Source organism: Paenibacillus oryzisoli, assembly GCF_001653565.1.
GTDB classification, from domain to species: domain Bacteria; phylum Bacillota; class Bacilli; order Paenibacillales; family NBRC-103111; genus Paenibacillus_E; species Paenibacillus_E oryzisoli.
The window spans coordinates 230,686-288,356 of sequence record NZ_LYPB01000069.1; the positions used below are offsets into that span (position 1 = coordinate 230,686).

Here is a 57,671-nt window from a genome sequence, read left to right on the forward strand (position 1 = left end):
TTACCATTTACGTTAAACGATAATGCAGTGTCAGTTTCGTTGTCATTGATAGCTGTAATAACTAACTTTCCATTGGCAGGATCTTTATAAGCTGTTGTGTATACACCCGTAGCTGGGCTTACATCCGAATTGACTCTTTGATAACCTGGCCTGATAAATCTGCTGTACTGACCAAGTGTAAATAGTCTTTTATTCAAATCGTAACTTTTGACGGCACCATTATCATCCGTATGAAAGGTAATTAGTGCGCCTTTATCCCCAATGGAATTTACACTGTCTTTGGTATTATTCCAAAGCCACCAATAATTAAAAGCATTCACTTCCGCGACTGTCATATCCTTATGGATCATTTTCGCCCAATAGATGCCATCATGAATGGTTGGATCATTGGGTTCACCTATCGATGCTTCAGTCACCCATAACTTCTTATTATAAAGCTTTGTTTGAGTCAACCACTTCGCGCCAAGATTGGGATCCTGCTGATTTACGGCATATTGGTGGACACCAATAATATCTACGCGATCCCTGCTAGCGGCATCGTTCAATGTTGGAACAGCCAGATCTTCGCTGAAATTTAATCCCTCTGGCATGATAAGCTTAGCAGTCACACCTTTGTGGGCAAAGATAGGTTTGAGATAACCCTTTACAAAACTATAAAATTCATCTCCCGTCCAGCTGCTAGATTCATAGTTTGGTGCCCAGTTTGGTTCATTTTGTATAGATACTGCCGAGATATCAATTCCTTTATTCGTTTTAAATCCATTTACATAGTCTGCTAAGAAATCTGCATAGGCCTGATATTGGTCAGTTCTCAGCTTCCCGCCGATCTCTCCGTATGTCCCTGTGTTGCCTGTCTTCATAAACGGAGGTGGTGTCCATGGTGTAGTGAAGAATCGAGTTACGCTGTAATCGGCTTTTATTTTATTAAATAGCCATGCGGTTCCGTTAATATCCCAATTATTCCAATTCCATGTGCCTGACTCCGATACGATATCATAAGGAAGCCTATTTCTTACCATGCTAAGTCCTGCGCCTTTCGATGTACTGAAAAGTGCATCCAGTACTTCCTTCTGCGCTGGGTTAGCTAGATTCTGTACAATCCCAGTTGACCAAGCGTTGGATGCACCAAAGCCGTCGATTTCCTGCCTTTCATTCATATAATCAATCTGAACTGTAGGTAGGGATGCAGCATCGATACTTGTATTAAAACTAAACATGGATGGTAAAATAAGACTAAGACAAAGAGGAATTGTTACAGCTGCTTTTGATTTCGTTCTTTCTTTATCCATTTTTCTCTCCTTTCACCAGAGCATATAGTAAGGCAACACGCTCACTTCAAACGTTATGGGTCCAGTTGCAATTGCTGGCTAGCATCATGGACCCATGCATTATTTTACTATCATTTCAATGCTTGATAGAGTCTGTAGATGACTGTAGCTCCTTGTGCTCTCGTCGATTTTCCTTTTGGATCAAAATATCCCTCGGCCACACCGTCCATTAAACCGGCTTGTTTAACAGCTAGAATAGCATCCCTAGCATACGCAGAGATCCGATCCTGATCAAGGAAGCCCAAAGTTGCACCATTAGCTTGTACAGTCTTCGAATTACTTATCTTCGAAGCCCGATAAATAAGTAACGCCATATCTTCTCGGCTGATCAGGTCGTTCACACCGAAACTACCGTCATCCTTGCCCTGCACGAGGCCGATCTTCTGCGCTGAAGCAATGGAGCTAGCGTACCACGCCCCCGGATCAACATCTGTAAACGATGCTTTGGCAGAGGAATCTGCCAGATCGAGGAGTTGGATCAACATTTCGACGAATTCAGCTCTTGTTACCTCCCCATCGGGAGTAAACAGACCTTCACTTCTACCGCTCACGACTTCACGAGCTGCTAAGCCAAGAACGGCCTCGTTCGCCCACGCATGACCATCCATATCACTAAAGGATACCTGAACATGGTTAGCTGTGTACTTGCTGAAGTGGGTTGGCTGAAACTCTACTTTGCCAGTTACGGCATTGTATTTGCCATTCCTGACAATTTCCAACTTACCGTCCTCCGTTATATAGTAGATGACTACCTGATAAGGTTTTTCACCCAATTTTAAAGAATACGGCACTTCTATCAAGATACTGTTCTTAGTAAAGGTTGTGATTTTACTTCCATCTAAACTCAAGTTAAAATCGTACACAACCGAACTTCCGACTTCTTTCTTAATCTCCTGCGAAAAATTGTCAGGGTCTACCTTTGCAATACTTAATTGCAATTTGGAAGTTTCCGACAGTGTTCTTTCATCAAGAACATCCCGATTAATAGACACTGTAGCGAGATCCGTCTCTACCCTTACTTTCTTTACATCGCCTGATTCCGACCTAAGCTGTTGGAGCTGCTTCGCCGGTAGATTCAATTGAATTTCCTTAACGTCAGAACCTGAGTTGACTTTAATCGTTACCGATTCATCCTTGGAATTCTTGCCCGCTTCAAGTAGAGCATGTGATCCTACATCTATAGAAGCAACACCATTACTAGCTGGCAAAGTATCGAGTATCAAAACAGATGTACCCGGGGCGCTCGGCGATGCCGGAGTCCCCCCCTGTCCTGAACTGGAATTGGAGCCCGTGTTCGAATTGTTAGTGATCGAGAACGTAATTCCGTTCCCCATCTTTCCAACCGTTTTTTCCAACTGACTATTGACAGGTGTCACAGAACCTAGCGAAACGGATGCTTCTCCTGCTCTGGAAGCTTTAAAAGAGAGCGTAAATAAATCCTTTTGGCCTGTTAGACCCGGCTTGCTTCCTGTTAACGTAAACACCAACACTATTTTGTTACCTTGTACTTTAGGTGCAAGTACGTAAGCCTGATTGCTCAAGTTGCTGGAGTAGCCCGTATATAGCAGTCCCTGTTCATCATATTGTAGTTCCATCTCGGCAGCATACAAGTCTGTAAGTGCCCCACCTGCAATGGTCATGGTAATGGTGTCTCCTACCTTGACGCTAGTGGTCGAAGAACGCAATACAAATTCATCCGTTGCTTGTGCTGCAACTGATAATGGTAATAGCGAGGCAATGAACATCATAGTAAGGACGAAGAATTGAATATTACGCTTCATTTTCACGATCCCTCCTTATATGGAACGAATGGGAGACAGATGTCTCCCCTCGCCCTTTTCTTAGATTTGTGTAGTTCTCTTATTGAAGTATCTTGGATGCCACGTACGCAAGATCAACAATATCGATCTTATTATCGTTGTTCATATCAGCCTTCTTAGCTGTTGTCCAGTCTGTGCTATTGACATTCTTACCGTAATTGTAAGCAACGATTGCAAGATCACCTACATCGATGCTTCCATCCATATTAAGGTCTGCAGATTTAATGACAGCTTCCTTGAAGATCGCAACTGCACTGCTCAGTGCTGCTAAGCTACTATCAACTTGGGATTGTGTCGCACTTGCACTGTCTCTTACAGCTTTTGCAGCAACGAGAGCTGCACCGAATGCATCCTTGGTCGCTTGTGGATATTGACCAGCCGCTGTACCAACGACGGCACCGTCATACAGACTTTGTGCACTTGTAATGGCTGTTGTTAACGCTGTCTTAACCACTGCAATTGCGCCTACTGAAATGCTCTTACTGCCAAGAGCTGCATCAATCACGGTTCCTTCTGGTGCCACACCAAACTTTGCTTGTGTAACTGCGATCGTTCCGCTTGTGTTCTGAACACCGTCCTTCACCTTGAAGGATAGATTCAGCACCGGTGTACTGACGCCAGATATGCCAACTCCGGTATTTGCTGTTATGAGTCTAACCTTTCCAACTGTAGCTTTATCTTCTGTCACGATCTGGATGTTGTTGTTCGCACTTGCCGCACTCACATATTCAAATACAATGGGATCATATGAAATGGTGATGTCCTGTGCATAAACACTTTGTGTCACATTATCCGCACTAAGGGCTACCGTAAAACTGCTTCCAGGCTGCACGCTGCTGTCAGCTGAGATCGAAGCTGTAGGTACTAGTGGCTGAGGCCAGACAGGGTCTGTGGTAGCATTGCTTGTCGTTAGATAAATTCGGTCAATGGCAAGTCCGTCTTCTCTTCCCCAGAAGTTCAATTCATGTACGCCAGCGGTAACATTCAAAGCAGCTCCGCCAAACATACCGCCGCTAGAACCACTGATATTCGCCCATTTATACTGAGTACCAAGAGTGAGACCCTCAATACCGTTAGTGGTGAATTTATACTGATTATCTAATCCAACGTGGATGGAGTCTGAATCGTAGCCAAGCGTCTTGACAAGTACCCAAACATTATAGGCTCCCGAAGTTGGAAAGTTGACTTTATAGCCAAGTCGGGAATTGGCTGCAAGTGAAGTTGCATCTGTACCTGACGCAGTAAACGCCGTATTAGGCCCGAAAAACATTGCTTTCGTGGATTGTCCATCAACAAGTGACCAAGTGTGACCACTTATGGTGCCATAGACATAGGCATTAACTGTGTTTTCGGCTGCTGTTTCGGCCTCAATGGCGACAACAGAAGGCGTATTGACAGTTACAGCAATCTGCGCTGTGGCAGTATCGCCTACTGATCCCTTAAAGCTTACCGTAACATTGGTTGTTCCGCTTGCTTTCGCCGTTATTGTACCGCCCGCAACATCAGCAATTGCAGGACTTGGGTTGCTATATGTTGCAGTTTTGGTTACATCTTCCGTGTGTCCATCGACATATTCTGCTGTTACTTTGAAGCTTGCAGTTTTGCCAGAATCCAACGTAGCTGAAGCATTATCAACGGTAATCTTCTTCACCGTGAGTTCACTATTCAAGTCTTTTACAAGCATAGTAAGTGTGTCTGTTTTTCCGCCATAGCTAACGTCAATGCTTGTAGAACCATAACTTGTTCCGGTTACAACTCCGTTGCTTACGCTTACAATACCGCCTTGTGCCGGTGTTGCAACGGCCTGAGCAGTAACATCTGCACTAGTTCCATCCGCGTATATGGCTGAAACCTTTATGTTTGCCTGATTGGTTCCCGATACAATATCAATCTTTTGTTTATTAATGGATGCATTGATGGCAACTAGATCATGAGCAGCAGTCTTTTGCTCGAATTGCCAAGCATCTACTTTGAAGAGATTACCTGTTGATGCTCCCGTGTATACCATATATACATCATGAACTCCTGCAGCACCTGAAACACTTGTTGTTTTGGACTTCCACACATCGTCCCCACCTGTGTTGGAAACGGGAAGTGTTCCGATTAACGGGCCAGTCGCACTGTCAAGATGAAGTTCAATGTTTCCGCCGCCCGAACTGCTTGCAACATTAGCTTTGAATGTTCCTGCGCCTGTAGCTCCAAAATCAACTTTGGATACTGCAGTCCAGTCCCCGTCATGGATGCTGCTGACAGCCAGGTTAATACCGCTTACCATACTTCCTGGTTGTGTAGTCGTTTCAGTAGATATTCCGCCGTTCCAACCAATCGTTTCGGCTTCGACCCTTGTATAGGGATTGAAATTCTTCAACTGCGGAACTCCTGCGTAATCGCCAGTAATCGGATTAATAACCCCGTTTGCATCAAAACTTACCTTATTGATGTTTGTATTCCGGTATCCATGCGGTTGCCCACCCATTTGAGGATACATACCGCTTTCAGCCATTGCCTTTGCAACGGTCTGTGCGTGGTAGGTAACATACCACTGGTTGTTGAATTCGAAGATCGCATGGTGGTTATTACCTCCAACACCAAAGAACGTAGCAGGGTTTGGCAGGATTGTTTTGACAAAGGTAAATGGTCCCATAGGATTGTCACTTACCATATAGCCAATGGCTCCTGTAGGGATATCCGACGGATGCCCACTAGCGAAGTTCGTGCAATAAGAGTAATAGTATTTCCCGTTGTATTTGTGGATTCCTGAATCTTCAAACAACCACGGCGGGTTAATAGGTTTTACAGAACCGCCACTAGCGCTAAGATCCAAACTGATCATATCCGTACCAAGCTTCGCAACGCGTGCTGTCCCCGGGTCAGCATCTTTCCCCGTAGGAATGCCACCGCCGAAATATAAATACCCACTTCCATCGTCATCGACCAATACCGCTGGGTCAAATAGCCATGTAACATCACTTGCTCCTGGCGTACTTCTACTTACCAATTGCTTTCCAAGCGGATCTACAAATGGACCGATCGGACTATCCGCTGTGAGCACACCAATACCGCTTCCATTATCCGCAAAATAAAGGAAGAACTTCTCCTTGCCATCTATCGTTTTATGTGCAGCAGCCGGCGCCCAGGAATTGTTTGCCCATTTGGCCGCACCTTGTGGCCCTGCTGCAAGGATTTCCCCGTGGTCTGTCCAGTTCACCATATCATCGGACGAAACAACAGTAATCTTATTAATCTTACCGTATCCGTTATCCTTAACTGTCCCGTCAGCATTGTACTCCAACACATCATTGGTCATGTAGACATACACTCTGCCGTTATAGACCATAGCATAGGGATCGGCACCAAATTTTTGCGAAAATAGCGGATTGTTATTTCCCGGGGTTTTGGCAAGCGCTGGCGTAAGCGTCGAAGCAGCTGCCTGCTTATCCATAACTGGACTTAATGTAAATGCTAGAGTTAGAGCCATCGTCATCCCCAACATTTTGTTCAATTTCTTCATAGAACACCCTCCACCTTCATGAATTGAGTAGTAATACCATTTTTGACTCCTATTTCATTTGCAATAATTGTAATATATATACTACAATTAGCATTGGCTACTATCAAAGCTGCCAGTTCGATAACAGCTTCAATACATGCCTATTAAACACGCTTACTGCTTCTTCAAATTCGTTGTAATTACCAAAACTACTAATGCTGTGATAATTACTATGTTCAGTTTAACCTAAACATTAACTTTTCAGAATGGAATTTCTTATTCAGAAAGTAAAGATTTCTATGAATTGATATCGTAGATTTACACCGTTTTCAATAACTACGAGAAGCGATTTCTTTCTCTGCTGTCACTTGCGTAAATACATTTTCAGGCGTAACGATTCGTTTAGGCAGTGTGCTGCCTTTTACAACTTCTTTCACAGCTTGAATCAGATTAGGACCCAGCAATGGATTACACTCGACCACTAAATTAATCTTACCTTCATTCATTTTTTGAAGTGCCTTACGCGTTCCGTCTACAGTAATGACCACAATATCTTTTCCTGGAACTAACCCATACTCTTCAATCGCCTCTAAAGCACCAAAGGTCATATCATCATTGTGCGAGTATAACACACGAATGTCCCTCCCTTTTTCTTGCAAAAATTTCTTCATCACTTCTTTGCCTTTTGCAACAGTGAAATCTGCGTTCTCGCTCTTCAAGAATTGCAAATCGCCACGCGAAGAAATGACGTCACGGAGTCCTTTCCCCCGAGCTATGGATGGCGTTGATCCCTCAGTACCTTTTAATTCGACAATCCCTGTTGATTGATTCGATTTAGGAATTTTATCTAATAAATACTTCCCTGCTTTTCGACCTTCCTCATAAAAATCAGAACCAATATATGTCACATACAGCGACGGGTCAGTGACAACGACCAGCCGATCAATAATAATGACTGGAATTCCTGCTTGTTTAACTTCTTTCAGAATCGGCTCCCATCCCGTTTCTACAACAGGAGCAATGGCGATGACATCCACCTTCTCTTTGACAAACTCTCGGATAGCCTCTATTTGCTTCTCTTGCGATTGCTCTGCATTTTGAAAGTTGAGCTCGACATCAGATTCGGCTGCAGAATTTTTAATCGATGAGGTATTCGCAAGCCGCCATTCACTTTCAGAACCTAACTGCGAGAACCCCAAGATTGGATTTTTAGTTGAAGGCGTTGTTACTGACTCCTCTTGGCTTTCTTGACCAACCTTTCTTGTTGCTTCATCTACTTGAGATTGCTCGCAACCAAAGAAGCACATAAGAATGCTTAGCAATACAACCCCTTTAGTAAGCGCTGCCAATATACGTTTGTACATGTTATTTAAGTCCCCTTTGAAGGTTATTACGTGTGGAATCGCGACATATGTCGTTCTAATTGCCACTCCTGGAATATCGCAGATACTTCGAATATAGCCTGCCCAAGTACGGTTTGTACAGCGTTTAATTTATCTAATGATAAGGTAACATCCGTAGTTCTTGTTAACAACTGCTCCATTTCTTCTTGAATTCGTGTAAATAATTGGAACACCTCGAATACTTCTACATTCATATCTTGAAAGAAAGGCAGTGCATTCGGCATAGCCCCTACTGTAGATTCCACCTCTTGTAAAATAATATCTGTATATTGTCCTACTTGACCAATGGATGCATTGGATCGTTCCGATATAAAAAAGGGCATCTCTCGACAATACATGTCAATGAATGCCCTTCTCTCCACTTTTACCTACGTTGTGCCCAGCGTCGTTGACTTAGCAAACGCTGTAAGATGATAAACATAAACAATAGAATACCGATAACAATTTTTGTCCACCAGGAACTTAATGTTCCTTCGAAACTAATAATCGTTTGAATAACACCTTGTATCATAACACCAAAGAATGTACCTACAATGTATCCAACCCCACCCGTGAGCAGTGTGCCCCCGATGACAACCGCAGCGATGGCATCTAATTCCATTCCCATTGCGTGCAAGCCATAACCTGAAAGCATATAGAAGGTGAAGACGACACCTGCTAATGCCGAGCAGAATCCACTGAATGCATAAATGAGCATTTTGGTGCGTCCAACAGGTAAGCCCATTAATATGGAAGATTGCTCACTTCCGCCTAATGCATACGTATTTCTGCCAAAGCGTGTGTAGTGGGCTATATAGAAACCTAGAAACACTACCAACAACGCAATGATGACACTAATCGAAACAAAGTTACCACCTGGTAAACTAATCTTCGTTTGAGCCATACTTGTGTAGAAACCATTATCAATGGTAATGGTATTAATACTAATGATGTAACACAATCCCCGAGCAAGGAACATCCCGGATAACGTAACGATGAAGGGCTCAATCTTGAAGTAATGGATAATGGCTCCCATCCCCCAACCGAATAGAGCTCCGATTAACAATACCATCGGAATGACCAGGCCTGGCGGCCAACCCGCTTGAACTAAACTTGCCGAAATCATCGTTGTTAAGGCAATGACGGAACCAACTGATAAATCAATTCCACCAGATACAATGACAAATGTCATGCCAACTGCCGTTATTAATAAGAAGGCATTATCAATGAGCAAATTCATCAGAACTTGTAGGGAGAAGAATCCTGTATAACGGAAAGAACCAATTGCGAACATGAGGACAAATAATCCCATGGTCACAATAATCGGAATATGCTGTTTCTTAAGCATGCTGTTTGACCTCCCTCTCAGCCGGATAATGGCGCGTTTTCCAACGGAAGGCAATCGATTTACGGAAAGATTCCGATTGAATTAAACATACAATGAGAACAACGAATGCTTTTACAACAAGCGTTATTTCAGGTGGTACACCAATCATATAGATCGTCGTTGTTAATGTTTGAATAATCAAAGCGCCAACTAATGTGCCCGCTAAGTAAAAACGTCCACCGGTTAGTGCCGTTCCACCAATTACGACAGCTAGGATCGCATCTAGTTCATACCATAACCCAGCATTGTTGCCATCTGCGCTTGAGACATTCGAGCTTAGAATCAGCCCTGCAATAGCAGCACATAAGCTACAGAACATGTATACGAAGAACATAACCGTCTTCGATTTCACTCCGGCAAGATTACTTGCTGTTGGCTTGCAACCCACAGATTCAATAAATAAACCGAGAGCTGTCTTTCTTGTTAAGAGATATGCAATTAAGAATACGATAGCTACGATGAAAATAGAAAAGGGAAGTGTCAACAAGGATCCTGCACCAATGAATTTATAGTGGGGGTTCGAAATCGTAATGATTTGACCGCTTGTTATTAATTGCGATACACCGCGTCCAGAAACCATCAGAATTAGCGTTGCGATAATCGGCTGCATGCCAATATTAGCAACTAGGAAACCATTCCATACACCTAGAACAAGGGCTATCAACAGCGAAGTTCCTACTGAAATGATGACATTAGCTACACTGCCATCTCCATGACTAATCATCAGGCACGCTATCGCTCCTGAAATCGCTACAACCGAACCAACGGAAAGATCGACACCCTTCGTAGCCGCAATAACGAGTGTCATACCAATGGATACGATCATTAATGGAGAGCCAAAGTTTAAGATATCTATTAAACTGCCGTATAGATGCCCGTCCCGCATTTTGATCGCAAAGAAATCAGGAGAGTAAATAAAGTTAAAAACTAATAAGGCACCTAAAAAAATTAGTGGCCAAAATAAATGATGCTTCACCATGTCTATTAACCTCCCGCAATTGCCTTCATGACATTCTTCTGACTTATCTCATCGCCAACCATTTCTTTCACTTTATGTCGATCTCGCAGGACGACGATCTTATGACTGACGCGTAATACTTCCTCGAGTTCAGATGAAATAAATAAAACTGACATCCCTTTTTGGGCTAATGACAACACCAATTTCTGAATTTCAGCCTTGGCACCAATGTCAATACCTCTCGTAGGTTCATCCAAAATTAATAAACTAGGATCCGTAATCAACCAACGAGCAAGCAATACTTTCTGCTGATTCCCGCCACTTAAATTTTTAATAAGATGCTCGGGATTAGGTGGATTAATATTTAATGCACGAATGTATTCATCCGCCATTTCATCCTGACGTTTTCTGGAGATGGTTTTAAACCAACCTTGGGACGCTTGAAGGGCTAATATGATATTCTCACGAATGGTCAAATCATCAATAATCCCTTCTAATTTGCGATTCTCAGAGCAAAAGGCGATGCCTTGATCAATAGCCTGTCTTGGTGAATGAATCGCCTCACTCCTACCTGCAACTGTCATTCCACCAGAATCAGCTTTGTCTGCTGCAAAGAATAATCTAGCTAGTTCCGTTCTACCCGAACCCAACAAACCTGCTAAACCAACAATCTCACCTTTATGAATGGTAAGATCCACAGGTTCAATGGAACCTTTCTTCCCAAAGTTGGTTGTTTGAATAAATACTTCCTGACTCATTTGATCGGCTGCATCACCATTGGGCAACTCTTCCAGCAGCTCAAGGTCCTTGCCAATCATTTTGGAAACCAGCTCTATACGAGGAAGATCTTTGGCTATATATTCCCCAATAAACTCTCCATTGCGGAGTATGGTTATGCGATCTGATATGTCGTAAACTTGATCCAAGAAATGAGTGACGAATAGAATCGCTAATCCTTCATTCTTCAATCGAGTCATGACAGAAAATAGTTGGATAACCTCACCTCGATCTAAACTGGAGGTTGGTTCATCTAGAATTAACACTTTGGCCGAAATACTCAAGGCCCTGGCAATAGCTACGAGTTGTTGAATAGCCACGGAATACACATGTAGGGGTTGTGTAACGTCGATCTCAAGATTCATTCTCTTCTTCAATAATTGCCTAGCATCTTCATTCATTTTTTTCCATAAAATACGACCAAAACGGCGTGGTTCACGCCCAATATAAATATTCTCAGCTACGGATAGGTTTGAACAGAGATTAACCTCCTGATACACCGTACTAATACCTGCGTTTTGCGCATCAAGCGGGCTAAGAATACGAATTGGCTTATTATTCATCTCAACAAGGCCCTGATCGATGGCGTGCACACCCGTAAGAACTTTAATAAGTGTGGACTTTCCTGCCCCGTTTTCACCCATTAACGCATGAACTTCACCAGGGAACATTCTGAAATTAACGTTCGTTAACGCCTTAACACCTGGAAACTGCTTATGAATCCCGGTCATTTGCAATACCGGACCGCCCTGTTTCATTATGCCACTCCTCTCCTATATGAACGAGAGCCACCCCATACTAGCAAGATGGAGCAGCTCTGCCCTTTTTATTTATGGTATATTGGCTCCAGACAATTCCCTAGTACTGACGATTCGGCAACTCACGCTTCGCATCTTCAGAGGTAAATACGCCTTCTTTTGTAACAATACGCTTCGGCAACTCTTTGCCGCTAAGTACATCTTTGGCAGCTTGCATTAATTGGCCGCCGAGTAGTGGGTTACACTCGACGATGAAGTTAATTTTACCTTCACTGGCAGCCACGAAGCCGTCTTTCACCCCATCAACGGAGATAATGATAATATCTTTACCTGGTTTAAGACCCGCTTCCTCAATTGCTTGAATGGCGCCAAGTGCCATATCGTCGTTATGTGCATAGAGAACATTAATGTTCTTATTGGCTTTCAAGAATGCTTGCATGACCTCTTTACCTTTAGCACGTGTAAAATCACCTGTTTGTGAAGCAATGATTTTAAGGTTTGGATTTGATTTAATAATTTCGCCAAATCCAGCTTTACGATCATTCGCAGGAGCAGAACCCGTAGTTCCTTGAAGCTCTACGATATTAACTGTTTCTTTCGCATCTTTATACTTGTCAACTACCCATTTCCCTGCGCTGCGGCCTTCTTCTACGAAATCCGAACCAATGAATGTTTTGTAGAGGGAAGTATCCTTCGAGTCTACAGCTCTATCCGTCAAGATAACTGGAATGCCAGCATCTTTCGCTTCTTTCAATACCGTATCCCAACCGGATTCAACAACCGGCGAGAAAGCGATAACATCAACTTTTTGTTGGATATATGTACGAATGGATTTAATTTGATTTTCTTGTTTTTGCTGTGCATCAGAGAATTTCAATTCAATGCCTGCTTCTTTCGCAGAATCTTGAACGGATTTCGTATTCGCTGATCGCCATCCGCTTTCAGCACCTACTTGAGCAAAGCCCATCGTGATTTTCTTGTCCGCTTTAGCTGTAGCTACTGCTGCTGTGCTTGGGCTTACCGCCGCTGCTGCAGTTGTGCTGCTTGCTGTCTTGCTATCTCCTGAACTACCACAGGCTGCTGTGAACATCATCATTGCTGAAGCTACTAATACTACCCCTAGAGATCTTTTCATTTATATTTCCTCCCTTATTTCACCTGTTTGCTTCGGTGTAACTAAATTATAGGATACGCATTGTGCAAGGGTATACGGAGTTTCGTTGACACTTCTTATAAATTATTATTCACTTTTGGAGCTTCCCGTTTAAAAACAGTACTTTTTTATTCAAAAGGTGTAGTTTTATGCTTATTGATTGCGTTTTCAAAATGATTGATCCATAATTTACTATGAGCTTTCAATACTTCTTAAACTGAAAGGTATTTGTAAGATGGATATATATCGAAAAATTACTTCCAGCCTTCGGGCTAAGCTCCTTACCATGTTTGTCATACTCACATGTCTTCCACTAATTATTGTAGGCCTCATTTCCTATCATAAATCGTACAATACTGTATTCAATAACAGCAAAGCAGCAACGATGATGCTTGCCACCCAATTAGCGACGAATATTGATAATGTATTTACAGATACGAAAAAACTTTTGGAACTCGAGAAAAATCCCAATGTTTTACATTTTCTATTTTCGCAAACAGATTCCAATTTAGATGCACGAGAGATTTTACAAACAATGTCTTCCTACAGACAAACGTATCAATATGATGGCGTGTTGAACATTACGATGATTAATTTATATGGCCGAGGGATCAGCGAGAGGAAAGGCGTCTTTCAACTGAGTAAGAACGTATTGCGTAATCCGCATTTCGAATACCTGATTCAGAATCCTGAGGCCGTGTTGAATATCCCGCCTAATGACCCTTCTTCCATAGACCCCCTAGACGGATTTCAATACAAGAATCGCAATATTATTTCAATTGTTTCTACAGTAAAACAGCGAGTTACCCACGAAGTCATTGGATTCATCATCATTGATGTCGATGACAACATCGTCAAAACGTTTAGTGATAACGTCATTATTGGGAAAAGTGGCTTCTTCTATGTCGCGGACAACAAGGGCAATGCCATTTTATTACCCTCAAAAGCTGCAAATCATACGAAGTGGTTAGAAAACAAAAATATTGCTTCTATTATTGAAAATAAAAACAAAGACTATGTGGATTCATCGGAAGGTAAACCAGAATTTATTGTAACTTCCCCCTCCATGTCCACGGGTTGGAATATCGTTGGGGTGGTACCCTTGCAAGAAATTGTGGAAGAAGCCAATTCCATTCGTCAACTCATTATCATAAGCGTCATGCTTAGCATCATTTTCGCCATAACCTTGCATTTCTTTGTGTCTACTCGCTTGACTCGCCCTGTTCGCATACTCAAAAACAAAATGCAACTTGCCGCATCCGGCTTTCTTGAGGCTAAGGTCGTTCTTACAGGTACAGATGAAATCTCTGATTTGGGCAATAGCTTCAATATTATGATTGGGAAAATCCGCATGTTGCTAGACCAAAGCATTAAAGAGCAGCAAGAAATCAAGAAATCGGAGCTTAGAGCCCTACAGGCTCAAATCAACCCTCATTTCTTGTACAACACATTGGATTCCATACTTTGGCTGGCGCAATCGGAGAAAAAAGATCAGGTCGTCCAGATGGTCATGGCTTTATCCAAACTGTTTCGAATTAGCTTAAGTAAAGGGAAGGATTGGATAACCTTCGAAAAGGAAATTGAACATCTTCAGAGTTATTTAACCATTCAACAGATGCGGTATAGGGATATCTTGGATTATGAAATTGCCATCGATTCAAGCCTGCATTCGTTGCTTATCCTTAAAATGACCTTACAGCCCATTGTTGAAAATGCCCTATATCACGGGCTTAAAAACAAGCGTGGCAAAGGGCTGATACGAATTACGGCAAAGATTGAGGATGGACATAACTTCCTTATTGTGGTTGAAGATAACGGTAAAGGCATTACGGAAGATCGACTTCATCAGCTACGGAAGGATCTAATGGAACCCCATACACCAAAGGAAACTGGAAATGAAGTGTCCGGAGGATTCGGATTGCACAATGTGCATAGACGAATACGCTTATATTATGGAGAAGCGTATGGCGTTCAGGTAGACAGTATAGAAGGTGAAGGAACGATTGTTATCATTCGAATACCGTGTGATTGGGGATGATGTTTCGTGAAAAAAATATTGTTAGTTGACGATGAAATATTAATTAGAGAGATTATTCGCGATTGTATCGATTGGGAGAAAGAAGGATTTATTTACTGTGGAGATGCCTCAGATGGCGAGGTCGCACTTCCGATCATTGAAAGCGTTCAGCCTGATATTTTGATTACGGATATTCTTATGCCTTTCATGAATGGGCTGGAATTAAGCAGTATTATGAGCAAGCAGTTTCCCCATATGAAGATCATAATTATTAGTGGCCATGCCGAATTCGAATATGCAAGAACAGCGATGCAAATTGGTGTGCAAGAATACTGCTTAAAACCAATTAGCCCTACTGATTTATTGAAAGTGCTTCACAAAGTTAGCCAAGACATTGACAAGGAACTTTACATACAAACACAACTTCAATTGCTTAAAGATAAAGAAAATGAACATAGTGTCATTTCCCAAGATAAGTTATTGAATGATCTCTGCAGCGGGTTCATGACCACCTCAGAGGTCATGCATCATAGTGCCGCTATTCGATTGAATATTATTGCTCATTATTATGTCGTTACGGTACTGGATTTACGGGAAATAGAGACCTCTAACCACAATGACATTAATGTTACATGTGAACATGAGCGTTTGCTATTGGATAAGTGCGTCCAACTGAAAGTGAATGTTGAGCATTTGAAATTTCAGCGTAGTCGATCTGAAAGTGTTTGGATTATGAAAAGCGATACCTTGGAGAATTTGAAGCTTGAGTTACAAGCGTTCCAAGATTTACAAAAAGAGATTTCCGAAGGTGTCCATTCTCTCTCGATCTCAATTGGCATAGGCAGTGTGCAAGATCGTCTTCAGAATGTACATCTATCCTTTCTAGATGCCATGGAAGATGCGCACTGGCGGAGACTATCTCGCCAGAACCGAAATGTGTTCCGGGAGATGAAGACAGAAACATTAGATCCGACTCTCTTTTTGGATCGTAGCGCCTTTATGAATTTCCTGAAGATCGGGTCGCATCATAAACTAGGTACTTTTGTCGCTGAATACGCTGCAGCATTCGTTGATATTAATTGGCATTCCTCATCGATTGGCTACTATATTTTAAATGATGTGACCATTGAAGCTTTCAGATCCAATAAAGATATGTACCGACACCTGGCTGAACCCGAGAAATCTCTTCAACAATTCCAACAAATGATCGGTAATATACGAAGTTGGGAGGAAGCTTGTACGTATTTAATTTCCTTGATCGAACAGTTCTGGAATTGGCGCTCGCGCATTTACGATAAATACAGTGATATGATTACAAAAGTTAAAGAGCATATGCAATTGAATTTTGAGAAGGATACCTTTTCCTTACAAGATGCAGCTGAATATGTAAATCTAAGTCCGAATTACTTAAGCAGAGTATTTAGCCAGGAAACGGGTCAAACCTTCATCGAGTTTCTAACCCAAATACGCATTCATAAAGCGATGGATTTGCTAAAAAGCACGTCAGCGAAATCCTATGAGATCGCATTTATGGTAGGCTATAATGACCCCCATTATTTCTCTAATTTATTCAAACGCTTAACTGGCATGACCCCCAAAGAATTTAGAAAGAACGGGACTGCAGGTGAAGCACTCGTTAGTACGAAGGGAGATTCTCTTCATGAGGTTGATTAAATGGATAACGCTTGGAACGATGATGATGCTGGTGTTAACGGGATGCAAAGGTTCAACACCTTCCACGCCCCAAGTTACTTATTCGACATCAAGCTCGCCAGTTTCAACGTTGACTACAACGAAACATGCCGATACACTCACATTTGGGATCCTATATCCGATGACCCATCCTTTCTATGAAATGATTACCGATTCCATCGAGATCGCAAGTAAGCCCCATCCTGTTCAATTAATTGTTAAAGCACCAGATGAAATTAATCTAGAACAGCAAATGCGAATGATGGAAACCCTAATTGCGCAGAAGGTCAGCGGAATCGCTATTGATCCTATTGATCCCAAAGCTTTCGAACCATTGATTAATAAAGCTGTGCAAGCTGGCATTCCTGTCATTTGTTTCGAATCCGATGTGCCTAGCAGCAAGCGCTACTCTTTTATCGGGAGTGATCCGCTTCAGGAAGGTATCCTCATGGGGCAAATAATAGATCGTTTCCTTAAGGGCAGAGGAATGATTATGATCGAGGGAAGTTTGGCAGGCTCTTCTCAAATTCGCCAACGGCTTCAAGGGTTAGAGCACTATTTGAGTCGAAATACGGAAATACAGATTCTCGATAAGAAATATCATAACGGAGATAATGAGAAAGCTATTGCAGATCTGGAATCTATGATTAATGAGCATCCACATTTTGACGCACTTGTTCCTCTGGATATGGTTTCCAGCTCCAATACCATTCTTGTTTGGAAATCCCAAGGATTAAAGCGCTACGCCTTTACATTCGGGATGACACCTGATGTCAAAGAAGCCTTATTAAATGGTCAAATCAACGCTGTGATTTCTGAGAATGAGCATCTGTGGGGGGATAAAATTATCGAACAACTCCTCTCCGCGGCAAAACAAGTTGCTCCAACAGCTTGGATCGATACTGGTTTTCAGGAGATTACACAAGACAAAATAATTAATGAATATTAAAAAAAAAATTATTCTTCAGGAGGCTGGTCAGCCGCCTGAAGAATAACCACCGGTAGATTAGCATTCAGATCCTGTTGTCACCCCATTCAGCCTTCCCCACTTACTTCAGAATAGCCCCGGCCGTCAATGCATTTTCAATCTTTTCATTGCCAATCATATATACGATGATCATAGGTAAACTTGAGAGCACCATGGTTGCACCGATAAGTCCCCAGTCTGAAACACCGACGCTAACGAAGAAGCTTAGCAAGCCGACAGTCAACGGCCGGAACTGATCCTTAGAGGCAATTATGAAGGCAAGCGGGAACTCATTCCAGATGCGCATGAATAACAGTACGCATTGTGTCATAAGTGCTGGCGTGATAATCGGGAATATGATTTTAAAGAAAGTCTGATACACGTTTGTTCCATCTATACAAGCTGCTTCCTCCAATTCCTTGGGGAGGGAACGGAGAAATGCAAATAGCATCAGCACACAGGAAGCGATCGCGAATCCCGAATACGGCAGTATGAGTCCCCAATAACTATCCTTCAGATGCATCCATTTAATTAATTGAAATAATGGAATTAATACAACTTCAATAGGTACGATCAACCCTAAGGACACATAGAATAGTGCCACCGAATTGAATCTCCATTGCATTCTGCTCAGACAATACGCAAGCATACTCCCTGTCATAAGCGTGATGGCAATTGTTCCTACGGTATAAATCAAGCTGTTCTCGAAATAAACAAAGAAATGGTACTTTGACAACGCTTTACTATAGTTCATCCATTCCCATGAATAGGGGATACCGAAAGGATTATTATACGCTTCACTTTTGGACTTGAGAGACATCGAGAACATCCAATATAAGGGAAATAGAAACGTGCAGCCTACGGCTATCCAGAATACACGGCTTAAGTATTTCATGATGATCTCTCCTCCTTAGAACTCCAGTTTTTCTCTAGCGACGAACCGTTGAATGAGAAAGGAGATGAAAAGGCACTCAAGAATAAATACAACCGCAATAGCCGTTCCTTTACCAAATTCAGACGTTTCGAATGCCACATAATACATTTGATAAATAACCGTTCTCGATAAATCGCCCGGTCCACCGGCTGTCATAACGCGAACTTGCGAATAGAATGCCATGGAACCTAACGTAGATAAAATTAGTACATATTTCGTTACATCTTGAAGCAGCGGGATTGTTATTCTCAAGCACACTTGTGCAAAGCTAGCACCATCAATTAAAGCAGCTTCGTAATAATTTTTGGGAATTGTCTTGATTCCCGTATAGAATAGGATGGCGTTCAAACCGATATATTGCCATAGAAAAGTCAGTCCGATACTTGGCATTACCGTGTTCTTTTCAGTAAGCCAGGAATGGGTCCAAGCATCCAGACCCAAGGATCGCAAAATACTGTTAAACAATCCCGACGTTGGTTCGTAGAAGGAAATCCACATTTCTGCGACAACAGTTACTGATAATATGGCTGGAAGCATGGCAGCTGTTTTAAAAAAACGGCGCAACTTTGGTGTTTGTACATCGATAAAAAGAGCAAATATTAAAGAAAGCGGTAAACCCAGCAAGACCGAAATACCTACAATTAGATACGTATTCTTATGAGCAGTCCAGAACGAAGAAGAAGCAAAGATTGCCTTATAATTATCCAAACCGGCGAACCCTAAACTTCGAAAACCATCATGATGATTCAAACTCATCCAAATTTCAGGCAAGAGTGGATACACACAGAAAACACTAAACAGAATCAACGCAGGTGCGGAAAAAATAAATATGGACATTTTGGTGCTGTAGTACTTATTCATGGCTCTCTCCACCGTCTGATTTGATATAGAATCCCCCCGGAATGTAAGTTCCAAGGGGAATTCAGTTTATTGCATCATCGCATGAAATTTATTTCTTAAACCACGTATTTTCACTCCAAATCTTGCCCATTTCCGTTGCGAACTTATCGGCAGGGTATTGCCCTGTCAGTAATTTCGCGCCTAGCGTCGAAAGTTCTGCCGACGTTTTCGCATCCAACGAGTTCAGTGCAAGAGAAGCAATTTTGGTAGGGATAGGATTATACCAGGAAATGAATTTCTTCATTAGCGGCTTAGGTTCTGCTACTGTATTGCCTGTCTTCAGGGCAATTGGGGCACCCGTAGACTCGAAATATTGAGCGTCTGCCATAGCCAGGAATTCTGCCAATTTTACTGCTTCTTCAGGATGCTTGGTTTTTGCGCTAACCGCATATCCATTCAGTGGTGATCCCCAGAACTGAACGTGTTTAGTTGGATCGTATTTATCGCTAGCACTTGGGAACGGGAAGAAATCGACAGTATCATCTTTGGCCAAATTCGGGAGTTCCCATGTGAACATCATGTACATAGCTGCTTTCTTATTGGTAAACATTTCATTGGCTGGACCGTAATCTAGATTAGCAATGCCTTCCGGAAAGACACCTTCCTTGACCATTCTCTCAATACGAGACACCCCTGCTTTGACTGCTGGATTGTTGAAGTCTGTCTTATTGCTCACAAGGTCTGCCATTGCTTGCGGATCGCCAATTTGGATCATCTGCTGAAGTAGGAATAACTTCGGTCCCCATCCATCTTTACCAGGAGTAACTGCAGGCACCATGCCTTTGCCCTTTAGCTTTTTCGATGCTTCGATGAATTCATCGAATGTCTTCGGTACCTGTACGCCTGCTTGCTCGAACATGTCCTTATGGTAGAAAATGACCGGGGTAAAATACGTATCGGCTCCGGAAGATATGCTGTAAATCTTCCCGTCAACATGCTTCAATGCATCCGGAACAGCATATTTATTTAAGAACCCGTCCTTGGTAATTGGTGATGTTAAATCCATAATGCTTCCCGTGCTGTTTAATGGCGTAAAGTAACCTGCATCGTTCCAGAATACATCAGGCATATCACCTGCAGCGTTAAACGTTTTCAGCTTGTTCGCCATATCTTCTCCGCCGCCGCCCGGCTCAAATTCAATTTCAACGTTTGGAAACGCCTTGGCGACATTCGGTTTAATATGTTTTTCCATGATATTATTGCGATTCTCGTCGGTTGTAATCGTTACAACTCTCAGCTTTACCTTCTTATCACTAGCCGGTTTATTTTCTGTCGTAGCCGCCGGAGTTGATGAATTTCCAGGAGTTATGGAAGGCTGAGCTTCATCTTTCGTACTACAACCTGCTGAAACGAGAAGCATACCTGCCATAAGAGATGTGCCGAGTACCTTTACTGTTCTTACCATTTGTTGACCTCCTAAGTTTTAATAAAGTGTATTGTATCTATGGGTTGATCCCCAATGGAAGCGGTATCATCCTTAATTTCATTCTACGGATTCCATACAATTAATTACAGAGACTATTCTCGGACAGAAAGGAAAATTGTTTGCACTTGCAAAAAAAAAGACGCAATGGAACATTATCGATTAATGTCTCATTGTGCCGTTTGCTCAAAACAGCTTTATTGGATATTGTTCACGTATTTACTGGGGGTAATGCCAATAACCTTCTTAAAGCATTTTCCGAAATAATTGGCATCTGCATATCCAACCTGACTTGCCACATGTTGTACGATCTTCTCTCCTTGGTCGAATAGTCCTTTTGCTTTCGAAATGCGTATTTCAGTCAAATAGTCGTTAATTGTAATTGAGGTTTCTTTCTTAAACACATAGCAGAGATGATTATAGTTCATATGGACGCTCATCGCGAGATCTATGATACGTAGTTCTTCATTTCCATAATGACTTTGAATATACGATTTTACCTCGTCTACGACCTTGGCTGCTCTATTTTGCTTTTTGCCATGCACATGGGCAATCACTTTGAGTAGCAGGTTACGAATCCAACTCTCCAGTTCACCAAAAGTGTTCATCTGTTGAATGAACTGAACAATGTCAGTTTGATCCTTATCCTGAAACACATCTTCGAAGCTTTGAGACATTTCATCCAAAAATTCCAAACAAGTGGATACAATTTCAAGTGCCGAGACATATATCATTTCGATTGAAGCATTCTTAGTACGAGCATACTTAAAGTAGGTAACGAGCCATTCCTCTATCTCAGAAATATTTCCAATTCGCATACTCATCAATAAACCGACTCTACTTTCTACGGAGAATACACTAACCTTCATCCCCGATTCGGCTATCATGGAATGATGAATAACCTGATTTCCACCTAAAACAAACCGATGCTTCAATGCATATAACGCTTCTTGGTAGGATACAGATATCGACTCAAAGGAAGGATATCCATTGCCTATGCCAATCGTTAACGTACACCCCAAATTTGTCTGAACTGCTCTTCGAATCGCTTCACTTATCGATTCCATTTGGTCGTTATTATCGGCAGGTAGGCCAATTATCATAACATACCGATCGTTATTATCATGACAACTGGTATAAGGATATGTGCTTTGAATCATTTCTTGGGCAATATTTTGAACAGCCAGCTTGCGAATATACTTGTCTTCTCGGGAAACGACATCATCTTGTGAATCGATGTCGACGACGATGACTACATACAATGGGGCGTGCAAAGTAATCCCCAAATACTGCAACCGTTCTATAGAGGATACAGGATCTAGAGCTCCGCTGCCATGCAGCCATTCATTCAATAACTGCTCCTTTAACATCGGCATATTCGCCTTTGCCTGATTCTTCAAGCGTTCATAATCTTGCCTAACTGATTGCTCCTTATAGATAAGACTCTTAATTTCAAGTAAGGAGTTTCTAAGCTCATCTTCGTCAATTGGCTTTAACACATAATTAAATACGCCAAGCTGTACGGCCATTTTGGCATAGGTAAATTCGCTTTGGCCCGTTAGCATGATAAATTTTGTTTCCTGCTCCGATTGCTTGGCTCTTTGAATAAATTCCATACCGTCCATAATCGGCATATTAATATCGACTAAGACAATATCCGGATTAACTTCCGACATTATAGATAGCGCATCCTGCCCATTCTTCGCCTCACCTGCAATCCGAAACCCCAACTCTTCCCACGGCAACGAAATTTTCAACGCTTGTCTAAAGTAATATTCATCATCGACAATAAGCACTTTTAACATGTCATACCTCCCGCAATGGTCTGAACGGCAAACGGATGGTAACCTTGGTATAACAACCGATTTGGCTCTCGACTTCTAATCCATATTTATCCCCATACAGCATTCTAATCCGATTATGGACACTCCTGACTCCGAAGCCAGCTTTTTCACTCGTGCCCGAGACTTCCCTCAACATCCCCTTTATTTGCGCTTCCTCTATTCCTACCCCATTATCATAAATTTCAATATGTACCTCGTCCCCTACGCGACTTCCAGTAATCCTTAATATGCCTTTTTCCATTTTTCTTTTAAGTCCGTGATAGATGGCATTTTCGACGATTGGCTGCAATGTTAATTTAGAAATGGAGCTCGACATAATTTCCTCGTCGATATCCATTGTATATTCCATATACTCCACATAGCGCAATTGCTGGATTTCCAAATAGCTCTCGGATAGCTGCATTTCTTCTCTTAGTGAGATAATATCGTTTCCTTTACTTAGCGAGATTTTATAAAAATTAGCCATATATTTCGCTGCAGTAATGGCCTCTGTTTTCATATTCAGCTTAATAAGGGATATAATTGTTTCCAGCGTATTATACAAAAAATGGGGTTGCACTTGCGTTTGCAATAATTTGAATTCAATCTCCGCCTTCGTTTTCTGTTCCTCTACATTTTCGGCCAATAGTTCTTCGATACGATCCATCAGATTATTAAAAACATCGTTTAAATATCCGATCTCATCCGACGATTGATACGAGCTTCTGACCGTCAAATGGCCAGTCCGAATATCTCTCATCGTCCTGGAAAGTTGGAAAATCGGTCTTGTGATAGATCGGGACAACAGGTAGGAGACAATGAACGAGAACAACAGACATAATGAGCCTATCCGAATAATTAATTTATTGATCTCCTTACGCTCCACCGTAATTTCATCAATCGGAATCACACTTACAATCGACCATTGCAACGGTTCTAAACGGTGAGTAGATACCAGCACTTTCTCGCTTCCTTTTCCTTGAAAGAAGTTGGTTTCTACTTGCGATGAATGAGGAATCGATATAGAAGTCGCCTCGTTGAAATCGAGGTATAAACGTTCTTTATTCTGGGATGAGATGATTTTCCCGTCTTGATCGAGAATATAGAAATTTCCTCCCTTATAGTTCATTTTCCTTTCATAAATGGAGGCGATGACCGTTTCCCTTACGTATAGAACAACCAATCCTACAGTTTTACCAGTATCTTTATGAATCACTGTTTTGGTAATGGCAAATACGTTGTCATCTCCTTCATAACGGAATTTGAATTTCATTAACCCTGTCAAGACAGGCTGGAAAGAATGATCAATGGCTTCAGGACCGGATCCGAATATGCGGGACGCAAACTCATTGTCGGCGAAGCCTACATCGACCCATTGACGATTAGAGGTGAGAACACTTACCGCTTTAATATTGGTATTAGGCTCAACAATGTTGCTAATGACTTCAGAGAGCGTCTTCTTCATTGATAAATTATCTAACCCTCCCGCATAATGAGCGCTCGATAAGTCATTATTTTTCAAGAAATCGATATAGAGTTCGTTCTGCAATCTGTAATCGGTTGCCAGAATTTTCGAATAATCTTCCACTGTATTGATTAATGTTTGCAGGTTATTGTCAATGAGAACGAGTTCCCTTGACGAATTCTTGACTGCTTTCTCAATAATTGCTTTTTGGGAGACGATGTTGGCGAAAAGCGCAATGATTGAAATTGAAATGATAATAATTAAAATATTCGTGGAGAAAATTTTATTCTTAATCGAGATTCCACTGAAATATTGCTTATACCCCTTCATGTTGAAGCCACCTTTCAACTAAAGCAGACAAACATTAATGTAAGCGCTCACTATTAAACTAACTCATCCCATCCCCATCATTATATAAGGAAGAAATTAACAAAACAATATTCATTCTTGCGCAAATTTTTGCATGAAAAGCCCAATAAGCACATGTCATCCTTAAAGAGACATGCGAGCTTATTGGGCATTAAACACGAGCATTATTGTACCTGTTGAGCATCCATAATTCGAATCATACTTACTACCGCTTCTGCACGCGTGCTGAAAGCCTTCGGTTTCAGCGTACCGTCTTCGTAGCCGTTCAGTACACCCTTAGCGGTCAAAGCCGCAAGAGGCCCTTGTGCCCACTCGGAGACGTCTCCGCGATCCTTATAGTCCAAGTCGATGTTGACAGATGCCAACTGTGCAGCACGTGCAAGGATCACGGCCATTTGCTCCCGGGTGATGTTGTCATCCGGGCCGAAGGTACCATCCTCATAGCCGTCTACGATCCCCATTGCGGATGCTGCCGAGATTGCATCCTTTGCCCAGTGGCTACCGGTATCGGAGAATTCACTTCCACCTGTTGCCGTTAGATGGAACGCTCTAACGATCATGGATACGAACTCGGATCTGGTTACGGTTGAATCAGGCTGGAATGTACCGTCTTGATAGCCGTCGATTGCTCCTGCTTTTACTAGCTTTTGGATACCTGCTTCTGCCCAGTGTCCTTTAATATCGGTCAAGACCGGAGGTTTGACCGATGCTGGCTTTGCTGAAACCAATACGGCAAACTTGGTGAAATGCGTCACGCTCCCAGAAACAGTACCTTTCACAAGGTCGATCTTAATATCGTCCAATTTGACCCATTTGCCGGTTTCTTCGTTGTACCAGTACAGTGCCACCTCATGCTCATCATCCAGCAGGCTGGTGTTGAACGGAAGGGTGATGGTGACTGGTTTCTGGAACGGTCCTGCTACATCCTTGATAATCTCATACACATCTCCAGCCAGCTTCAAATTTGGATCCGGCTTCAGCTGTGAGGTGTCGTTCAACTTTTTAATGCTCACATAAATATCACTTCCTAGTGCTCCTGCCGGCAAGTTAACTGCCGCCCCGTTATTCTCTACCTTGCCGCCTGTGTCTTTATGCACCTTAACCGCGCCTTCCGGTTCAGGGGTCGAGACAGAGGAAGTCTGCCCCGAATTGCCTTGGCCCGAATTGTTCGACGGCGCAACCACACTTAAACTAGCCATGGCGTTCGCGTCGAAATCGACAACGTTCATTGTACTGTCCACGATTTTTATCTTTTTCAGCTCGACCGTTCCGCTTCCCAATGCCGTCGCCTCAAAAACCATTTCCGCCAGTACGACTGTCCCTGTCTCTCCGGATATTGGCCCGACTTTCGTAAACGCCAATGCAACTTGGCTGCCGTTTACGGCAGGCGTAACGGCATAACCGAATCGGGCGCTGGATGCGCTTATGAATCGCAAATGATCGGTGCTGAACGTCGCTTGAAGTTCTGTCGCATATACGTCGGATAGGCCTTGACCGACCACCTGGACTTTGACTTCACGGCCGGTGATCGGCTGATTGTTCGAAACGGAAAGCGTGTACGTCGGAGCGGCGTGAACGACCACAGTCGCCAAGGAAAACACGCTTAACAGAAACGAGCCCGCCAGCAAAAGACGTAAGCAGACGATTCGAATCTTTCTCAGCACGGCGTAGTGACCGTAAGCGTCTCCCGATCGGTGGAAATTAGGCAACAGTGCTGTCACCCTCTTAGTTTGTCTCATTCGTCAACTTCCTCTCCAAATAGATGGGGGAGGAAGACACGAAATCGCCTCCTCCCGACCGTTTAGCCTATCGTTACTTTATGAACCTGGTTCGATTACTGCGAGATTCCTAGAATGCGGTAAGCGACCGACGCCAGATCCTGTATGCCAATTGGACGCGGCGTAGTAATACCTAGTGCTTTGTACAACGTCCAACCGATGTCCGTGTTGCTTTGTCCGTAGTGTCTTCCAATGACCGCCAAATCCCCGATCGTCATTACGCTTGATCCGGACAACGTTTTTAACGATCCGTTGAATACGGATGTCGCTGCTTCCAATTGAGTTGCCGCTTCTTGAATGCCTGCCTGGGACATGGCCGGATCGGCCAGCGCGATGTTGGCGGCAGCCAGTTTGCTTTGCAGCAGCGCTATGGAACCTGGTGCATATTGTCCAAGGAGCGAACCTTCTATCGCGCCGATCAAGCTGCTTTGGGCTAAGGCAATTGCTGCGCTCAGAGCCGTTTTGCTAATACGCTCAATCTTCACATTATGGCTAGCCGAGCTTACCTGCGTTTCAGTGACGCCGTCCGAGATGATGACATGATCGACCGTGATGGCGTTAACCTCGACAGTCGCACCAACGTCTCTGGCCTTGAAGCTCAGTTCCAGCAGATTGTCTGTATTGGAAATGGCCTGGCCTACGCTTGCAGCAAGGAATCGGATGTTAGCCTCACCGCCGCCCGAAGTGCCTTCATGGTCAAGCACAATCGAGAAGCCGTTTACTAGTGAGATGCCTGACAGGTATTCCACCTTCGCAGGGTCGTAGTGAACGGTCAGATCGATTGCATAAACGTTAGAAGTCACGTTGTTCAAACCAAAGTTCAATTTAAATGGTTGCCCGGATAAGATGGAAGCCGCTCCGCTCAGCAGCGCACCTTCTTGACCGCTGATGGTGATCAGCGCGCTGCTGCTCAAACTGGACCCGTTGGCTTTCGCCGTTACTTTCACGACGCCATTCTTTTTGGCCGACAGCAATCCCGTCTCGCTGATGATCGCTGCATTTGTCTCCGAACCGTCTTCTGCGGTAACCGACCATACGACTGGCACTCCCGCTAACATTTGCAGCGTGCCTTCTTTCGTCGTGATGGATGTCGCTCCAGCTGCTCCGGAAACTACCGGCGGCTTGCCGACAAGGGTAACCACACCCCATTGTGAACCGTTCGCATAGGACTGTCCGGTCACGTCATGCCACATGATAACGTCCTGACGGCCACCCGTTGCTTTCGCGTCATTGATCTGCAAATCAAATCCAATTACCCGATCAACCGTTGGCAGGGTTGCTTTAAAGGGGATCTTCGTTTCAATGTAATAACCGCCATCCACAACTTTGGCAAAGGACTCAAATCCCGCGCTGATACTGCCTGGATTGAAGGTTTTCGCATTCAGATAATTAATACGGTATTGTCCCATACCTGTGCCGTAAGAGGTTTGTTTACTATTGTTCTCATCCACAAAGATCTCGACCGAGTCATGCTCATACGCATTGCTGGAGCTATTGTTCAGCTCAGGGGATTTTACACGCACCAGAACATACAAGTTAGTATCGTCCCACAGTACTTTAGCGGAGCCATCCGTCGGACCGTTCGCCATGGTCAAATGCTTAAGGATTGGCAGCGTGGCAGTCGTATCCCAGAGCGGATCGAGCGCAGCCCCGCCGAGAACAGGCGTACCGTATACGGCAGTTGTTACGCCACTCGGTATCAATTGAAGTGCTTTGGTCGCATTACGCAGCGCGTAATAGGAATTATCCACTGCTGCCTGGCCGATATCACCATTGGAGACGGCAGTCTTGGCCTCACTTAATGCGCTAGCAAATACGTTCCATGAATTGTTAGTATAAATGGTAGCTTCCTTGCTATTGACGGACTCAATCAAGGAGGTCAGCAGAGATTTGTCGACTGCTGAAACAATTGGATTCGCGGGTCCACCACGGCCCGCTTTGACATTGTTAAAATATGTTTCTACTTTCGTAATTTCGTCGGTTGTAAGCACTCTGTTGTAAATGAGAACCTGCGAGACCCTGCCCAGGAAGCGGTAAGGGGTTGCAGCCGCCATCGTGTAACCTACGCCCAGATCCGAGCTGTTTCCTAAAAGCGCCTTAGCGTTAGTTCCAGTGCCGATAACATTGTTATTAACATACACGGCTCTATTGGTTCCGTTTAGCTGCGCCCGAACGCTGGCCAGACCGTCAGTCGCTGTTGTTGTAATTTGTTGCCCGCCACCCGATACGCTGCCATCCGTATTACCAAAGCGGATGTTAACTCGGTTTGTTCCAACACCCAGATTAATACCGCTCCAACCGCTGTTGGCAGCCCACGTTTGGTAAGCTTCGTTTAATCCGAAATAAACAAGACCACTTTGATCGCTTGAGTTGTTGGCTGTGGTTGTTGGTCTAGCCAGCGCGTATATCGTCATCTGCGTACTGCCGTTATAATTCTTAAAGCCTGCAGCTTTTAACGGCCTTGACATCGCTGCAAAATCTACATAGTCGTATCCATCGTTCTTTAGCGTAGGATTGCCGGTTGGTGTTCCAAGATTATCACCGCCGCTGCCGGGGACGTTCGCTGGGACAAGCTTCGCTGGGACGCTTCCCATATTTGTCCATCCAGTTACGTTGCCGCTTCCATCTTTTTCCACGCCCTCATCAGCCTTGAGCCATAAGTCAAGACCATCTCTAGGAATATCGGCAGGCGTCATATCGCGCACCACGACACGAGCGTGCGACTGGCTGAGAACATCGCCTTCTTTCGAACGCACATAAATAATGTATGGACCGACCAACTTTGGCGCGGTTATTTCTATCATACTGCCGGAGGCCATTGTTTCTTTGTCGCTTTCAATGAAATTTCCGTCGCTTGATGAAGAAATCCATATCTGTTTAGTAGCGTCGTCCAAATCGTACGCAAACCTGACTTTCCCGCCGGGGGCAACTGACACGTCAGCCGGGAGCAGCCTATTCGCCTCCGATACTGTGGTGGTGAAGTTGAAGGTTATGGCAGGCGTCGAAGTGCTGCCTACCAAAGTCCAGCTTCCTGCAGTGCGGATTTCGTACCCATTCGTCACAGGCTTGCCGTTAAGCGTAAAGGTGTAATCCGTACTCAAAGTCAGTTTAAGCGGCCTTACTGCTGAAACTTCATAGCTCTTTCCATTTTCCACATTAGTTGCCGAACCGCTCGCATCGACGTATACGGTATACTTGGAAGTGGCCGTTGCTCTGCCGTCTCCATATTTGATATACAGTTTGTATTCGCCTGCAGAAGACGGAGCGTTGATTGACTTAACGTCGCCGGCAGCTTTAGTCATGGTAGCGCCTTCATTAAAGACAGTAGTGTTCGCCGGCGCGATCCAAACGGTGTCTTGCGCTTGGAGCAGACCCCTGCGGTTCAGCTTTTCACCTTTACCCATGATGACGTTGGAAGCCAGCTCAAACTCGGTATCGGCAATGAGGCTCCTTGGGATCATATGCGTGTATTCATTAGCAAGACCCGAATTCAAAACGATTTCATTGCCCTTAAGTGGCCAAATACGGCTTGTGCTCTTGTAATTGTCAAAAGTAGTCCTAGGAGCGCCATTCTGGTTATTATCCCCGTCTACGTAACCTTGGACCATAATCATATCGCTTTTGCGCTTCCAGTTGTTAAACTCAATAAGACGGCTTTGCCCCGCAGCATAGGAGAGCTTAGCCTGCACGACGTTGCCTATCATCTTAATGAACGTGCTGCCTTCGTCGGGATGGAACCCGTTCATCCAGTTGTTGGAGCTCGTTGGTTTATCCGTAGGATTTGGGTTAAGGAAGTTGTAGTTCATCTCGGTGAAATTCGTCCAGTTGTCAGGATTCCAGTTACTATTCTTGTTAGTGACAGGATCATTTGTCAAAGGGTAGACGGTGTTGATCGTGTCCCATGTCCCTCCGCCCGGTAAATTACCCGGATCCCCCTGCCGGCCCAGTGAATAAATAGCTCCGGAGTCGTTAACTACCGTGCAAATTTCCTCTACCCGGTTATAGTTTATTTTGTTATTCCTGGAAGTCGTAGATATTGCTGGAGACCTTGCGAGACTTGTTTCATTCGTACCATTGTAAGGGCCCCCGGTCTTGTTGGTCCCTTGGGAGGTAAATCCGAACCCATCATACTCATCCCAACCCCAGCCGATGCTCATGGCGCCGTAAGTGGTGTCATAAATGTAGTTATGCAGCACCTGCATATTCGTTGTGTAGAATGAAGCCAATGCGTTGGCGCCCGGGAATCCGTAGCAGGTCCTGTACAAAAAGTTGTTTGTAATGTAAATATTCTCCGGAACGGCTTCCGTGCCCGCCTTAAATTTTTCCTTATCAACGCCAGCCCAGTTCCTTATTGGCGTGCCAGAGGCCGAAACACTGGATTCATGCGTAATCGCCACATCGTTTTCATAGATATGCTGCGGATGTCCGATTACAATGCCGGAAGCGAGCGTATCTACGATATAGTTGCCCGAGATTTCGATATCCTTGGCATCGTTTTCTACATGGATGCCATTAAATCCGGTAAGCCCAATCTCCCCGTTCAGCACCTTGATGTTCCTCGCCGCGTTGATCATTACCGCTGCCGGCGGTATGTCATACCCTCGGTAGAAAGTTTCATGCCAGTTGATGCTGCTGGGGAAGTAAACTTTGTTCACAATAGAGCCCTGAACAGATGCATAGCCTCGGGAACTGGTCGTTACCGGACCGGATCCGTCGCTATATGTATAGGTGCCTGTCAGTTCAGTCAGTTTGTAGTCGGTATGGGCAAACTTCAACCCGTTGAAGGTTATGTGCTTGACACGTCCATCATCCGAGCCCGCAACAGGGTTCAACCGATCTCCTACAGGGATCCCTCTTATATCGAGGACCGTTTCAAGCCTTGGAATGACCACGTCGGCGGTATTGATATCTTCGCCTGCAAGCGGGATGTAATAAAGCGTGCTTGCCGCCTGATCGAAATAGAAATCTCCGCGTTTGTTAAAGAACTCGAAAGCGTTGCGGATTACTTGGTTATTACCAGCGTTATATTGCGTGTTATTACCCAAAGACTGCGAAATGAACCCATACGGCATCTGGAACCGGAACATGATACCGCCAGGCTTGTTGCTGGCTGCCGGCGCCTCTTCGATCGACGCGAAGGTGATAAAAGGCCTCGCCCATCTGGCGGTGGACCCGCCCGTGCTTTCGGCTTCGATGTTTTGGGGGTTTTTCGTTGCTGTAGTCAGACCCACGCTGGCGTCGAATACGATACCCGCCCGGATGTTGGTGCCATTCTGCCACGCCCAAGGGTTATTGGCAGCGGTAAAGCTGGCTGTGGGGGTGCCCGTGACGGTTCTGTTGGCCGAAGCTATCTCCGAGCTCTTCGTCATGGTGGCAGCCTTATCATTTACATAGAGCGCACGCAGCTTATCGCTCCGGTTAAGGGTCGTTTTATATGCCTTTAAGCCGCCTGTCTGAGTAAGGCCAACCGCTTCTGTCCATACGCCTTTTTGCAGCATTTCGCCAGCGCTGATTACCGGCTTTGCACCCGGCGCCGCCTCATAGCGAATTGTGCTGCTTTCACTTCCTGAATCATTCTTGTCAAAAACGAGAGTTTCATCAAGCGGATAAAAGCCATCGGCAATTTGAACGACGATATCACCACCAGTCTTAGGCAGTGTCCTTACTACTGTTTTTGCCTTAGCAATCGATTTATACGGCTTCGCTTGTGTTCCGTCACCTGTGTTATCATTACCATTTGCAGCAACATAAATCGTTGCACTTGGCGCACTGGCAGCCGCTTCTACCGCTCCTGCATATGGTATCATGGATAAGATCATTACCAGAGTCATAAGCCAAATGAATGCTCTCCTTCTCACTTTCATAAAACCTCCTTGGATTTGCAATTTATAAACTGTTCTGGTTAGCAAGACAGTAGGAGTTTTGTTCAAATCACCCCCTTCCATTCCAAACTTAACAGCGTTATGTAAGCGATATCATTTCTGAGTCCATTGTAGTTTTTCACGACTCTTTCGTACAGAGACAATCATACGGCCAGAAGGAATTTTGTAGGAACATTGATGGGTTTTAGGGGAAAGGGGAATCCTACAAGTCTTCTAGCTTGATTTCGATGTAGTTTCCTGTGTAGTGAATTTGCGTTGTCTTCTCTGCCTCTTTGAGCGATCCACCACCATCTTTAACACCCAGAAATGTTAGGTTAAATGACTGATTTGCCCTCATCCCGGGATAAGTTCCTTGCCGCTCTTTGATAATGAATGTTCGGTTCCCCTCATCCCACACCATAGGAATTAGAGCAAAAACACCCCTTTCATAATTGTAATTGTCTCCTTCGTCTTCATAGTAAACGAAAGAACTATTTTGCCCGGAATAGATACAGATGTGTATGTTATTATTCGGACGTTCTTCAGCAAACTGAATACTCCCGCCCCGAGGCACAATAGATCCTGCCTTTACATAGAGAGGGATACGGTCCAATGGTGCCTCGGCTTCTATCGTTTGCCCACCTGCATAGATGCGATTCGTCCAGAAATCGTACCACTCATTTCCTTGGGGTAAGTAAACATTTCTGGTTTTCTTCACACCTTCAAGCAATTCTGAACCCGCATTGTAATACATAGGCTCGGTGACTGGATTTACTAAGAATGCTGGGCCAAACATGAACTGATCTCCAATGTTATATGTATTCGGATCGTGCCTGAAGTCAAATGATAACGCTCGCATTAAAGTATAATCGTGTTGATATACTTGAGCAGATAGGGCATATATGTATGGCATTAATTCGTATCGAAGACGGAGGAATTTAACAATGGCATCGTAGACAGGCTGGCCTGGCTCACCAAATTGCCATACCTCCCTGGGGGTATCCGTGCCATGAGAACGAAACATCGGAAGAAACGAACCGTACTGGAACCAACGGGCATATAATTCCCGATATCCCATATCTTGGGTGCCTGCGTCGTAGTCCCCATTCCAAAACCACAGATCCGGCTTATTCTGAACAAAGAATGCTCCAATATCCACTGTCCAATATGGGGAGCCCGTTGCACAGAAATTCAATCCAGCTGGAATTTGCTTTCGCAGCGTCTCCCAATTTGCCGCAATGTCACCCGACCATGTTACCGTCCCATAACGATGCTGCCCTGCATAAGCTGAACGTGTCAGGTTAACGACCCGTTTGCTCTCTGTAGTTCGGCGTTGTCCTTCATAAATGCCTCTGGAATGCTGCAAGGAATACGCATTAATGAACTCCGGATCAAGATAAAGCTTGGCTTCTTCTGTATTTATCAGCATCCGTTGTTCTGGCTCAAGCTTAACAGCTCCACTCCAGTCGGCTTCGAAAGGTTCTGTGCAATCACACCACCAAGCATCAATGCCGTGTGCAAAGAGTCCCTCGTTCGCCTGTTTCCAGTACAATTGTCTGCCTTTCTCCTGAAAAGCGTCATACGTTGCCTGATTTCCAAGCAAGCACCCATTCTCATTCATTTCCTTATTGTTATCGCTCTGCGGATTCATAATGGGCCAGATAGAAACCATCAATCGCGTATTCATCCCGTGAAGCTCTTCCACCATAGCTTTCGGATCTGGAAACCGCTGAGGATCAAGCGTTTTCTGACCCCAAAGTTCCCCTGTCCAGGACTTCCAATCCAGTACGATACAATCAAGCGGCAGTTCTCGCTCACGATACTCGCGAACAACGGCTACCAATTCTTCTTGTGACGTATAACGCTCCTTGGACTGGATATAACCGAATGACCACTTGGGCAGCATCGGGGCTTTTCCAGTTAATTCACGGATCCCATGAACAATACTGTCCATCTCCGGACCAAGAATGAAATAATAATCCATTTCATCGTCTACTTCTGTCCATATATAGGAACCGAAAGCATCATCTCGAAACGTCATCATGGAATAGCTGTCTACTATAATGCCATATCCACGCGTAGATGCCAGGACAGGAACAACCGCCTTCATATTTTGTTGATACAAGTATTGATGCGTTCCCCGCAAATTCATTACGCCTTCTTCGTGTGAACCCAAGCCGTATAATGCCTCATCTTCCATCCACTCAAACTCAAGCTTTGTATGAAATGCCTTTCGATCCCTCACTTTGGTCACGTTGTCAGCTCGGACACGCAGGCCATCGGCTCCCTGTCCAGCTTCAATATTGGCGGATTCATCGAATACGGATTTCATAACATCCAGGGGAACCAGCGTTTTTCCTCTGCGATCCGGTTCTTTCGTCAGTAAGGCTCCTGATGCATCCAGATAAGTAAAAGCTCCCGTCTTCTTGAGGATCCGGATTGTCAGTTCTGCCGTTGAAAATACTAGATAACTTTGGAGATCTTCTACGGTGAAGGAAATCTTCGAATCAGGCAAACCTGTTATCATTAGACTTTCTTGTGTACTAAATTCAGTTTCCAATGTATATCGAATCCTAATGATCTTGTTGGAATATGGGGCAAGCATGATTCGCCCGTTAGTCGTTTCTAGCAACAGACGATCCTTCTCCACGCTATGTCGAATGATTTGCATCATGATTCTCCTTGTCAAAGAAATTTGAAATCACTACCCTTTTACAGAGCCAGATGTCATACCGGAAATAATGTATCGCTGACCTAATAAATACAAAATAACAGCAGGCAGACAAGTCATTACAATATCAGCACTTACTAAATTCCAGTCCATTTGATATTGGCCGAAGAAATTATAAACAGATAACGTCATAGGCCACTGTTTGGCATTATTGAGGAAGTACAGCGGAAGCAAGAATTCATTCCATGAATTAATGAAAGCTAGAATAAATGTGGTCACTACAGCAGGCATTAATAAGGGAAATATGATGGAGAAGAATAGCCTTAGTGGGCCGCAACCATCAATAATACCGGATTCGTCGAGTTCTTTGGGAACAGTTCCTACAAATCCATATAAAATAAATACACTAAATGGAATTTGCACGACTGCGTACAGAATAATAATTCCGATTTGCGTATTCATCAAATGAGTCATTTGCATCATCTTGGTTAATGTAAAATAATTGATGGGCAAGGCAATGCCTAGAATTAAGAAAAAATAAAAGAAACGATTTAATCTTGAACGATTTCTAGCATAGATGTAGGCTGCCATAGCCGATAATAAAATACACAAAATTGTAGAAGCTCCCGTATAAAATAAACTGTTCCAAAGTGAACGAAGTAATTTCCCTTTTTCAATGACGACCAGAAAGTTTTCGAAATGCAGTTGTTTAGGCAAATCAAAACCCATTGAGCTGGCCTGCGTTTTATCCTTTAACGAATTAATCACAATTAACAGGAGTGGCGCTAGCGTGATGATGCTCACGATCCAAGCAGTCGTATTTCTCAAAACATTCTTTACCATGTTCAGCTTCATTTGCCCACCTCATCTTCGTTGCTCATCCATTTGACTGCCCAAAAGCCAATCACGATCATAACGAGAAACATAACTGTAGATAAGGCAGTACCTACGCCGTAACGACCGAGGGAGAATTCCTTAAACACGCCCGTATACAGTACTTCTGTTTCGTAGCCTGGCCCACCATTCGTAAGCGCGTACACAATATCAAACACTTTGAATCCATAGATAAAATTAAGAACTGTTGTAACTGTAAGCGCCGGCATCAATAGTGGAACAATGATATGCTTGAATTTATTCCAAAAATTAGCGCCATCCATTTCCGCAGCCTCGTAGTACATATCCGGTATGGCCTGTAGACCTGCCAGTAGAATGACCATAATATAGCCGACCCCTTTCCAGGTATCGACAGCAATAATGGATTTAAAGGCCAAATGGATATCCGTCAGCCAACTTTTAGCCAAAACTTCCAGTCCGATGGATCTTAGGAACTCATTGACCAATCCAACTTCAGGATGCAATACGGACTTGAAAATTAATCCTACAATTAATGTAGGAACGATAACCGGCATAAAGATAACCACACGATGAAAATTCTTACCTTTAATCCCCTGATTTAAGATTAGAGCGAGGAACAGCCCAATTCCCGTTTTCAGTATGGCTGTTGTTATCGTGAACGTAACTGTATGATTCAAATAGGATAGGTATTTCTCATTTCCTGAGAAGATCGTTCGAAAATTATCAAGTCCTATGAATTCAATTCCTTCGCTATAACTATTCCAATCTGTAAATGAAAAGTAAATTCCCATAAATCCCGGAATTACAAAGAAGAGCAGATACAGTACCAATGCGCCAATTGAAAAATAAAAGGGATATATGCTTTTGTTCATTGTAGGACGCTCCACTCCACATTATCTTCAGTAACAACCCAGCAAGCTTCATTATCCTATCCGCTGGGTTGTTCTGATTTATACTTCCATCAAATTATTGTGCCCAAGCAGGGTCTTTGGCTGCTTTTGCGGCATCGCTTCTTCTTTTGTCAATGCTCTTCAAAATTTCCTTAGGCTGCATTTTCCCTGTAAACATCGCTGAAATGTCTTTCCCGATATCCATCCATTGCGGATTCAGGTAACTAATGGATGTTTGATACACGGTGCCTTGTTTTTTGCCATACGTATCGAAGAATGCCTTTTGATCGGGTGTGTAACGGTTCTTAATATCTTTGAAATTCAAAGCTAAGAACTTCGGTTCGTTATCCAAAAAGAATTGCAAGTTTTCTGGTTTCGTCAGATACTGGAAATATTTCTTTGCCAAATCAATATGTTTGGATCCTGAATAAATAAATTTACTTGGCGCAGCAGGATTAACATTTAATATCTGATTGTCAGCAAGCGGCATCAAGAAATAGCCAAATGTATCCGCTTTAACCTCTGGGAACGCTTTTTCGATTTGCGCCGGCAACCCAAGATTATACACCGTCATCGCATATTTGCCGCTTGCCATGTTCTTTTCTGTATCGGCGTATGTATTTGAAAAGTAGTTATCTCCCATGTAACCAGACTTCGCTAGTTCATTGAGCTGCGTAAGTGCCTGCTCCATAATCGGTACGTTCGCGAATTGCTCCATATTACTATTTAGCTTATCCGTTAATCCAGGATTGACTTCTTCGAATTTAGGACCAAGCTCTGGAAACCAAAGCACATGATGCCAGCCATCGGACACGGGTTCATAAATAGGCGTAATACCTGCAGACTTGATCTTCTCAGACGCCGCTTTAAAATCAGCATACGTAGTCGGTACTTTAAGGTTTAACTTTTCATATATTTTTTTGTTATACACGACAACCCAGTCATAACTTGGATCCCAGATGGTTAGTGCATACAGCTTTTTATTATAAGAACCTTGTTCTACAAAGAGCGGGTCTTCTCGTTTTACCCATTCTTCACCGCTTAAATCAACCGCATTTTTTTCGACACCGTATAAATTGTTCAAATCAAGCTGTCCATCCTGTCCGCCGAAAATATCCGGTGCTTCCTTCGCATTGAGTTTGGTCTTCAGAATATTCTGGTACTGATCTGATGGAACGATTTGGTAATCAATATGAATACCAGTCTCCGCCTCAAACTTCTTTGCGAGCTGCATTTCAGAATCCTTTATCCAGTCTTGGCTAGCCATGTATGTCAGTGTAACTTTTTCTTTTGGCGTTTCTGTTGATTTCGCACTATTGGTAGCACCGCTTGAAGCAGTTGGTGTTACGGTCTCCGCTGTACTTCCACATCCCGCTAACACAGATGCCATAATCCCAATCGACACAATCACCGTAAATGTTTTTTTCATTGGTTTCGGTTCCCCTTTTCACTTGTGGTTGGTATTGTTTACGCTTTCATTATAACTGCAATTCATTTCTATCTTCCATGGATTTACAATGCTTTATAACTGGACATTCTTTACCTCCGCCAAATTTCTTTTGACAATTTCCTATAAACACCGCAAACTAAGCATACAAAATCTTATTCATGTATTCAGTAGGAGACTATGGTCATTCAAAAACGTACCATTCGATTCGTTCTTTTCCAGACCTATTCCTTAATCATCATCGTGGTATTATCGTTAGTGGTTGTACCTTTTTATATCTGGTCATCCGATTTACTTAAGAAAAAGGCCGTTGAATCTCTTGATAATCTCTCACAATCCATGCAGGACAAATTAGACCTAGAAATACGAAGAATTGACGCTGTATCCCTCAATATTTTGTATTCCAATCTAGTGAAGGACAAATTCCTCAAATTTACGGGGGGATCTGGCGACACAATCAATAACAATAAAGATCTAGCAGACATTTTAGTTGCAGCCAATGGACCTGCTCTCCCGGTTAATCAAATCAATTTATATGATTTAGGGGGAAACATGTTCGGATCCGGCATTGACAACCGGAGAACAAAAGTAAACTTGCCTAATAAACTCTGGTATGAAGAGGTGCTCGCAAATACCAAGGGCAAATACATCACAATTCCGGAGAAGGATGATGAGCTTTCACTATTTCTTTCCTCCAAGGATGCGTATTCCATCTCACTAGTTCGCTTGTTTTTTGACGCTAATAATACCCCTGAAGGTATTGTAGAAGTCAAGCAAGATGCAGACAAATTATTCACCAACATTAATGATTACATGAAGCACAACTACGGGCAAAAGGTTATTGTATATACGGATACTGGGGACATTATTTATCCAACTAACCCCAAAGCGAAGGAACTAATTTCTTACTTTACCCTTCTGCAAACCAATTCTCATTCAGCTATGAGTAACATCCGTAACCCTATTACAAATGAGAACGAAATTTATAGTATCGCTCATTCCGAGTACACAGGTTGGAACATTGCTCTCCTAGTCTCCGAACAGCAATTATTAGGCCCTTTAAATGATTTTACCAAGAAAATCGCTATGGTTAGTATCGCCATTCTATTGCTTGCTATTTCACTTTCTTACCTTGCAGCTAAACGAATCACGAAACCCATAGCAAGAATGCATGCCACCATGAAATCCACCAATTTAGTAGGTATCACCTCTCAGACACATTTGGAACTAAACAGCGGTTTCAACGAGCTTGATCGCTTGCAGTTCGCTTTTAACAAGATGAGCGAACGACTGAAGGAATCTATGGATCAATTGTTACTGTCTCAGTTACAGGAACTTCAAGCCAAAATGTTAGCGCTTCAATCACAGATGAATCCTCATTTTTTATACAATACGTTAACTACGATTTCCATCATGGCTGAAGAAAATATGAATGAGCAAATTGTCATTATGATTGAGAATTTATCTATGATGTTACGATACATATCTGCTGATAATTCATCACTTGTCCCTTTAGAAACTGAACTAGCCTATACCGAAAAGTATTTGGAATGCATTAAAATTAGACATAAGCAAAACATTCTGTATACATTTGAAATGGCAGATAATATGAAAAATATTCCAGTTCCGAAATTAATCATTCAACCTCTTGTTGAAAATTCACTGAAATACTCATCCAAACTGTTGCCTCCATGGATAATTAAGGTGAGAGGGTACCTGGAGAATGACCACTGGTTCGTAGAAGTTAGCGATAACGGACCTGGATTTGATCAGAGGGCACTCATGGAATTTACGAATAGGATTCAGGAAATCGAACAAACCGGGATCATTCCTGGCTTGCAGCTTGATGGGATGGGACTACTGAATATTTATCTCAGGCTGAAAATTTCTTACAGGACAGATTTGTGCATGCAAACCGTTAACCTACCAGATGGCGGGGCGATGGTACGAGTTGGAGGGAAAATTGAAGGGGTGAGGTAATCTGGAGCATACAACACAAATTCGTGTGGTTGTTGTTGAAGATGAAGAATTAATATTGCATAATATCGTCAAGAAAATTCAATCCTTAGATGCTTCCTATGTCGTCATTGGTACTGCTCAAGATGGCTTGTCTGCGCTAAAAGTTCTTGAAAGTAATGCTGTCGATGTTTTATTTACAGATATCCAAATGCCTGCCATTGATGGATTAGAGTTGTTAAAGCAAGTGTCGCTTCAATTTCCGCACATAGAAAAGGTAATCATCAGTGGGTATAACAATTTCGATTATGCTCGTCAAGCAATCAAATTCAACGTGAACGAATACTTATTAAAGCCAATCATTACTAGTGAACTAGAACAAGTCCTAATCAAGATTAAGATGTCAATTGAAAACAAAAGGCAGTTACCGAAGTCACTGCCTTCTTCCGAGAAAACGATGCATACACCTGAAGAAATCGTGCAGATGGTTCAACTATATTTAAAAGAAAACTTTTCTGAAGAAATTACACTGGAGTCGATCTCCAGACACTTTAATTTCCATCCATCTTATCTTAGTAAAATTTTCATCAAACATTCGGGGGGACCGCCTTCCAAATACTTAACAACAGTGCGGATCAATCACGCCAAATATTTGCTTACAAAGGAAAAGAATCTCTCTATTAGAGAAATCTCTCAGCGTGTAGGCTATCCCGATCCTTATTATTTCAGTAGAATTTTCAAACAAGTTGCAGAAAGAACCCCTACGGAATATCGAAACTTGTATGAGTGATGTACGGCACGTATACTCCTATTATCTCAAAATTTTGATATCACGTAACGTTTATCGATTTCAACAAGGAACCAGATACAATTGATCCCCTGTCCGCAGCATAGGTATAATTGGCTTGCTTAAACCACATTCGAAACGTACCGTTCGGCAGACGATACACAGGAATCAATCACATTCTCCTCACTAATGCCAAGCGTGGACTGGAAATTCCAGCGAATAAGATCGGGGCTTGTATAATGCCGAATGCGAGCCTTGCCAGTCCAATCTTGCGGTACGCCGTGGACATACGTGACGTACATATGATAAAGCCCATCATGCCAAATGACTTCAGGCGCCCAGAACGTATTTCGACCCCAGCCTGTTTCGAGGCCTTCCAGGGTTCCCCAGTATAACCAGGTAAATCCGCCATCCGCTGAAGAAGCAACATGCACCCATCCATATTTCGGACCTTCCTGCGTTGCCCGACGGTTCGTGTAAATCATCCACCATTCCCTGGCGTGCCGATTCCAAATGACCACGGGATCTGCCGCTCCATCATAGATAGGATCCCTAAACAATGGCGATTTCATCATTCTACACTCCCAATATAAAGCATGTTTTAATATTATCTGCACTTAACTTGCAAGGATCCTGCTGCCTCATAATAAAATCGATCTACATCCATATAACCTTCTTCACTCTCGCTGTTACAGCAGTATATTCCGATCCTATCTCCCCGATAATGCCCCCAGCTGAGCTGATAAGCGTCTCCGAAGCTTGTGAAATGATCCCCATCCACGCTATATTCGAACCGGTTGATTCCATCGATGTTCCACACAGACCTTAACCAAAGGGTGTTGCCTGTTAATTCCGGCCCCCACACAATTGCCCCCAAATGGTTAAACTTCAGAATTCTTGTCCCGTTCTGTTGTCGTACGCCAATCGTACAGTAAGTTTGCGCAAAATGGCAAATCCCCGCTTCTTGCCCGTCAGCCATGCCACCGATCTCTATTTTTGCAGTAACCTCATTGTAAATAGTTCTAAATGCTCGTTGTGAAAGTATATTGCAGACCGTAAAAAAATTATCCTTCTCGATGGGTTGGCATGCGTATAGACGCAAATAGCCAGGTCTTTCCACTAATGACCATTTGTCGGCTCTCGGCTGATGGTTCCACTCCCAATACGGCTCAAGCACCTCATGGTCAAAATCGTCATTGCTGGCAAGAACCTTCACGGGATATCCGTTAATAGGTGTATTGCCACCCCATACCATCTCTCCAATTCCATCGCCATCCGTATCGTCTCCAATAATTGGCCATCCGTGGGTCCAGGTTACAGGCAGCAAGTGAAGCGTTCTCCCTTCCCATCCCCCTATTCCTTGATGACTAATGAAATACCAATCCCCGTCAACGGTTTGGACAAGACCGCCTTGGTTCGGTTCCCTGTCTACCTCCTTGCCGTGTGTATGGATAAGCTCCTTTTCCTCGTAAGGCCCATAAATATGCGTTGCTCTTAACATCATGACGACTCTGACGTCAACGCCTTCTTCATGGCGAACCTCGCTGTGAAAAAAATAGTAAACCCCATTTATTTTGTAGAGCTTATTGGCTTCGCTTCCCTTGTACTGATGAATAATCGTATCCGTGTTATGCAACAGCTCTCTGCCATCTTCACTGAGTTTAAATAAGTGGATATGATAATTATTAGCAAAATTCGTGGCCACAAAGTAGCCTTGTCCGTCATCATCCCAAAACGGGCAGCCATCATCCCAGCCGCTAATCGCCCAAACATGATGCAGCGGCTCCCAAGGTCCAACCGGGTCGACGGCCGTACTCATAAACAATCCTTCATCGGGCGTGAAGAAATAGACCCAATATTTATTCTGGTGGAAGCGGATCGCGCCTGCCCAGACTCCTCTGCCATAACGATTCATGCGATCATACTTATATTCCGGGCCGATGTTTGTCAAATCTTTCACTACGTGGCCGATCATTCTCCAATTCACAAGATCTTTCGAATGCAATACCGCCATCCCCGGTGAGCAATGCAGCGTAGAGGAGATAGCGTAGTAATCTTCCCCGACCCGAATGACATCCGGGTCGCTATAATCCCCTGGCAAGACTGGATTAACATAGGTTCCGTCACCTTGGTCACCCCAAACTCCTTTTCTAGATAAAGAATTGTAGGTTGCTTCCATTGCAAAGTCATCCTTTCTATTGTAAATAGCTTGCAATCAAGCTTGATGGTCAAACTCATTTTGGACTTATGAATGCGGGCCGGTCATCAGAATTCGGTGTGATGCTCCCGTTCCCGATTACCGGCCCTGTTGCAGTCGCCAAACCTTACATCACTTCAAAACATTGATAATCATCGTATCACTGGATGTAGCACCCGCATAGTTGACGAGTTCAGCTTGATACGAATACGTACCTTTTCCCTTATTGGTTACAACGGTCACATCAGATTGGGCTGAAGGCGTATGATTCGTCAGCTCTTGTGTATAGATTAGAACGCCATTTTCATACAAATGATATCTCGCTCCATTAATACCCCACCACAAGTTCATGTTGACATTGAAGTTTCCGTCACCGTCCCAGTTATCGTTCGACAAAACAGGTTTGGATGGCTTTGCTTGCGTTACGTTTACAAGCAAAGTATTGCTTGTCGTAGTACCGTATGCATTCGTAAGCTCTGCATAATAACGATAGGTACCATTCGGTTTATAAGTAATCGATGTTACGGAAGATTGGGCATTCGGTGTGTCATCCGTAAGGGTCTTCGTTTCAATTAGCACATCGTTCTCATAGAGTTTATAAATCCTGCCATTTTCTCCGTACCACAGATTCATTAGAATATTAAAATTACCATCCTGGAGACCCGTATCCTGCCCATTGTCTTCGGTAAGGACGGCGACACCCGGCTTAGCCTTGCTTTTCGAAACGATGTTGTTCACCACGTAGCTGCTGACATGCGATTCATTACCAACGAAGTCCTTGCTTCGAGCGTAGACAGTAACATTGTCGGAAACGGTAATAGGTGAGACATACGTTGTCCATGTGCCGCTATTCCCGATTTTGTATTCCTTAACCACGACGTTGTCCGGGAAGCTGATCGTCACGGTAACATTGCCACTAGTCGGACCTGTGAGGTCAGCTGTGAAGACCGCGTCCCCAAGGACTGTCTTGTAGATATTACTGACTGTATAACTCGACTCATCCGAGATGTTTCCATCAGCATCCGCACTTCTGGCATACACCGTTGCGTTTTCGAAGAGTGTTACAGGCCCCGTGTACGCTGTCCATACGCCGGTATCCCCCACTTTGTATTCTCTCACAGCCGCCTCAAGCGGATAGGTGATGGTCACATGAACATCTTGGTTGGTCGGATCTGTCCTATCTGCATACAAACTGGCAGCAGCTGGCGGAGTCGTAGCGGCGATGTTGACAGTGACCGTGTGCTCCTGCTCTACATTGCCTGCCCAGTCCACACTCCAGTATACAATTGTGTGGATTCCGTAGGTAGTCAACATAACCGTGTTTCCGGTTTGCTGCGCGCCTCCATCCACCGTATAATAAGTTGCTGCAACGCCAGAGATGTCATCATAGACACTAAGGGTTACAGTCGTATTTTTCTTAGCAGATCCCTGCGGTACATTATCGGTTGTTACCGGAGGCGTCATGTCTGCCGGTTTCATTGCCCCGTGGAATCTCACTTCATTCATGTTTCCAAACCAAGCGTTCGGGTTGATAATTTTGATGAAACGATACGGCACTTTACCGTTCACCTTCAAGGTTTGCCAATCCCGAGTGGATACCGCCGCTTTGGTGAGCGTCGTCCATGTTGTATTATCGTTAGAGCCTTGGATCACTGTGCCATTGATTCTCCCATAATTTTGATCTTGTCTTGCTAGCAACTCTACACTCGTAAGTGCAGCTTGATTGCCAGCCTTAAAGTCTAAGATCATGTAGCTTCCCGTTCCGGAGTTGTTGCTTCCAATACGGAAATCGGAACCCGTGCTTGCGTTGCTGTCAAACAAATAATTCACCTGCTGCAAGGTTTGTGTTGCAGTTCTTCCTGAAGTTGAATCTATTAAATTCGCGTTGCTAGTGATATTTGTAATCACATCCGTCTCATCAACCAGGTAAAGAGAAGTGTTGTCTGTTGTTTGAGTAGCTGGATACCCTGCCGTTCCGTCTTGTTTATTGTAAAGAATATTGTATGTCAGCGGACCAGCTGCCACACCTTGATTCAAAGTAGCCGTAGCCGTCCAATTAATATTGTCTGTGGAAGATACGGTTGCCTCTTGGCCTTGAATAGCGACTTTGACATCTTTAATGGCCTCTTTGGCGACAATTGCTAGTTTTACTGTGTTGCCCGGTACGATCCTGCTCGCGATGCTTTGAGCCGAACTGATCGAAGCTGATTGAATTTTACTCAAATTTTCAACTTTTCCATGGAATCTTACCTCGGCCATATTGCCATACCACGCATTACCATTATAAATACGGATATAACGATATGGGACATTGCCGCTGACCGGCAAGACTTGCCAATTCGGTGTAGATACCGCTGCTGTAGTGAGAGTCGTCCACGTCGTATTATCGTTGGAGCCTTGAACGACTGCTCCGCGAATTCTGTCATACAAAGCTCTTCCGAGCAATTCCACACTCGAAAGCGTAACTAGATTGCCTCCCTTAAAGTCAAATGTGATATAGCTACCGGAGCCGGAGCCGTTCAACCGGAAGTCGGAACCCGTACCTGCATTGTTGTCAAACAAATAATTCACTTGTGTTAATGTATCTGGAGCTGTTCTTCCTGAAGTGGAATCAATTAAATTTGTGAGGCTGGTGATATTATTAATTAAATCCGACTCGTCTACAAGGAACAGTGTGGTGTTATCTGTCGTCGTGTGAATAGGAAATCCGACCGCTCCATCTTGCTGGTTGTACGTAATGGCGAAATTCACTGTGCCTGTTGCCACGCCTTGATTCAAGGTTGCCTCAGCAATCCAGTTAATATTGTCTGTAGACGTAGCCGGCGCAGACTGGCCTTGAATCATGACATTAACATTATTGATCGCTTCTTTGGCTGTGAAGGCCAATTTGACCGTGCTGCCTGGAATAATTCTGTTGCTGAGGCTCTGTGCCGAACTAATCGAAGACGACGCGATCTTGCTCAAGGACTTCACATCACCATGGAGTCTCACTTCCGCCATATTGCCGTACCACGTATTCGCATTGTAAATTCGGATATAACGGTATCCTTGCGTATCGCTAACCTTCAATATTTGCCAATCCGCGGTGGATGCCGCTGCCTTGGTGAGAGTCGTCCACGTGCTATTATCGTTGGAGCCCTGAACCACTGCACCGCTTATCCGAGTAAATAAACCTGAATCTTGTCTTGCAAGCAGTTCTACATTCGAAAGCGTCACTTGATTGCCTTCCTTGAAGTCAAAGGTCATGTAGCTTCCCGCTCCAGAACCGTCCAACCGGAACTCAGAACTCGTACTAGCATTGTTGTCAAATAGATAATTTGCTTGTTTTAACGTATCTGTCGCGCTAAAACCAATCAAACTGGCGAGGCTGGCAGCATTCGTAATCAAATCTGAATCATCGGCAGCGAACAGCTTCGAACCATCGGTTGTGCCATACAGGGTATCTCCGTTCGTTCCGTCCTGCTTGGTATAATCAACACTAACATTCACGTCGCCGCTTTGCTCTTGCCCAGTCAAAATTGTCGTAGCTGTCCAGGTAATATTGTCCGTCGTACTGACTGAGGCAACCTGGCCTTGAATGTTAACCTTTACGTTACTAATCGCTTCTTTGGCCGTGATGGTTGCTTGGATTGACTTTCCAAGTGCAACCCTGCCGTTAAGAGCTTGATCAGAACTTAAGGAAACCGATTGAATCTTGTTGCCAATTTCGTAACGTGTTCCATAGACATTAAAATCTGTCATTTCCATAATATTGCTTACTGTACCATACAGAACTGCTGGCAGCGGTTGGATCATTTCCAATTTGATATAACGGTATTTCTCATTTTGGTAAACAGGATCCACATCAAGGGTATGATAAGCTTGTGTATACTGCGTGACTCCCGGCGTTATACGTGTCCAGTTCACCTTATCATTCGATCCATATACCGTGGAGTTGGCGAGACGATCTACGAAGATATTGGACAGGAATCCAAACTTGGTAGCTGACACCTTATAATCGGTACCGAAATCCAGCAAATAGTACAAATGCGGGGCTGCCCCCTGCGCAAGACCAAACCCAGCGCCGGTTAAATTCGTACCATCATCCATATTAGAGGCCACTGAACCCCAGGAAGACCAAGCGACAACCTTGGACCAACGCATACCGAAATCAGTTACAGGCGTCACTAATGACAATCCTTCGGTTGCAGCTCTTAGCGCTTGCAATTGTTTATCGAAATCCTCCTCGGACGCAGTGTTAATCAGACTCAACGTGTCGTTATACACCGTTTGGAAATTCTTGAGCGTTGCTTCCACATATGCTTGGTTGGGATCATAGGAAGCAATGATGGCTTGTACTGCGGCAGCACGGTCGCTGCTTACGATAATGCTGACATTTTTGACCGAAACGGTAGTGCCATCCGTAGCCGCAAGAACAACGGAATAGTTTCCAGCCTCTGAAGGCTGCCAAGAAAATGCGCCTGTATGGGCATCAAGCGGAAGCCCTTTGGAATTATTCTGAAGCTCATACGTAATCACATCTGTGCCGCTTGCATCCGTGGCAGACAAATCAACATTCACGGAAGCTCCTACATAGGTATAGATCTTTAAATCCGAGCTTCCGGCTTTGAATACCGGCGGTGTCAGATTCGTAGCTGCCGCTGCATCAACGGAGTCCATATCAACGGTAACACCAGGCGCTCCTTTTACCGTCATATAGACAATATTTTCAAAAGTACCAGCTACGGATATATATCTCCACTCCCCTTTCGTATCCGGAAGAGTGAAGGTCGAACCTAGCGCATCCAATGTGGTTACGCCACTCGTTCGAATCTTGAATCCAAAGGGTCCCGAACCGGCAGCGCCTGCAAAACTGAGAGCAGCTATTTTACTTCCTTCTTGCGTTGCATGGAATCGAATAAATCGGGTATCTCCCTCTTGCATAGTGGCTGTATGGTTGTCAAGATTCGTGTACCGGTCTTCCAGATGCAGTGTTTTACCACTGGTTACATCCTGTGGAATAAACTTTGCTGCATCAGCCTCCGCCTCCGCTGGCAAATAGAGCCAGAAGTCATTGCCTGCATCCTTGTTCCCCCACATACCGGGAGTTGCCGGTTGTTTTTTGGTGAAAGCTTCATAATAATAGGGAGCAAGCTCGGATACATCTTCCTGTTTGACATACGTATAGTAGGAATAAAAATCCCAAAAATTCGCAGTGTCGAACCTTCCCCTGTAACCCGGTGAAAGAAAATTATAAGTGTCTCTTATATATCCACCCATACCAACGTTATCAGGGTCACCGCCGGTAATGGCGTATGCCTGTGGTGTCCATGGCGTGTCATAACCGAGCATGAACTGCCAGAAAAAGTTGGCTGCCCCTAAAAGTCGATGGTTCAGAAACTCCATAATATCTATGGCATTGTCCGCTGTAGACGGGGTTCCGGTTACTGGATCAATTTTGGTTCCCTGGGCATGGATCAAACGGGTTAAGATAGCCGCGTTGGTTAAGTCTCCACCGCCGTGCGCTTGGTCTCGGCCCATCTCCATATGTTGAACATGAGGTTCTACCGGCGTTCCTTCACCGACTATCGTTCCCGGTTTTTCTTCCTCCGTTACCCACCGGAACAGCGCCTTAATCGATCCGTTGAAGCCTTGGTCATTCGCTGTACGGTTAACAGTAAACCATTCAACAGCCTCGTTGTATCTATCGCGGTTACCGGTAAAGATATAACCGGATATAGCCCCTATCAAAGGATAATTATGTTGGTTCATAAAATGATTTTGATCGTGGAGCAATGTTTCTGTTACCGGAATAATAAGATGATTCGTAAAATCTGCTGTATCTTGTTCTGTCCAAGCCAATGATGCTGTTTGTGTGCTTGAATATCTTAATATCTCCGCCGCCATGACCATTCGGTTAAGCGGTACTCCTGCGTGAATATGCGCATCTCTATAGAACGCATATTTCGCAGGATCCATCTGCTCCCAAATACGGATAATCATCATGGCATTGGCACGATATACTTCGTCACCGGTTATATAATACATCATCGCCTGTGCATATGCCTTTATGCCGTCTGCAATAAACCTACCTTCAATACCCTGACTGTCAAAATTATCGTTGAGTACTGTCACACCGTCTCTACTGTTGCTTGAACCAACTGTTCTTGAAGCTTCTGGAGCCGTGAGCAGCATGTTATTCCAATAGTATGTCCACGGTTGTGCTCCCGTTCTAATCTTCGATCTCAGGTTTTCAAGAAGCTCTTTAGTAAGTCCTACACCGGGATGTGTAAATCCTTCCTCATCGGTTACCTGTGTAATCGTCGGTAAATAATCTGTAAACACCGAAGGAGATTCAGCCTTAACGGTAACTGGCATAGTGGATAAACAAATCTGTGCTATCATGATGATTGCTGATAGAATTGATAATAACTTCCCTTTATTCTTCATTCGCAATCTTCCTCTCATCTGAAATGTGGATGTGTTTCCTTTAAAATATGATAGCGGTTTCACAGGTCGTTATACTTCCTCCCTTTCTTACGTTTCTACAAGCCGGGTATCGATTCAGCCCTTATGAGGGAGGGGCAGAGCCCTTCCACTCGAAAGTCTGATTATCACTCGACGTTTTTATGCTTCATGGCGAAACTGAATGTCATGCGCATGTTCGTTGATGTCAAATTTCCCCTCTTCGGCATTCAAAATCAACTCGCCATTGATACGAAGATTAATGAAGGTGATCCCGCCTACGAATCGTTCTTGATCAAATCCGTATATGCGATTTTTATTTTCATTTTTTCCATTATAGGACACGTTTCGGAAGGTGACATTTTCAACTCGCTTACCGGGTACAGGATTATATTTCTCGTTCCATACCACCCGAATGTCTACCAATTGGCCCAATTCGAAATCCTCAACGCGGATATCCTCATAACTAACATTGCTTACCGTGTTATTATCGCCGACGTTAATATTCATCGCCCCCCAATAATTAGGTTGAGGTTCATGATGTTCCAGAATATCGATATTGGAGATTTGAATATTCTGAATCAGATCGCCCCGCTGATAATCTCCATGTCCCCCAACATTAAGCGCATGGGCTACGTCTGCCCAAAGGACGGAGTCTCTAACGCTGATGAAACCCGCATCTCCTCTGTAGTCCCAACGACTTCCGTAGATGGCAATACAATCATCCGATGTTCGAAGGAACACATCTTCGATTTCAATATGTGAGCTGGCCATCATGTCAATGCCGTCGGACCAGCCACGCGTGCTGAAGGATTTGAAGTTGCGGATCTGGATGTGCTCGGACTTACCAATGTAAATGCTGTAGTGTGGCGGGTCGAGCAGCACGATTCCTTCCACCGTAATATGGTGTGAAAAGGTGATCCGGACACCTCGGAAAGCCGAGAATCGGTGGAAGTCGGATAAATAGAGTATCCCTCTCCCGCAAATCGTGACATCGTGTACACGATCGCAAACGAGTGAACCGACAACGATGGCACCACCGGCGATATAAACAGTTTTCCCGGACGGAATGCGAAAGATCGTCTCCTCCAAATAATGCATGCCTGGTCCAAAATAAATCACGTTTGGCTCCACGCCACCAGGCTGCAATGGACTGTTCGCCAAACGGTCAATATCCGGCATTCGATGGATAGCAGGCTTCAAGAACAGCACGTTCGGCGCGTCTGGTTCAGGAGGTTCTTTCTCCAGTGGATTCGCAAAGAGATGAAGATTGCCGAACCGATCTCCGTTCACTTCTATCGACAGTTTGCACGGTTCATTCAGACGAAACGTAACAGCCGCTCCATCCACTTCGAATGGAATTTGCTTCGAGAGCGGTCTAATAACCGCCTGATGCACTAATCCCTTCCGGCTCACGACCCGAACTTCCACCGTTCCTTCCATGTCAAAATAAGTCATTGATGCCTGTCTGACATTGTGCATGTCCACTTTCGCTTCATACACAAAGAGCGGCTGCCAGTCCTCTCCATGAATTCTGGCGCTGACTTCAAAATCGTCCTGTCCCACCGCCCCTTCGGGAGCCTGCCAAATCTGTAAGAGGCTCATTGTTATACTCCTCCTTGGAATCATGATAAGGAGGAAGACCTTGTGGCCTTCCTCCCCATGTACCTTAAATTTCCGGCGACCACGCCGATATCACTACTATCACAAAACAGTGAGATATTGGATAGTTTAAAAAACTGCAAATTCATCAATCTGAAGCTTCTTAACGACTTTAAAAGCCTTCAAAATGTTTAATTTGGCTACTTCCCACCAGCATCCAGATAAGCTTGCACCTGTTTAACGACCTCTTGCCGTATCGTGTCCAGACCTTGGGTACGCCACTTCTTGTTTTGTTCCCTCGCATAATCCTTCCATTCCTTGACCATGCCAGTCATAAGCAAATCGGATGCTTGCAGCATAACGGGTTTGACCTTGGCAATTTCTGTGGCGACGGATGCTGAATTAAAGATAAACCCCGATAACGGCAGCTGATAATAGCTTTCATTGTTTCTAGCCCATTTCAGGTAAGCCAGTGTCTTCACATCGTTATCCGTAAAAATGCGGGACATCGTTGAATGATTGGTTAGCTCATAGCCCGGAAAGCGGTATTGGGGTGATTCAGCCGTCAACTTATAGCCGCCCACTCCGTCCTTAACCCAATGTTTGCCTTCAATCCCAAGTTCGAACAAGTCGTGATGGTCTTGGCTGCTGAACAGCCAATCCAGAAATTTCATCGTACGATCCGTATTCTTAGATGTGACCGGAATGACCAGGCTATTATTAGCCCAGAACGTAGTTCCAATCGATGCAGGCTGCATATCCCGTTGTGCTTGGCTCCCTAGAAGGAACGGCTCATAATCTGCCTCAGGATTAACGCGTTGCAAGTCTTGCCTAAGTCTGGCAATCCCGGATAAGGTCGTGTCCGCCTGTGAAGCAGCTTTGCTTACATCTAGCGCAGTTTCAGCTTCTGAAGATAGTGGATTTGCATTGTTGTATTTCCGAAATTGAACCCGGGTCCCGAAATGTTCGTAAATGGCATCATGGGAATTAAAAGGAGCTGGAAAGTCGGCAAATTCCGAGTCGGGATCACCGATGGTCGCAGCGCCAATTACTTTCTTTCCATCCTTGGACAACGCCACACTAAATGGGATGCCACCCGTAAACGAATCCGACATCATCGGAGCCAATCGGATATCGCTGTGCCCTTTTGCGTCAGGTATTCCCAATCGAAAAATGCCCCTGCTGCCGATCACAGCCGGAATTTTATCGGGAAACTGCTTGAGTACTTTATCAAAATAAGTAGTTAGGTCATTCATCGTCTCGAGGGGTTTCATGCCTAACGACTCCCGAATATCCTTCCGGATTGCAATGGCCGGCGGATCATAATAGGAATCTAACAATGGAATGGTATAGATGTGGCCGTTGATTTTATTGGAATCCATCATTGCCTTGGGGAACGCTTTCTTCAGACCCGGATAATCATCATTATGAAAGTACTTGTCCAACTGTTGATAATAACCCATGCTTACATTATTAAATAAGTGTTTTGTCCAAGGTGCATCGAACATGAGATCGACAGGCTCTCCGGTGGACATTCTTAACATCATTTTTTTTTCATTCTCCAAATAGGGACTAAACTCAAATTGAAGCGCGGTGTTTAGTGTAGCCTGCGTCATTTGTTCAAACTTTTGGAGTATCATGTCCATATCGATAGGTCTATCTCCGAACAGCATTACTTTTAATTTGACGGGATCCAGAGTCTCCGCAGTCACTGATTGGTTTCTTGGCGTACTTGACCCACGATTTGGGCTATCCATATTTCCCTGACAAGCCGATAAGAGCATGTTCAAGCTAAAGACGATAAGAAGCCATGGAACAAACCTAATTCTTTGATACTTCATGTATCTCCCCCCTGTAATTAGCAGCCTATTCGCGGATTGATTGAGTCTTTACTCCATCAATAAGGTTTCGAGCTTATGTTCCCTACGATAATGGTCAGGCGTCATACCGACATGTTTTTTGAATAACACATAGAAATAGTTGGTATTCTCAAAACCCACGTTTTCGCCAATCTTCCTTGCAGGGTAATCTGTTTTCACTAATAGCTCCTTGGCTTTCTCCAAGCGGAGTGCCGTGAGATATTCAGAAACAGAATGATTCATTTCCTCTTTGAATAGTCGTCTCATGTAATTGGTGGACAGACCCACGAATTGAGACATCTGATCAACTGAGAGATTATAATCCAAATAGTTTTCTTTCATGTACTCCACCATAGCGGCAACGGTTTTACTATTTTTCGATTTGGATTCCTGATCACGAAGTCTTATGATAATTTGGCATAGATTCATGTACCATGCTTCCATTTGTTCCAATGTATCCAGGTTCAATACTTCCTGCTGGCAGGTATGAATCTCCAAGCGATGATCCGACTGTTCTAGGTTTGACATACTCTTGGCTACGCGGATTGTCATAATCAGCAGCTGGATCAGGGAATGAATAATGACATCATAAGTGAAAGCCATCATTTCAGCAAAAAATTCAGACGTATATTCCTTAAGGGCTTCCGTATCTCCTGCTTTAAGACTGGTCATGATTTGCTTCTCCAGCGCATCGGGATATTCGTACTCTCTGAATTCCGTCCCTATCCGATCATCGAACGACAGGATGCTGTTCGTTCCAAAGATTAAACGGTAAAGAACGGTCTGGTAAGCGCTATCCCTGGATTCACGCAGCTGTTCCATAATATGGGCAACGGGCCCAATCCCTAGCGTAACGCTAAATTTCAATAAGCTTCTGATGTTTGCTTGTATGTCGGCAAATAGACTTCTTAACACACTTATATGCGCTTCTGCATCCCCATTGCCAATATTGAATACGAAATCTAAAGAATCATAGCCATTCTCAATAACTTCCAATTTAAAGGTATTGCCGACAATCTCTTGAGAGATATTCTGAATAGCAAATTTGAATAAGGATAAATCAACCATATCATATTTTAGCGAGATATCATGGAACCCGTCGATCTTGAGCACACAAACCACAAAATTATCCCCTGCCGAACCGATCTGCAACTTCTCCATCGCTACCTTGACTTCCCGATTATTATTCACAGTGCCATTAAGAACCGATCTAAGAAGACTTTGCCTGCGCACAGGTACCGATTGATTGAAGTCCGTTTGCAAGGTCTCGACTTTATCCTCCAATAACGAGAAGGACTTGTTTATCAAATCATATTCGTTCAGACTGACCTTTTCTTTCGTCTCTGTTGTTGTTTTTATCCTAATCAGAAGATGAGAGATCGGGAAATATATAATTCTTGTAAAGAAGACCGATGTAATCGTTATCAAGAGAATACAAACTAAAGTTAATGCAAGTATGAAATTCTGCAGCGTGTGAACTTTCCCTAACAGCTCATTTTTTTCCGAGAATACAACGAAATTCCAACCTAGATTATCAGACTTCACATATGAAATGCGAAATGATTTCCCTTGGATCGCTTCATCCATCTCACCTCGCATAGAGTTAGAACGAACAATCGTGGAAAGGATCTCTTGCGTTGACACATCATCATACGACCACCCCCTGGGTTCAGAAATAATATGTCCTTGATAGTTAATGATCATCATTTTATTCGGTCTTTCATCGTTTCCTTTCAGAATTAGCGATTGAAGTACCTTTTGATCCAAGTTCAGAACCATGCTGTTCTGTTCCTTGCTTGAATTAATTCTTGTATATACGATCGAAATATAGTCCTGTTTGGCAATCTTATTGGAGTCTGATGAAAAGGAAAGGGTCGCCGTTCGTGGAATAAACAATCCGTTCCTCGTCATATCCCCTTCTTTCAGAAAATCCGTCATGCCTTTATCAAAAAAATCATCAATCGTGCTAAATGCCTTGGCCGAATTGAAAACAATGCCAGCATGATAATTGTATACATAGATCGAAGACACTAATGGATTGGTGTTTTTAAATCCTCCTAATTGGCTGTTGATGTCGTAGATATCATTGGTACTAAATGATGTCCCATTCAACGCTTTTGAGATATATTCATTATTCAGATACAGCTGAGAATAATAGTTGTAGGTAAAAGTAAGTAAAATATCCGCCGTATTATAGGTTTGATTCATCATTCTTGATGAGGTTTCCACAATGTCCTCTGTCATATTGGATGAAACCCTTTTAAGCACTACATAGGAAAAGCAGCTAATAAATAAGAATCCAATCAACACATACGAAAGTATGATTTTAAACAACATATTTTTTTTTCGAAAAACAGTCATAACATTCTTCATGCTCACGCCACCTAACAGATGAATAGTTTTGTAATGTTATTATATCCTTAAACAACACCTTAGTGGAGTGAGCTCGTTGTTTGAATATCAACAAACTGTTTAAATTCTGTTAAATAGCAATGAAAATGCCTGCACAGACCCCAGTCTGCACAGGCATTTCCTTTGTTTTACTTCTTTTGAGCGAGGAAGGTGTTGATTTGATTCTTCAATTCTTCCTTAATTTTATCTACACCTGAAGCCTTCAGATCCGCATTCATCTTTGACAAGTGTTCATTAACTTCGCCGAAGCCGGACAATAGAAACGGTAGATACTTCTGTATCACAGTGTTACATTTAGCAATCTCATTTTTCACAGGCTCTTGATCGAATGTAAATCCTGCCAAAACATTTTTCTTGTACGATTCCGGCTTGAATTGATAATCATAATATTTTTGGAGTTGATCAGGTAATCCCGCAGGGATTCTGTTTAACGTCGGATTCCATGTCAATTGGTAACCAGGGAACATGTAATTTTTGGCTGGATCGACGCCATCCGGAAGCTTCCATTGATTCGTACCTGCGGACTGCCAGTTTGTACCTTCAATCCCGTACGTAAATAAATCATTGTTCTCTTGTTTGGAGAAAATCCAATCCAGGAATTCCATCGTTCTGTCAATTTTTTTGGAAGTAGCAGGTATAGCAAGGAAATTCCACGCTTTGCCATCTGTCGATTGCTTTCCAGGTGCCAATTCTTGATTATTTTTAAAGATTGGCCAGAAACCAAGTTCTGCATTGGGTACTTTCGCTTTAATTCCAGCTTCCGTACCCTTGAAATTACTCAATGTTACGAATCCAGCAGCGTTTTGCTTTCCTGTGCCAGTTGTAGCTGTCAGTGTATCTGCCGGAATAAATTTGTTAAACCGCTTCGCTTGATTAAACTGGTTCATCAGATAATCCAGACCGTATTTGGGATTAATTTTAGCCCATTCCGATGCCGGATCTCCATAAGCCGTTATACCCGCTACAGATTTGCCATCTTCTGCGATTTGGGTATAAATATAATTCGCTTTAGGATTTCCACCGCCAGTAAATGGGAATACCTTTCCTTCCAACTGTTGAGCATTGATATCGGTAAATAATTTAAAGAAAGCCATATTTCCATAATTCGCAAAAGGTACCATATCTTTTTCGCTTTGACTTACTTTGTCAAGATAGTTATATAAATCATCATAACTGCTGATTTCCTTCATGCCATACTTCGTTAACAAATCCTTTCTGTAAAATACACCTTCCATATCCATAAACGCGTTTGTAATTGGAATGACAAAGGTTTTGCCAAAGATCTTGTTGTCATTGATATACTCAGGTGAGAATGCCTTTTGAAGTCCTGGATATTGAGGATTGTTAAAGTACTTGCTCAAATCTGCCAACGCCCCGTCTTTCGCGTTTTTATCCTTATCCCATGGAACAAAGAGGTCGAAGTCTTCTGCAGCTGTTAGCCATAATTGTTGCTTTGTGCCATAGTCCGCAGGCGGTGTCCATGTCAGATTCAACGTCGTATTCAATGTGTCCTTCGTACGTTTCTCAAACTCTTTAATGACGGGATCGACAGCGCGATAGTGCGAGTTTTCAGCCCCGAACAGACGAACATTCAGCGTAACCGGCTCTTTACTTTTTACTGGTGCAGCACTGCCAGCAGTCGACTCGATTTCAGTTGGCTTACTATCTTCCTTGCTGCATCCAACGATTGAAGCAGCAAGGAGTGTTACAGCAAGCGGTATTACAAATAACTTTTTTCTCATGTTTTTTTCCTCCCTAGTGATCATATATCTATACTAAACCGCTAAAGCGGGTCTAGCCCTTAACTGCGCCAACCACTAATCCTTTAACAAAGTACTTTTGTAGAAAAGGATATATGAAAATGATTGGACCTACAGTGACAACTGCTGTAGCCATTTTTGCCGTATTGGTTGGTACGACATAATTAAGCGAAACGCCAGGCAATTCATTCACTTGATTCGCAAAGTCCACTTCTCTCAATACCTTCATGATCAGATATTGCAGAGAGAATAGTTCTTTATCGTTAATGAAAAGAGTGGCTGTAAACCATTCGTTCCAGAAACCGAGTCCATAAAACAACCCGATCGTTGCCAGTGCAGGCTTAGATAATGGAAGGATGATCTTAAATAAAATATAGATATCATTAGCTCCATCCATTTTGGCTGATTCAGCCAGTGAGTCAGGGATTTGTTTGAAGAAATTTCTTAACAGAAACATATTAAATGGGTTAACCAGCACCGGCAGGATATACACTAAAATATTGTCTGTT

General features: G+C 43.6%; 33 protein-coding genes (2 of these 33 only partly in view). 5 read left to right on the plus strand and 28 right to left on the minus strand.

The genetic code is table 11. The annotated features are described in order from the left end of the window. The 9 genes from A8708_RS15645 to A8708_RS15685 form a co-directional block, all read right to left on the minus strand. Positions 1 to 1,289: the beginning of a family 43 glycosylhydrolase gene (locus A8708_RS15645; RefSeq protein WP_068664971.1), read on the minus strand. It extends 2,314 nt beyond the left edge of the window; the window shows 1,289 of its 3,603 coding nt (coding positions 1-1,289); the start codon lies at positions 1,287 to 1,289; its stop codon lies off the left edge, out of view. 110 nt (positions 1,290 to 1,399) lie between these two features. Further along, on the minus strand, positions 1,400 to 3,109 hold the full coding sequence (locus A8708_RS15650; protein WP_068664973.1) for an S-layer homology domain-containing protein: 1,710 nt from the start codon (positions 3,107 to 3,109) through the stop codon (positions 1,400 to 1,402). 79 nt (positions 3,110 to 3,188) lie between these two features. After that, entirely contained in the window at positions 3,189 to 6,659 is a 3,471-nt protein-coding gene (locus tag A8708_RS36840; RefSeq protein ID WP_068664975.1) for a carbohydrate-binding protein, read from the minus strand. A gap of 308 nt (positions 6,660 to 6,967) precedes the next feature. After that, on the minus strand, positions 6,968 to 8,002 hold the full coding sequence (locus tag A8708_RS15660; protein WP_082927535.1) for an ABC transporter substrate-binding protein: 1,035 nt from the start codon (positions 8,000 to 8,002) through the stop codon (positions 6,968 to 6,970). 26 nt (positions 8,003 to 8,028) lie between these two features. Beyond that, positions 8,029 to 8,364 (minus strand): hypothetical protein, encoded by a 336-nt coding sequence (locus tag A8708_RS15665; protein WP_204787550.1) that lies wholly within the window; start codon positions 8,362 to 8,364, stop codon positions 8,029 to 8,031. Between the two features lie 41 nt (positions 8,365 to 8,405). Then, a complete protein-coding gene (gene yjfF / locus A8708_RS15670; RefSeq protein WP_068664979.1) occupies positions 8,406 to 9,368 on the minus strand; it encodes a galactofuranose ABC transporter, permease protein YjfF in 963 nt (320 codons plus the stop codon). Beyond that, on the minus strand, positions 9,361 to 10,386 hold the full coding sequence (locus A8708_RS15675; RefSeq protein ID WP_068664982.1) for an ABC transporter permease: 1,026 nt from the start codon (positions 10,384 to 10,386) through the stop codon (positions 9,361 to 9,363). Before A8708_RS15675 ends, yjfF begins: the two co-directional genes overlap by 8 nt. Positions 10,387 to 10,391: 5 nt before the next feature. Further along, the gene (locus A8708_RS15680; protein WP_068664984.1) at positions 10,392 to 11,900 is read right to left on the minus strand and encodes a sugar ABC transporter ATP-binding protein; all 1,509 of its coding nucleotides are present in this window, start codon (positions 11,898 to 11,900) and stop codon (positions 10,392 to 10,394) included. Between the two features lie 100 nt (positions 11,901 to 12,000). After that, a complete protein-coding gene (locus A8708_RS15685) occupies positions 12,001 to 13,035 on the minus strand; it encodes an ABC transporter substrate-binding protein (RefSeq protein ID WP_068664986.1) in 1,035 nt (344 codons plus the stop codon). 304 nt (positions 13,036 to 13,339) lie between these two features. Between A8708_RS15685 and A8708_RS15690 the strand changes: the two genes are divergently transcribed. Genes A8708_RS15690 through A8708_RS15700 form a run of 3 tightly spaced genes read left to right on the plus strand, consistent with a single transcriptional unit; the run spans position 13,340 to position 17,711 of the window. Further along, the gene (locus A8708_RS15690; protein ID WP_239696709.1) at positions 13,340 to 15,091 is read left to right on the plus strand and encodes a cache domain-containing sensor histidine kinase; all 1,752 of its coding nucleotides are present in this window, start codon (positions 13,340 to 13,342) and stop codon (positions 15,089 to 15,091) included. Positions 15,092 to 15,097: 6 nt separating this feature from the next. Further along, positions 15,098 to 16,744, plus strand: a complete 1,647-nt coding sequence (locus tag A8708_RS15695) for a helix-turn-helix domain-containing protein (RefSeq protein ID WP_068664990.1) — start codon at positions 15,098 to 15,100, stop codon at positions 16,742 to 16,744. After that, complete coding sequence (locus A8708_RS15700; protein ID WP_068664992.1) at positions 16,731 to 17,711, plus strand: sugar ABC transporter substrate-binding protein; 981 nt, start codon at positions 16,731 to 16,733, stop codon at positions 17,709 to 17,711. Before A8708_RS15695 ends, A8708_RS15700 begins: the two co-directional genes overlap by 14 nt. Before the next feature lie 100 nt (positions 17,712 to 17,811). Here A8708_RS15700 and A8708_RS15705 read toward each other — a convergent pair whose 3' ends face one another. The 11 genes from A8708_RS15705 to A8708_RS15755 form a co-directional block, all read right to left on the minus strand. Beyond that, a complete protein-coding gene (locus A8708_RS15705; protein ID WP_068664994.1) occupies positions 17,812 to 18,624 on the minus strand; it encodes a carbohydrate ABC transporter permease in 813 nt (270 codons plus the stop codon). 15 nt (positions 18,625 to 18,639) lie between these two features. Next, entirely contained in the window at positions 18,640 to 19,524 is an 885-nt protein-coding gene (locus tag A8708_RS15710; RefSeq protein WP_068664996.1) for a carbohydrate ABC transporter permease, read from the minus strand. Positions 19,525 to 19,612: 88 nt separating this feature from the next. After that, complete coding sequence (locus A8708_RS15715) at positions 19,613 to 20,968, minus strand: ABC transporter substrate-binding protein (protein ID WP_068664998.1); 1,356 nt, start codon at positions 20,966 to 20,968, stop codon at positions 19,613 to 19,615. 215 nt (positions 20,969 to 21,183) lie between these two features. Beyond that, complete coding sequence (locus A8708_RS15720) at positions 21,184 to 22,791, minus strand: response regulator transcription factor (RefSeq protein ID WP_068665000.1); 1,608 nt, start codon at positions 22,789 to 22,791, stop codon at positions 21,184 to 21,186. Position 22,792: 1 nt separating this feature from the next. Then, positions 22,793 to 24,604 carry a sensor histidine kinase gene (locus tag A8708_RS15725; protein ID WP_068665002.1) on the minus strand — a complete coding sequence of 604 codons (1,812 nt, stop codon included), beginning with the start codon at positions 24,602 to 24,604 and terminating at the stop codon, positions 22,793 to 22,795. 203 nt (positions 24,605 to 24,807) lie between these two features. Further along, positions 24,808 to 26,382, minus strand: a complete 1,575-nt coding sequence (locus tag A8708_RS15730; RefSeq protein WP_068665004.1) for an S-layer homology domain-containing protein — start codon at positions 26,380 to 26,382, stop codon at positions 24,808 to 24,810. 95 nt (positions 26,383 to 26,477) lie between these two features. Next, complete coding sequence (locus tag A8708_RS15735; protein ID WP_204787552.1) at positions 26,478 to 32,285, minus strand: sugar-binding protein; 5,808 nt, start codon at positions 32,283 to 32,285, stop codon at positions 26,478 to 26,480. A gap of 220 nt (positions 32,286 to 32,505) precedes the next feature. Then, positions 32,506 to 34,953: a glycoside hydrolase family 31 protein gene (locus tag A8708_RS15740; RefSeq protein ID WP_068665006.1), complete on the minus strand. Its 2,448-nt coding sequence runs from the start codon at positions 34,951 to 34,953 to the stop codon at positions 32,506 to 32,508. Between the two features lie 33 nt (positions 34,954 to 34,986). Further along, the gene (locus A8708_RS15745; RefSeq protein WP_068665008.1) at positions 34,987 to 35,808 is read right to left on the minus strand and encodes a carbohydrate ABC transporter permease; all 822 of its coding nucleotides are present in this window, start codon (positions 35,806 to 35,808) and stop codon (positions 34,987 to 34,989) included. Further along, positions 35,805 to 36,680, minus strand: a complete 876-nt coding sequence (locus tag A8708_RS15750) for a carbohydrate ABC transporter permease (protein ID WP_068665010.1) — start codon at positions 36,678 to 36,680, stop codon at positions 35,805 to 35,807. Before A8708_RS15750 ends, A8708_RS15745 begins: the two co-directional genes overlap by 4 nt. A gap of 94 nt (positions 36,681 to 36,774) precedes the next feature. Further along, complete coding sequence (locus A8708_RS15755) at positions 36,775 to 38,127, minus strand: ABC transporter substrate-binding protein (protein ID WP_068665012.1); 1,353 nt, start codon at positions 38,125 to 38,127, stop codon at positions 36,775 to 36,777. 198 nt (positions 38,128 to 38,325) lie between these two features. Between A8708_RS15755 and A8708_RS15760 the strand changes: the two genes are divergently transcribed. Both A8708_RS15760 and A8708_RS15765 read left to right on the plus strand, forming a co-directional pair. Beyond that, positions 38,326 to 40,125, plus strand: a complete 1,800-nt coding sequence (locus A8708_RS15760; protein WP_068665013.1) for a sensor histidine kinase — start codon at positions 38,326 to 38,328, stop codon at positions 40,123 to 40,125. A 25-nt stretch (positions 40,126 to 40,150) separates the two neighbouring features. Continuing rightward, positions 40,151 to 40,891, plus strand: coding sequence for a response regulator transcription factor (locus A8708_RS15765; RefSeq protein WP_082927536.1), 741 nt, complete (start codon positions 40,151 to 40,153; stop codon positions 40,889 to 40,891). A gap of 119 nt (positions 40,892 to 41,010) precedes the next feature. Here A8708_RS15765 and A8708_RS15770 read toward each other — a convergent pair whose 3' ends face one another. The 8 genes from A8708_RS15770 to A8708_RS15805 all read right to left on the minus strand — a co-directional run. After that, the gene (locus A8708_RS15770) at positions 41,011 to 41,460 is read right to left on the minus strand and encodes a glycoside hydrolase family protein (protein WP_068665017.1); all 450 of its coding nucleotides are present in this window, start codon (positions 41,458 to 41,460) and stop codon (positions 41,011 to 41,013) included. A 35-nt stretch (positions 41,461 to 41,495) separates the two neighbouring features. Continuing rightward, positions 41,496 to 43,067, minus strand: a complete 1,572-nt coding sequence (locus tag A8708_RS15775) for a glycoside hydrolase family 43 protein (RefSeq protein ID WP_082927537.1) — start codon at positions 43,065 to 43,067, stop codon at positions 41,496 to 41,498. 150 nt (positions 43,068 to 43,217) lie between these two features. Then, positions 43,218 to 49,514: a discoidin domain-containing protein gene (locus tag A8708_RS15780; protein ID WP_082927538.1), complete on the minus strand. Its 6,297-nt coding sequence runs from the start codon at positions 49,512 to 49,514 to the stop codon at positions 43,218 to 43,220. Between the two features lie 177 nt (positions 49,515 to 49,691). Then, a complete protein-coding gene (locus tag A8708_RS15785) occupies positions 49,692 to 51,134 on the minus strand; it encodes a glycosyl hydrolase family 28 protein (RefSeq protein ID WP_068665019.1) in 1,443 nt (480 codons plus the stop codon). Between the two features lie 197 nt (positions 51,135 to 51,331). Beyond that, a complete protein-coding gene (locus A8708_RS15790) occupies positions 51,332 to 52,972 on the minus strand; it encodes an extracellular solute-binding protein (RefSeq protein ID WP_068665021.1) in 1,641 nt (546 codons plus the stop codon). A gap of 48 nt (positions 52,973 to 53,020) precedes the next feature. After that, entirely contained in the window at positions 53,021 to 55,198 is a 2,178-nt protein-coding gene (locus A8708_RS15795) for an AraC family transcriptional regulator (protein WP_204787554.1), read from the minus strand. Positions 55,199 to 55,530: 332 nt separating this feature from the next. Next, on the minus strand, positions 55,531 to 57,144 hold the full coding sequence (locus tag A8708_RS15800) for an ABC transporter substrate-binding protein (protein WP_068665025.1): 1,614 nt from the start codon (positions 57,142 to 57,144) through the stop codon (positions 55,531 to 55,533). Between the two features lie 52 nt (positions 57,145 to 57,196). Then, positions 57,197 to 57,671 carry the 3' portion of a carbohydrate ABC transporter permease gene (locus A8708_RS15805; protein ID WP_068665026.1) on the minus strand. 407 nt of this gene lie beyond the right edge of the window, so only the last 475 of its 882 coding nucleotides appear in the window; its start codon lies off the right edge, out of view; its stop codon occupies positions 57,197 to 57,199.

What these genes read in the sequence shown, in the direction of transcription:
- A8708_RS15725 (WP_068665002.1), bottom strand. Translation starts at nt 24,604, where the DNA reads ATGAAGGGGTATAAGCAATATTTCAGTGGAATCTCGATTAAGAATAAA.
- A8708_RS15745 (WP_068665008.1), bottom strand. Translation starts at nt 35,808, where the DNA reads ATGAAGCTGAACATGGTAAAGAATGTTTTGAGAAATACGACTGCTTGG.
- A8708_RS15715 (WP_068664998.1), bottom strand. Translation starts at nt 20,968, where the DNA reads ATGGTAAGAACAGTAAAGGTACTCGGCACATCTCTTATGGCAGGTATG.
- A8708_RS15760 (WP_068665013.1), top strand. Translation starts at nt 38,326, where the DNA reads ATGGTCATTCAAAAACGTACCATTCGATTCGTTCTTTTCCAGACCTAT.
- A8708_RS15690 (WP_239696709.1), top strand. Translation starts at nt 13,340, where the DNA reads ATGTTTGTCATACTCACATGTCTTCCACTAATTATTGTAGGCCTCATT.
- A8708_RS15675 (WP_068664982.1), bottom strand. Translation starts at nt 10,386, where the DNA reads ATGGTGAAGCATCATTTATTTTGGCCACTAATTTTTTTAGGTGCCTTA.
- A8708_RS15785 (WP_068665019.1), bottom strand. Translation starts at nt 51,134, where the DNA reads ATGAGCCTCTTACAGATTTGGCAGGCTCCCGAAGGGGCGGTGGGACAG.
- A8708_RS15710 (WP_068664996.1), bottom strand. Translation starts at nt 19,524, where the DNA reads ATGAATAAGTACTACAGCACCAAAATGTCCATATTTATTTTTTCCGCA.
- A8708_RS15705 (WP_068664994.1), bottom strand. Translation starts at nt 18,624, where the DNA reads ATGAAATACTTAAGCCGTGTATTCTGGATAGCCGTAGGCTGCACGTTT.
- A8708_RS15755 (WP_068665012.1), bottom strand. Translation starts at nt 38,127, where the DNA reads ATGAAAAAAACATTTACGGTGATTGTGTCGATTGGGATTATGGCATCT.
- A8708_RS15770 (WP_068665017.1), bottom strand. Translation starts at nt 41,460, where the DNA reads ATGAAATCGCCATTGTTTAGGGATCCTATCTATGATGGAGCGGCAGAT.
- A8708_RS15685 (WP_068664986.1), bottom strand. Translation starts at nt 13,035, where the DNA reads ATGAAAAGATCTCTAGGGGTAGTATTAGTAGCTTCAGCAATGATGATG.
- A8708_RS15735 (WP_204787552.1), bottom strand. Translation starts at nt 32,285, where the DNA reads ATGAAAGTGAGAAGGAGAGCATTCATTTGGCTTATGACTCTGGTAATG.
- A8708_RS15650 (WP_068664973.1), bottom strand. Translation starts at nt 3,109, where the DNA reads ATGAAGCGTAATATTCAATTCTTCGTCCTTACTATGATGTTCATTGCC.
- A8708_RS15665 (WP_204787550.1), bottom strand. Translation starts at nt 8,364, where the DNA reads ATGCCCTTTTTTATATCGGAACGATCCAATGCATCCATTGGTCAAGTA.
- A8708_RS15790 (WP_068665021.1), bottom strand. Translation starts at nt 52,972, where the DNA reads ATGAAGTATCAAAGAATTAGGTTTGTTCCATGGCTTCTTATCGTCTTT.
- A8708_RS15680 (WP_068664984.1), bottom strand. Translation starts at nt 11,900, where the DNA reads ATGAAACAGGGCGGTCCGGTATTGCAAATGACCGGGATTCATAAGCAG.
- A8708_RS36840 (WP_068664975.1), bottom strand. Translation starts at nt 6,659, where the DNA reads ATGAAGAAATTGAACAAAATGTTGGGGATGACGATGGCTCTAACTCTA.
- A8708_RS15660 (WP_082927535.1), bottom strand. Translation starts at nt 8,002, where the DNA reads ATGTACAAACGTATATTGGCAGCGCTTACTAAAGGGGTTGTATTGCTA.
- A8708_RS15720 (WP_068665000.1), bottom strand. Translation starts at nt 22,791, where the DNA reads ATGTTAAAAGTGCTTATTGTCGATGATGAATATTACTTTAGACAAGCG.
- A8708_RS15700 (WP_068664992.1), top strand. Translation starts at nt 16,731, where the DNA reads ATGAGGTTGATTAAATGGATAACGCTTGGAACGATGATGATGCTGGTG.
- A8708_RS15795 (WP_204787554.1), bottom strand. Translation starts at nt 55,198, where the DNA reads ATGAATCAAACCTATAATACGGCGGATATTTTACTTACTTTTACCTAC.
- A8708_RS15740 (WP_068665006.1), bottom strand. Translation starts at nt 34,953, where the DNA reads ATGCAAATCATTCGACATAGCGTGGAGAAGGATCGTCTGTTGCTAGAA.
- yjfF (WP_068664979.1), bottom strand. Translation starts at nt 9,368, where the DNA reads ATGCTTAAGAAACAGCATATTCCGATTATTGTGACCATGGGATTATTT.
- A8708_RS15800 (WP_068665025.1), bottom strand. Translation starts at nt 57,144, where the DNA reads ATGAGAAAAAAGTTATTTGTAATACCGCTTGCTGTAACACTCCTTGCT.
- A8708_RS15750 (WP_068665010.1), bottom strand. Translation starts at nt 36,680, where the DNA reads ATGAACAAAAGCATATATCCCTTTTATTTTTCAATTGGCGCATTGGTA.
- A8708_RS15780 (WP_082927538.1), bottom strand. Translation starts at nt 49,514, where the DNA reads ATGAAGAATAAAGGGAAGTTATTATCAATTCTATCAGCAATCATCATG.
- A8708_RS15730 (WP_068665004.1), bottom strand. Translation starts at nt 26,382, where the DNA reads ATGAGACAAACTAAGAGGGTGACAGCACTGTTGCCTAATTTCCACCGA.
- A8708_RS15775 (WP_082927537.1), bottom strand. Translation starts at nt 43,067, where the DNA reads ATGGAAGCAACCTACAATTCTTTATCTAGAAAAGGAGTTTGGGGTGAC.